The organism is Streptomyces sp. NPDC002306 (assembly GCF_053593435.1).
The window spans coordinates 57,510-112,363 of the sequence record NZ_JBSFCK010000006.1; the positions used below are offsets into that span (position 1 = coordinate 57,510).

Sequence of the window (54,854 nt, forward strand, 5' to 3'; positions counted from 1 at the left end):
TCTTGCTGAGCGAGTAGAGGAGGTGGGGCCGCTCGGGCGTGTACGGCGCCCACCAGCCGGAGGCGACCAGCCGGCCGTGCCGCATGATCATCAGGCTGTGCGGCTCGATGTCCGGGGCCGCCTCCAGGGCGTCGAGGAAGGCGTGCACACCCGAGGCGTCGACGCCCTGGTCGGCGGGGGTGCTCGTGGGCAGGGTACGAACGCTCATACGGGCATCCTGCCCTCGGCCGGACGTGACAGGAGGAACGAGCGCCGCAAAAGCGTCGCCAATGGGGCGATATAGGCTGCCGGACTGTACGCCGTGGAGGCGTACGGACCGACCGGCCACCCCCTCCAGCTGACAGGAGAGTCACCCGTGACCCTCGCGATCGTCCCGCCCGAGACCTCCCCCGCGCCGCCCTCCGGCCCCACGCCGCTGTCCGGCCCCGCGCCCTTGTCCGACCTCGTGGCGCGGGACGCGCGCGAGTTCGGCGTCTACGCGCGGACCGGCGGCTGGGCCTTCGGCCTGATGGTGGCGCGGAGCGTGCGGCCCGGCGGGCAGAGCGCGGACGAGACGCCCAAGGTGTCGGCGAAGGAGTTCGCCGAGCTGGCCGGGTGTTCCGCCGAACGGGTCATGCGCTACTACAAGGCCTGGGACCGGGCCGCCGACGACGGCATGGTCCCGCACTTCGAGGCCCTGGCACCGGGTCAGGAGGTGGAACTGCCCGACGCCGAGGTGTGGTTGAGCTACTACATCGCCCGCTCCAGCGCCACCTCCGAGCGCGGTACCGCCATCGCCGAGGCCGCGGAGGCCGAGGGCATCCGCCCGACGAAGGCGCTGGAGGTGGCCGAGAACCCGACCGCCCTGCGCGCCGCGATCCTCGCGGACCCCTCCACCGCGCGCGCCGCCCGGCAGGCGCTGCTCGACCGGGTCCGCGAGGACCCCGAGCTCCAGACCGAGTTGGCCCGTGACGTCGTACGCACCGACGATCTCAAGAAGGCGGTGGCGTCCGAGAGCCGGTCGGCCGACCGCATCGGGTACGTGCGTCAGATCGCCGAGTCCGGACAGATCAGGACGCCGGCCGGGCAGACCGTCGACGCGCCCGTCCCCCTGCGCCAGGAGGCCGAACGGCATCTGTCGCTCCTCGACGAGCTGGAGGACGACGAGGACACCGTCGAATGGGCGGCCGAGGCCTACGACACCATGAAGTCCCTCGTCGTCGAGGCGGTGGAGACGGACCCGGAACTGCGCGTGCGGGAGCGGCGCACGAAGTTCTACAGCAGCCTCCAGAAGGCGACGAGGGTCTTCGAGGAGCTGACCTTCGACGACGCCCAGGAGTTCTACGAGGACGACATGGTCCAGCAGCTCGAGGAGCTCCAGAGCGCGATCGGCACGTGCATCGCCGCGCTGCGCGAGTCCCGCGAGAATCACCCGGAAGGCTGAGCATTCCCCGCACAGCAGGGGTACTAGAGGGCTCTACGACCGTACTTTCCCGGAAGGCCCGCTGTGATCCCCTTCGTGCGCAAGACCCTGGTGATGCAGTTCCGGGCGAGTGCCGCGAACCGCTTCCCGGTACTCGCCCACCTCGGCTACGACGCCGAGGACCCGTTCGCCGTCACCGCGGTGTTCAGCCACGACGGCCGGGTCCTGGCACGGTGGCGGCTGGACCGGGAGATGCTCACCGCCGGACTGCACGGCCCGGTCGGGGTGGGCGACGTACGGTTTCGCCCGGTGGCGACGGGCCAGTGGGAGGAACTGCGCATGGAGTTCCTCGGCGACGCCCGGCCCGACGGCGGCCGGCACCGGGCCGTGGTGTTCGCCTGGGCTCCGGCGGTCGCCGCCTTCCTGCGCGAGACCCGCGAGGCGGTGGCCCCCGGACAGGAGCGGGTCCGCGTCGACGACTTCCTGACCGAGGTGCTGGCCGGTGGCTGAGCGGGCCATGAGCTGAGTAGCCGTACTCATGCCGGGCGGGCCCCGTGCCGCCACGATGGGGCCCTCACCGACAAGGAGCCCCTCATGCCCGCTGCGAGTGCCGTACCGCGCCGGATACCGCCCGCCGTGTTCGCCTGTGTGGCCGTGGCGGGTCTGGCCGTGTCCGGCTGGAATCCGCACGACCGCGCCACCTGGTTCCTGGAGACGGTCTGGGTGATCGTCGGGCTGCCGCTGATCCTGCTCACCTGGCGGCGGTTCCCGCTGACCGGCCTGCTGTGCGGCCTGCTGACGGCGCACGCCCTGGTACTCGCCCTCGGCGGCCACTACACGTACGCGCAGGTGCCGCTCGGGGACTGGGCGCGGGACACGTTCGCCCTGGACCGCAACCCCTACGACCGCTTCGGTCACCTGATGCAGGGCTTCGTCCCGGCCGTGCTGGTACGCGAACTGCTCAGCCGGACCTCACCGCTGCGCGGCAGCCGCTGGCTGGCCCCGCTGACCGTGTGCGCCTGCCTCGCCTTCAGCGCCCTGTTCGAGATGTTCGAGTGGGCGGCGGCCGTCATCGGGGGGCATGCGGCGGACGCGTTCCTGGCCACCCAGGGCGACGTGTGGGACACCCAGTGGGACATGTTCTGCGCGCTGATCGGCGCCACCGTCTCGGTGCTGCTGCTCGGGCGGGCGCACGACCGGCAGCTGACCGCCCTCGGCCGCGGCGTCAGCGCGAGGTGTACCGGTGCCGGGTCCACAGCGGCAGCGCGAACCAGCACAGCAGGTACCACATGACCACGCCGGAGACCAGGTAGGGCACGTAGCCGTCGTGGGTCGCCACCCGCAGGATCAGCAGCAGCGCGGCGGTCATGGTGGCGAGCAGCAGCACCAGACCGATGAGCGTCAGCCGGGCGGCCCACCGCACCGCCTCGGGCTTGACCCGGCGCCCGGACACCACGCGGTGCAGCGCCACCGGGCCGATCAGGGCGCCGGTCGCGGCGGCGCCCAGCACGACGGTCACGATGTAGATGACCTGGTCGGCGTGTTCCAGTTGGGCGTACTTCGGGGTGAACACGACGGTCAGCAGGAAGCCGAACAGGATCTGGACGCCCGTCTGGGCCACCCGGACCTCCTGGATCAGTTCCCCCCACATCCGGTCGGCCCGCTCCTCGGCGGTCTCGTCCCGTCCGCGGTCCGTCTCGCCCCGCCCCTGGTCCGTCGCGTCCCGTCCCCGGTCCGTCGCGTCCTGGCCCCTCGTCACGATGCCTCCCTGTCCCGGCCGCAGCCGTTCCCGTTCTCCTTCGAGTTCCCCGGGAACGGCCGTCGGTCACAGCCGGGACGGTCGGCGCCCTACCAGCGGGCTTCCACCTGGTCCTTGATCCGCCGGTCGTAGAGGTCCCGGATCGCGGCGAGCGTCTCCTCGGACAGCTCGGGGAGCTTGGCGGCCATCGCGTTGGCACGCGCCTGTTCGGGTGAGCGGGCGCCGGGGATCACGGTGGTCACACCGGGCTGCTGGACGACCCAGCGCAGCGCGAGCTGGGCCGGGGTGTAGCCCTCGGGGGCGAGGGCGGCGAACTCCGCGGCCGCCTCGACGCCGGTCACGAAGTCGACGCCCGAGAAGGTCTCGCCCTGGTCGAAGGACTCGCCGTGCCGGTTGTAGGTGCGGTGGTCGTTCGCGGGGAAGACCGTGTCCTTGGTGTACTTGCCGGACAGCAGGCCGGAGGCGAGCGGCACGCGGGCGATGATGCCGACGCCCGCAGCCCTGGCCGCCGGGAGCACCTCGCGCAGCGGCTTCATGCGGAACGGGTTGAGGATGATCTGCACGCTCGCCACGTTCGGCCGGGCGATCGCGGTCAGCGCCTCCGCACAGGTCTCCACGCTGACGCCGTAGGAGGCGACGCGCTCCTCCGCGACCAGGGTGTCGAGGGCGTCGAAGACCTCGTCGGAGGAGTAGACGGACGTCGGCGGGCAGTGCAGCTGCACCAGGTCGACGCGGTCGACGCCGAGGTTGCGGCGGGAACGGTCGTTCCAGGCCCGGAAGTTGTCCAGGACGTAGTTCTCGGGGATCTGGTCGACCCGGCGGCCCATCTTGGTGGCGACCTCCACGTGCAGGTCCGGCCGGCCGCTCATGAACGCGGCGATGGTCTGCTCGCTGCGCCCGTCGCCGTACACGTCGGCGGTGTCGAAGAAGGTCACCCCCGACTCCGCCGCCGCCTCCAGCACCGCCAGGGCTTCCTTGTCGTCCACGTCGCCCCAGTCGGCGCCCAGCTGCCAGGTGCCGAGGCCGACGACCGATGCGTGCTGGCCCGACCTACCGAATTCGCGCTCGTCCATGCGGCCAGTCTGTCATCCGTCACGCTCCGGCGCGGACCGGGCCTCCTCCTCCCCTCACCTGGGCGTATTTCACCCGCGCGAGTGAATCGCCGTGCGCTGTCGCCCTCCGCGCCGGGTCCCCGAGCGGCGGGCGCTACGGCGTGAGCTGGGCCTGCACCGTGGGGCCGTAGCGGTCGACGATCGCGTCGATCCCGGCCGCGCGCAGTTCCGCGCCCCGCGCGATGCCGAACATCACCCCCAGGCCGACCAGCGTGGCGAGGGCGAGTTCGGCGCGCAGGCCCGCGTCGGGGCCGTCGAGACGGCCGGCCAGGCGGGCGGTGACCTGGTCGCGGAAGTTGGCGCGCAGCACGTCCCCGTGCGCCCCGTGCAGGGGGGCGAAGGCGATCCGCAGGACGGGGTCGGCGCCTCGTTCGACCTGGCTCTCCAGGACGTGCCGGACCATGTGGCGGCCGAGTTCGCCGACCGGGGCGTCCAGCAGGGCGTCGGCGTCGGTGTCGAAGGACATCACGCGGGCGAACAGGGCGTCCTTGTTGCCGAAGTACTTCAGGATCAGCGGCGGACTCACCCCGGCGCGCTCGGCGACCGCCCGCAGGGTGATGTCGGCGTGCGCGTGCCGGGCCAGCAGATGGCGGGCCGCGCGCAGGATGGCCGCCTTGGTGGCCTCGGCGTCCCGGCGGCCGGGGGCGGACGCGCCGGTCGGAGTTGCGCTCACGGCACTCACGCCCCCTTCATCGCGCCGCCGCGCGCGGCGCGGCCGCGGGCGCGGGCGCGCCGGGTGCCGTCGGACGGGGTGTCTCCCGGGATGGTCAGCGCCACCGCGCTCGCGGCCAGGGCCACCACGCCGGCGATCGCGAAGGCCATCAGATAGCCGTGCAGCGTCGGCACCGGGACACCGCCGACCGGGCTGGTGTGGCGGACCAGGACCGCGGCGACGGCGGCGCTGGAGACGGCCTGCCCGATGGTGCGCATGAGCACGTTGACGCCGTTGGCGGAGGCGGTCTGCTCGGCCGGTACGGCGTGCAGGATCAGGGACGGCAGCGCGGAGTAGGCGAGGGTCGTGCCGGTGGCCACCACCGCGGCACCCACCATGATCATCCACAGTTGGCGGCTGTCCGCGATGCGCACGGCGTACCCGGCCGCGATGACGGCGGCCCCGACGGCCAGCGTGACGCGCGGGCCGCGGGCCGCGGAGATGCGCGCCGAGAGCGGCGAGAAGAGCAGCATGATGATCCCGCCCGGCAGCAGGCACAGTCCGGTCTGCACGATGGACAGCCCGAGCCCGTAGCCGGTGGCCTCGGGCGCCTGCACCAGCTGGGCCGTCACCAGCGTGTTGGCGTAGAAGGCGAACCCGGTCAGCAGGGCGGCCACATGGGACAGGCCGACCTTCGGGCGGGAGACCAGGCGCAGGTCGACCAAGGGCAGGCGGGCGCGCAGTTGCTGCCGGCACCACAGGCCGAGCGTCACGGCCGCGGCGAGGAACAGTCCGGTGATCCGCGCGCTGCCCCACCCCCACTGGCCGCCCTGGGACACGCCCAGCAGCAGACAGATCAGGCCGGCGGCCAGTCCCAGCGCCCCGGTGATGTCGAACCGCCCGGGCGAGCGGACGGGTGACTCCGGCACCGCCCACCGGATCAGCGCGACCCCGGACGCGCCCAGGGTGGCCGTCACCCAGAACATGACGTGCCAGTTGGCGTACTGCACGATCAGGGCCGCGGCCGGCAGGCCCAGGGCCGCGCCGATCCCGACGGTGGAGCTCATGAGCGCCACCGCGGAACCCCGGCGTTCCGGGGGCAGTTCGTCCCGCAGGATGCTGATCGACAGCGGTACGACGGCCGACGCGGCGCCCTGGAGGGCGCGGGCGGCGATGAGGACGCGGATGTCGGAGGTCAGGGCGCAGGTCACGGAGCCGGCGGTCATCAGAGCGAGGGCCGCGAGCAGCACCCGTCGTTTGCCGTACATGTCGCCGGCCCGGCCGAGCACCGGGGTGAGCACGGCGCCGGACAGGAGGGTCGCCGTGACCATCCAGGAGACCGTGCCCGGTGCGGCTCCCGTCAGCCGGGGCAGGTCCGGGAGCAGCGGTACGACGACGGTCTGCATGACGGCCATGAGGGTGCCGCCGAAGGCCAGCACGGGGACGGTGAGCCGGCCCCGCAGGGTCGCGGCCCCGCGGCTCCCGGCTCCGCCGGTCCTCGATCCGTGGGCCGGCGGACCGTCGGGTGTCGGTCCGTCAGTCGGTCCGTCAGTCAGACCGTCGGGCGTCGGTCCGCCGGTGGCGGACGGGTCGGGTATCGGGGCGGGCGACGCCATGGGCACTCCAGCGGCCGACGCGGAAAAGCAAGGGTGAATGACGATTCACCTTACCGGTGAATCGTCATTCACCCCACAGCGGTTCGGCGCGCGGGGGGTCAGGTGCGGTCGGACAGCGTCCGGGCGTGCACGCCGCGCGCGACCTTCGGCCCGAGCCAGCGCTTGAGCCGGCGCAGCGCCTCCAACTGCCCGGCCGCCCTGTCGATCCGGTAGTACAGCTGGGGCGGGACATGGGGCAGCAGGGGCGAGTGGCGCTGGCCGAGCAGGGCGAACATCCGCTCCGGGGGCAGGTGGATGTAGCGCGTGAGGTTCTCGTACCACTCGGCGCTGTAGCGGGCGGCGCTCTGGACGGAGAGCAGGGCCGCCCTGCGTTCCTGTTCGTAGCGGGCGAGGGCGCTCGGGAGGTCGGTGTGGTCGCGCAGCGCGGCGGCGAGCGCCATGGAGTCCTCCAGGGCGAGGGTGGTGCCGGCGCCGATGGAGTAGTGGGTGGTGTGGGCGGCGTCGCCGAGCAGGACCAGGTTGCCCCGGTGCCAGGTGCGGTTGGTGAGGGTGCGGAAGGTCAGCCACTGGGCGCTGCCGTCGCCGGAGGAGCGTCCGACCAGGGGGCTGCCGTCCAGCACATGGGCGAACAGCTTTTCCAGCAGGGCGAGTCCGTCGCCCTCGCTCGCCCGGTCGAGGCCTAGACCCGTCCAGGTCTCGGGGGCGCATTCGACGACGCAGGTGCTGTGCTCGGGGCCGAAGGGGTAGCCGTAGCACCAGATCCAGCCGTGGTCGGTCTCGACGAACGCGAAGGTGAAGGAGTCGAAGGCCTTGGGCGTGCCGAGCCAGATGTAGGAGTTGCGGCCCGGCTTGAGCTCCGCGCCGAAGTGCCCGGCGTGGTGGGTGCGCAGGGCGCTGCGCACCCCGTCCCCGGCCACGACGAGGTCCGCCGCGGGCAGGTTCTCGGGGGTGATCTCGTGGTCGTACTCCAGTCGTACCCCCAGGGAGCGGGCGCGGGCGGCGAGGATCTCCAGCAGCCGGTGGCGGCCGATGCCGTGGCCCTCGTCGCCGGGCTGCCGGGTCACCAAATCCCGTACGTGGGCGACGCCCTGGTTCCAGCGGACCGAACTCTCCTCGACGGCGCGTGCCGACTCGGGGTCGTGCGCGTGGAGTCTGTCGAGCAGTTCGCGCCAGTACGTGACGCCCCAGCCGTAGGTGGAACCCTCGGGGTCCCGCTCGTGGACGGTGATGTCGTGGGACGGGTCCTGCCTCTTCAGCAGGATCGAGAGATACAGGCCGGCGGGCCCGCCGCCGACACAGGCGACCTTCACACGCACCCCTGTTCATTACCCGGAGCGGTCAGTTGACGACGCAGAGTAGCAGGCCGCGACCGTCGGCCACCGCCTCCCGGATCACGCCAGTTTCACGAGGTGAGCCACGCCACCCACGCCCCCTCCTGCCGCGAAAGATCATCCGGAACCGGGCCACCAGGGGCAGGATTTCCCTCTTACGGGGCTCCCGGGCTTCCGCCACGGCAAGATCATCTTCGTTCAATCCTGCATGACATGTGGTTAATTGTCCGGATCGCAGCCAACCGCTGCGCAGCGATTTCTCCCGCTCTGAACCGGGCCGATAGGCATACGGGGTCGTCAACCCAACGCACCCCGGAGGTCCCGCATGCCCGAACTCAGCCGTCGTCGCGCCCTCGCCGCCGCGGCAGCCCTCACCGCCGCGGCCACCGCCGTGACCGTCGCCGCACCGGCCGAGGCCGACGAGCACGCCCACGACTCCCCCGCACCGTTCGACGAGACCTACCGCGGCCGCCGGATACAGGGCCGGGCGGCCGCCGGGGGCGGCCATCACGGAGACCACCACGGCGGCGGCTACGCGGTGTTCGTCGACGGCGTGGAACTGCATGTCATGCGCAACGCCGACGGGACCTGGATCAGCGTCGTCAGCCACTACGCCCCGGTGGCCACGCCACGGGCCGCCGCGCGCGCCGCGGTCGACGAACTCCAGGGCGCCCGGCTCGTCCCCTTCCCCGCCAACTGAACCGCCCGCACGCACCTTTGGAGCACCCGCACATGACCGTCCGCAAGAACCAGGCGAACCTGTCCGCCGACGAGAAGCGGCGCTTCGTCGCGGCCGTCCTCGAACTCAAGCGCAACGGCCGCTACGACGCCTTCGTCACCACCCACAACGCCTTCATCATCGGGGACACCGACAACGGCGAGCGCACCGGCCACCGTTCGCCGTCGTTCCTGCCCTGGCACCGCAGATTCCTGCTGGAGTTCGAGCGGGCGCTCCAGGCGGTGGACCCCTCGGTGGCGCTGCCGTACTGGAACTGGTCCACGGACCGCTCCCCGCGCGCCTCGCTGTGGGCGCCGGACTTCCTCGGCGGCACCGGGCGCAGCCTGGACGGCCGGGTGATGGACGGCCCGTTCGCGGCGGCCACCGGGAACTGGCCGGTCGACGTCCGGGTGGACGGCCGGACCTATCTCCGGCGCTCGCTCGGCACCGGCGTGCGCGAACTGCCGACCCGGGCCGAGGTCGACTCCGTACTGGCGATGGCGACGTACGACATGGCGCCCTGGAACAGCGGCTCGGACGGCTTCCGCAATCATCTGGAGGGCTGGCGCGGGGTCAACCTGCACAACCGGGTGCATGTCTGGGTCGGCGGCCAGATGGCGACCGGGGTGTCCCCCAACGACCCGGTGTTCTGGCTGCACCACGCGTACATCGACAAGCTGTGGGCCGAGTGGCGGCGCAGGCACCCCGCCTCCGGCTACGCGCCGACCGGCGGGACGCCGGACGTCGTCGACGTCGGCGAGCGGATGAAGCCCTGGAACGACACGTCCCCGGCGGACCTGCTCGACCACACCGCCCACTACGCCTTCGACACCGACTGAGCGGCGCGAGGCGGTGCCGGGCCGCCGCCGGTCAGCCGGTGGCGGCCGTACGGCACTCCGGGTGGCCCCAGCCCTGGTCGTTCTTGGCGATCGGTTCGCCCGCCGCGTAGGGGCGTCCGCAGACGCAGCGGCCGGGGAACTTCGCGTTGATCGTCCGGGCGGAGCCGCCGCCACGCGGCCGGGACGCGCCCTTGGCCGACGCCGGGGCGGACCGGCGGCGCTGCGCCCCGGCCGGCGGGGTGTCGGGCGAGGGCGGGGGTTCCGGCGAGCCGAGGTCACTGCCCGCGGCCTCCTGGACGATCGCCGCCTGGCTGGCGGCCCGGTCGGCGAAGTCGTTGAGGCGGTCGCCGTCGACCTGGTGGGCGGGCACGTAGCGGAACTCGACCGAGCGGCCGTCCAGGAGCTCGTCGATGCGTACGACGAGCTCCTGGTTGGCGACCGGCTTGCCGGCGGACGTCTTCCAGCCGTTGCGCTTCCAGCCGGGCAGCCAGGTGGTGACCGCCTTCATGGCGTACTGCGAGTCCATCCGGACCTCGAGCGGCAGGTCGGGGTCGGTCGCCGCCAGCAGCCGCTCCAGGGCGGTGAGTTCGGCGACGTTGTTGGTCGCCCTGCCGAGCGGTCCGGCCTCCCAGCGGGCGGGCGTCTCCGCCTCGTCGGCGACGACCCACGCCCAGGCCGCCGGTCCCGGGTTCCCCTTCGATGCCCCGTCGCACGCGGCCACCACACGTTCACGCATGCGCACGATCATGCCACGGCCGGCCGGGGCGCCCGGCCAGGGGTCAGGAGACGTCGGTGGCCTTCGGCATCTCCCCCGCCGTCGTGGTGACGTCGATCACCGAGAAGTTCGCGCCCTGCGGATCGCTGATCGCCGCGAACCGGCCGAACGGGCTGTCCATCGGTCCGAACCGCAGCACGCCGCCGAGCTTGGTCGCCTTCGCGACCGCCTCGTCGCAGTCGGCGACGGTGAAGTAGACGTTGATGTACGGCGGCACCTCGGGCGGGAAGTCGTCCGTCATCGTCATCCGGCCGAGGACCGTCTGGTCGCCGAGGTCGAACATGCGGAAGTCGATCGCCTCGTCCTCCAGCTGCTTCGCCGTGTACGAGAAGACCGCGGGGAGGAACGCGTCCGTCTTCTCGGGCTCACGGGTGAAGACCTCGGCCCAGCAGTAGGCGCCGGGCACGCCCGTCGCCTCGAACCCCTCGTGGACGCCGCCCTGCCACACGCCGAAGACGGCGCCGCTGGGCTCGCGGGCCAGGCACATGGTGCCGAACTCGCCGACCTGCATCGGCTCCATCAGCACCTCGCCGCCGTTCTCCCGGATCTTCGCCGCGGTGGCAGCGGCGTCCGGCGAGGAGAAGTAGAGGCACCACTGCGACTGGCCCTCCTGGCCGGGCATGGGCGGTACGACCGCGGCGACCGCCTTGCCGTCCGCGTAGGCCTGGGTGTAGTGGCCGAACTCCGACGACGACTCGCCGAAGGTCCAGCCGAGGACGTCGCCGTAGAAGCGTTTGGCTCCCTCGACGTCACTGAACATCGCGTCGGCCCAACAGGGGGTTCCCTCAGGTGGTACGGCCATGACTGCGGCCCTCTCGGATCGGTGGGGCGGATCGGTGGGTTGTCCGATTCCTCACGCTAGTCACGGGCAGGGCCCCGCGCGCGCCGAACGCGCCTCTCCGTTACAGACTGGAGAAGGGGCGACGACCGACGGCCCCGGTGAGCCCGGGCGGGCCCGGGTGGCTCTGTGGCGGACGGGGCACACGATGACGGACGGCACGATGCGGGCATGGGCGGTGGGCACGCCAGGACCGGTGACGCGAGGCTCCCTGCGGCTCGTGGAGAAGCCGGTGCCGGTCCCGGCGGACGACGAGTTGCTGGTGCGGGTGCGGGCCTGCGGGGTGTGCCGGACCGACCTGCATGTCACCGAGGGAGATCTGCCGGTGCACCGGGCCGGGGTGACGCCCGGGCACGAGGTGGTCGGCGAGGTGGCGGCCCTCGGCACGGCGGTGCGCGGCTTCGCGCCGGGCGAGCGGGTCGGGGTGGCCTGGCTGCGCCGCACCGACGGCACCTGCGCGTACTGCCTGCGCGGGGCCGAGAACCTCTGCCCCGCCTCGCGGTACACGGGCTGGGACGCCGACGGCGGTTACGCGCAGTACACGACCGTGCCGGCCGCGTTCGCCCACCGGCTGCCCGCGGGCGTCGCCGACGTCGCGCTCGCGCCCCTGCTGTGCGCGGGCATCATCGGCTACCGGGCGCTGCGCCGGGCCGCGCTGCCGCCTGGCGGACGGCTCGGGCTCTACGGCTTCGGCGGCAGCGCCCACCTGTGCGCGCAGGTCGCGCTGGCGGAGGGGGCCACCGTGCACGTGCTGACCCGGGGCGCGGCCGCGCGGCGGCTGGCGCTGGACCTGGGGGCCGCCTCCGCGCGCGACGTCCACGAGGCGCCGCCGGAGCCGCTGGACAGCGCGATCCTGTTCGCGCCGGCCGGTGACCTGGTACCGATCGCGCTGCGCGCCCTGGACCGGGGCGGAGTGCTGTCGATCGCCGGCATCCATCTCAGCGACATACCGCCGCTGTGCTACGAGAGCGAGCTGTTCTACGAGAAGGAGGTGCGCAGCGTCACCTCCAACACCCGCGCGGACGCCAGGGACTTCCTGGCGCTGGCCGTCCGCCACGGGGTGCGCGCGACCACGCACACCTATCCGCTGTCGCAAGCGGCGCAAGCGCTCCAGGATCTCGCGGCCGGCCGCTTCGACGGAGCCGCGGTACTGGTCGACGACCTCTCCTGACCTCCTTGTTCACACAGCTGTTCCAGCGCACGGCAGTACACGGAACACCCCTTCCGCATCATCCGACGGGTTTGCACTTCCGTAGTGCCAAGCCGCCCCCCTTCGCGCCGTATCCGGAACCCCACCGGGGCTGTTTGGCTTGGTGCAGCGCACGACCCACTCGCGCACCGACGACCACGACCGTTCCGCTCACCCTCGTTCACCTCCCAGGAGGGGATGTGTCCACACCGGACAGCGCCACCGGTCCCGCCCTCGCCGAAGCCGCACCCGTACCACCGGCCGAAGAACACCGCACCAGCCTCGGCACCCAGGCCGCGCGCCAACTCGCCACCACCACCAAGTCCGCACCGCAGATGCGGGGCATCAGCTCACGCTGGCTGCTGAGATCGCTGCCCTGGGTGGACGTCAGGGGCGGTACCTACCGGGTCAACCGGCGGCTGACGCTGCGCGTCGGCCGGGGCCGGGTGCAGTTCGAACACAACGGCGCCGACGACATCAAGGTCGTTCCCCGGACCTTGACCGAACTGCCGTCCCTGCGCGGATACTCCGACATCGAGGTCCTCACGGAGCTCGCCGCCCGGTTCCGTGTCCGGGAGGTGCGGGCCGGTCAGATCCTCTTCGAGGCCGGGCAGCCGGTGACGGAGGCGTACCTGATCGTCCACGGCCGCTTCACCCGCTTCACGGCCGGCAAGTACGGCGAGGAGGAGATCGTCGCAGTCGTCAGCGGCGGCGACCAGCTGGGGGACGAGGGCGTCGGCGAGCCCGACCCGCTGTGGCTGACCTCGCTGCGGGCGGAGACGGCCGGGGTGCTGATGGCGCTGCCCTGGGACGCCGTCACGGAGCTCACCGAGCGGGTGCCCTCCCTCGCCGCCCACCTCCAGGCGTTCGCCGAGCGGCAGCGACTGCCGATGAACCGCACGGGCGAGGCGGATATCCCCCTCCAGGCCGGTCATGTCGGCGAGCCGACGCTGAACGGCGGCTTCGTGGACTACGACCTCGCCCCACGCGAGTACGAACTGTCGCTCACCCAGACCGTGCTGAAGGTCCACACCCGGGTCGCCGACCTGTACAACGACCCGATGAACCAGACGGAGGAACAACTCCGGCTGACCGTCGAGGAGATCCGGGAACGCCAGGAGTGGGAGCTGGTCAACAACCGGGAGTTCGGACTGCTGCACAACGCCGACCACGAGCAGCGCATCAGCACCTTCACCGGCCCGCCGACCCCGGACGACCTGGACGAACTGCTGTCCATGCGCCGCAGGACCGATCTGTTCCTCGCCCATCCGAAGGCGATCGCGGCCTTCTTCCGGCAGTGCAACCGGCGTGGCCTGATGCCCGGTTCCGCGAACATCGACGGCCACCGGATCCCGGCCTGGCGGGGCGTACCGATCTACCCGTGCGGCAAGATCCCGGTCAGCCGGCAGCACACCAGCAGCATCGTGGCCCTGCGCACCGGGGAGTCCGACCAGGGGGTCGTCGGCCTCTACCAGACGGGCATCCCCGAGGAGTTCCAACCAGGGCTGAACGTGCGGTTCATGGGCATCGACACCGCCGCGATCACCCGCTACCTCGTCACCGCCTACTACTCGATGGCCATCCTCGTTCCCGACGCGGTGGGGGTCCTGGAGAACGTCCAGATCGGCCGGACGGCCGAGTGACCGCGTGGAGAACGACATGAGCACGCCCCCCGCCCCCGCCGCCCCGCTGTCCCTGCCCGGGCCGCCCAATCTCGCCCGCAGCCTCACGACCCGGCGCGGCGGGGCGATCCCGGGCCTGAGGTACCGGCCCGTCACCCCCGCCGACCCCGAGAAGGCCGCGGAGATCGACCGCAGACTGGAGGAGTGGGCCCGCGGCCTCGACCTGTTCCCCGAAGCCTGGAACGGGGACTTCGCCGGCTTCCAGTTCGGGCGCGCCGTGGTGCTCCAGCACCCGGAGGCGGCCGACCTGGAACACCTCACGGTCGCGGGCAAGTTGTTGCTGGCCGAGAACATCGTCGACGACTGCTACTGCGAGGAGGACGGGGACAAGGGCGGATCGCGGCGCGGTCTGGGCGCCCGGCTGATCCTGGCCCAGTCGGCGCTGGACCCGTACCACGGCACCCCCGAGATCCAGGAGCAGTGGCTGCACGGAATGCAGTCCGACGGCCCGCTGAGGTCGTACCACTGGGCCCTGAAGGACTACTCCGCCCTGGCCACGCCCAGCCAGACCGACCGCTTCGTGCACGACATCGCGCGGCTCCACCTCGGCTATCTCGCCGAGGCGGCCTGGGGCGAGACCGGGTACCGGCCGCGGGTGTGGGAGTACCTGGTGATGCGCCAGTTCAACAACTTCCGGCCCTGTCTGTCGATCGTCGACGCGGTGGACGGCTACGAACTGCCCGAGGCTCTCTACGCCCGCCCCGAGATCCAGCGCATCACCGTGCTCGCGAGCAACGCCACCACGATCGTCAACGACCTGTACTCCTTCACCAAGGAGCTCTCCGACCCGACCCACCTCAACCTGCCGCAGGTCATCGCCGCCAACGAGCGGTGCGGACTCAAGCCCGCCTATCTGCGGGCCGTCGAGATCCACAACGAGATCATGGACTCCTTCGACACGGAGTCCGCCCTGCTGGCCGCCACCTCACCGCTCGTCGAGCGGTACGCCCGGGGCCTGTCGGACTGGGTGGCCGGCAACCACGAGTGGCACGCCACCAACACCCACCGCTACCACCTGCCCAACTACTGGTAACGCGCACGCACGTCCCTGACATCACGTCAGACAGATCACGAGGAGCCATAGTTGACCACCGTTCCCGCCGCCGTCCGCACGACAGCACCGGTGCCGACCCAGTCCACGTACCAGAACCGCGTCGCGGACTACTGGAACGCCGAGGAAAATCCGGTCAACCTCGAACTCGGCAGGCTCGACGACCTCTACCACCATCACTACGGCGTCGGAGCCGTCGACTGGACCGTGGTCGACGAGCCGGATCCGCTCCGACGCCAGGAGCGGGTCACCGCCGAACTGCACCGCCTGGAGCACGCCCAGGCCGAGATCCTCGCCGGCCGCCTGGGCAACCTCACCCCCGACGACCGCGTCTTCGACGCCGGCTGCGGGCGCGGTGGCGGCAGCGTGGTGGCGCATCTGCGGCACGGCTGCCACACGGACGGCGTGACGATCTCCGCCAAGCAGGCCGCCTTCGCCAACGAGCAGGCCCGTAAGCGGGGCATCGACGGCAAGGTGCGCTACCACCACCGCAACATGCTCGACACCGGGCTGGAGACCGGCGCGTACGCGGCGTCGTGGAACAACGAGTCCACCATGTACGTCGAGCTGGACCTCCTCTTCGCCGAGCACGCGCGACTGCTGCGCCGCGGCGGACGGTACGTGGTGATCACCGGCTGCTACAACGACACCTACGGGCAGGCCTCCCGCGAGGTGTCCCTCATCAACGCCCACTACATCTGCGACATCCATCCGCGGTCGGCGTACTTCCGGGCCATGGCCCAGAACCGGCTCGTGCCCGTCCATGTCGAGGATCTCACCGAGGCGACGATCCCCTACTGGGAACTGCGCCAGCAGGCCGATCACCTGGTCACGGGCATCGAGGAAACGTTCCTGACCGCGTACCGCAACGGCAGCTTCCAGTATCTGATGATCGTGGCCGACCGGGTCTGAGCCGCGAGTCCGCACCGGTCCCGGGGGACGCCCCGGGGCCGGTGAAATCCGTTCGACCGCCGCCGTCCCCGTGAGCTGGAATGGGGTCCATGTGTGCTCTGAGGATGCGTCCCGACGAGGTGGACCTCGACGCCTCCCTCGTCGGCCGGCTGGTCGCCGAGCAGTTCCCGCGGTGGGCCGGTCAGCCGGTCGAGCGGCTGAAGTCGTCCGGCACCGAGAACGCCATGTTCCGGCTCGGCACCGGTCTGGTCGTACGCCTGCCCCGGTATCCGGGCGCGGTCGGGGACGTGGAGCACGAGCAGCGCTGGCTGCCCCGGCTGGCACCGCGACTGCCCGTCGCCGTGCCCGAGGCGCTGGGGCGGGGCGAGCCGAGCGCCGAGTACGCGTGGCCCTGGTCCGTCTTCCGCTGGCTGGACGGGCACAATCCCGTCGCGGGCGCCGTCGAGGAGCCCCGGTCGCTCGCCCGTGACTTGGCGGAGTTCGTCCGCGCCCTGCGCCGGATCGACCCGCGGGACGGGCCGCCGAACCACCGGGGTGTCCCCCTGGCGAACCGGGACGGGGCGACCCGCTCGGCCATCGCCCAGCTGGACGGCAGGATCGACACCGCTGCGGTGACGGCCCGGTGGGAGGAGGCGCTGCGCGCCCCCGCCCGGCAGGCACCGCCCGTCTGGGCCCATGGGGACCTGTCGCCCGGAAACGTGCTGGTGGCGGAGGGACGACTCCGTGCGGTGATCGACTTCGGCACCGTGGGCGTGGGTGACCCCGCCGTCGATCTCATCGTGGCCTGGAACCTGTTGCCCGCGTCCGCGCGCGGGACCTTCCGGGACGCCGTGGGCGCCGACGACGCCGAGTGGGCGCGCGGTCGCGGCTGGGCGCTGTCGATCTCGCTGATCCAGCTGCCGTACTACTGGCAGACCAACCCGGCTTTGGCGGAGAACTCCCGACACGTGATCCACGAAATCCTGACCGAGACCGGATGAGGCGGTGGGACCGAGCGGTGAGACCGAGCGGTCAGACCAGGGGGGCGGACCGGGAGGTGGGACCAGGGGGCGAACTGGGCGGTGGGACCGAACCGTTGGACCAGGAGGCGGACTGGGCGGTCGGCCCAGAGGGGGTGGACCGGGCGGTGGGACCGGACGTCGGGCCAGGAGGCGGACTGGGCGGTCCGACCAGGCGGTCCGACCAGGCGGTTGGATGACGCGGCCGGGGTGACGCAGCCCGGACGGCGAGGTCTTGGACGGGCTGTGGCCTCGGTCGGCACCCCCCGGGCCCGACAACTGACCGGACGGCAGCCATCGGACGGCGAGTGACTGCCGGATCGCAGCCGACCCGGAGGACGCCTCGCTCGGACCACGACCGGCTCGACCCGCGCCGGCCCGGAGCAGAGCCGACCGAACCGGCGCCTTACCGGAACAGAGCCGACTCGACCGGCGACTGCCCGGAGCAGAGCCGACCGGACCCGCGCCTACCCGTGGACCCGCGACTTCCCGGACCCCAGCCGACCCGACCGGCGACTTCCCGGACCGCAACCGACCCGACCCGACCGGCGACTTCCCGGACCGCAACCGACCCGACCCGACCGGCGACTTCCCGGACCGCAGCCGACCCGACCGGCGACGGCCAGAACATCGGCCGTCCCGGACGGCGATCTGCCGACCCGGAGCGCGGTCCGCAGGGCCGGAGCGCAGTCCGTCGGCCCGGACCGCAGTCCGGGCCGACCAGCACCGGCTGCCGGCCGCCCGGCGCCTCACTCGCCCGCGTAGGCCCGCTCCAGGGCGGCGATGTCGAACTTTTGCATGGCGAACATCGCCTTGGTCGTGCGGGTCGCCTTCCCCGGGTCGGCGTCGCCGATCATGTCGATCAGCGTCTCGGGGACGACCTGCCAGGACACGCCGTACCGGTCCTTGAGCCAGCCGCAGGGGCCGGGTTCGCCGCCGTTCTCGGTGAGCTTGGTCCAGTAGTAGTCGATCTCCTCCTGGTCCGCGCAGCGGATCTGGAACGACACCGCCTCGTTGAACGTGAACTGCGGTCCGCCGTTGATCCCGACGAACTTCTGGCCGTTGGCCGTGAACTCCACGGCCAGCACGGAGCCGGCCGGGCCGGGACCGGCCTCGGTGTAGCGGCCGACCCGGACGATGCTGGAGTTCTTGAAGATCGACACGTAGTAGTGGGCGGCCTCCTCCGCCTGGCCGTCGAACCAGAGACACGTGGTGAATCCGTCGGTGGTCATGAACACCTCCTGGAGCGTGGATCGCGGTCAACAGTGTCGACCCGTGCGGAGCGGAAAACTCATCGGCCCGGCGGCCGATCGATCCGAACGGCGCAGTCGCCGGGGCGAACCAGCGTCCCGGCCACGGCCGGCGGACCATCCGCGCGGCCTCGTCCGCCACTGGCGGCACATGTGTACGACGGCGGCCCGCCGGGGCACGGCTGAGCGAGTGGCCGCAGTGCGTCACGACCGCCGACGGGACGAACGTCCACGCCCCGCACATCCGCTCCGCCGAGCCGGACGCCACCTCGCCGATCCTCACGCGCGGGCCGGATCGCCGACGCGTGGGCGGAGCTGAGGAGCCGGACCTGCTGGTCGGTGGCGTGCGGGCGTTCTTCCGGCGGGTGCGCGAGCAGGGCTGGGAGCGGGCTCTGCCCTCGGCGAATCTGCCGCGGGCAGAGAAACCTCGGCGCCGCGCCGCCCCGGGCCGACAGTGGAGTCGACGGCATCACCGCTCGACGGGAGGACCCATGACTCCACTCACCGCACTCACGCCCCGGGCCGAGGAGGGCGACACGCTGCCCACCCGGTTCGACGACCAACTGGCCGCCCAACTGCTCGCGCAGCGGATCGTGCTGCTGGGCACCCAGGTCGACGAGGTCTCCGCGAACCGGGTCTGCGCCCAGTTGCTGATCCTGTCGGCCGAGGACCCGCGCACCGACATCGGTCTGTACATCAACAGCCCCGGCGGATCCGTGCACGCGGGTCTCGCCATCTACGACACGATGCGGCTGATCCCGAACGACGTCTCCACACTCGCGATGGGGTTCGCGGCCAGCATGGGCCAGTTCCTGCTGAGTGTCGGCACGCCCGGCAAGCGCTACGCGCTGCCCCACGCACGGATCATGATGCACCAGCCGTCGGCCGGGATCGGCGGCACCACCGCGGACATCGAGATCCAGGCGGAGAACCTGGAGTTCACCAAGCGGACCATCGAGCGGATCATCGCCGAGCACACCGGCCAGAGCCGGGAGACCGTCTCCCGGGACGGCGACCGCGACCGCTGGTTCACGGCCGAGCAGGCCAGGGAGTACGGCATGGTGGACACGGTCGTGGAGTCCCTCGCGGACGTACGCCCGGCCGCCTCCCGGCGACGGACGGGGCTCTGACATGGGGACCTACACGATTCCGAACGTCGTCGAGCGGACCCCGCAGGGCGAGCGGTCGTACGACGTGTTCAGCCGGCTGCTGGCGGAGCGGATCATCTTCCTCGGCACCGAGATCGACGACGGCGTCGCCAACGTCGTCATCGCCCAGCTTCTGCATCTGGAGTCGTCGGCACCGGAGAACGAGATCGCGATCTACCTCAACTCGCCCGGCGGCTCGTTCACCTCGCTGATGGCGATCTACGACACGATGACGTTCGTACGGGCGCCGATCTCGACGTTCTGCGTCGGGCAGGCGGCCTCCACGGCGGCCGTACTGCTGGCCGGCGGGGATCCGGGGCGGCGGTTCGTGCTGGAGCACGCGCGGGTGCTGCTCGGGCAGCCGGCCAGCGGCGGCCGGCAGGGCATGGTCTCCGACCTCGCCCTCCAGGCCAAGGAGATGGTCCGGATCCGCGCCCAGGTGGAGGAGGTGCTGTCCCGGCACACGCACCACGACATCGCGACGCTGCGCGCGGACATGGACAGGGACAAGGTGTTCACCGCGCGGGAGGCGGTGGCGTACGGGCTGGCCGACGAGGTGCTGAACCGACGTCTCATGCCCTGACGGCGGCCCGGCCCCCCGGGCGGTCAGGCGACCAGGCAGAGCCCGCCGTGCGGTGCGGTGTTCCTCGTAGCACGGCTCCGGTCGGGTCGCCGGGCGAGCTCCCGGTGCGCCAGCGACAGCAGGTCGCCGAGGCCGAGACCGAGGGCGTGGGCGGCGGCCGCGAGGACCTCCGAGGAGGCCTCCTTGCGGCCGCGTTCCACCTCGGACAGGTACGGCATGGAGATACGGGCCTCGTCGGCGACGTCCTTGAGCGTGCGTTCCTGCGCGAGGCGCTCACGGCGCAGCACCTCACCGACGAGGTCGCGCCAGAGGGGTTCCCGGGGAGCGGGCGGGCGGGCCGCCGGGCGTTCCGGCAGGGCGCGTGCTGTCCCCTGGCGCTCGGCCGCCGGGCGCAGGGGGATGACGCGGGCTTCGTTCGGCGCTTGGTTGCTCACCGTCCCAGCCTAGGAGCGCGGGGGGTGAGGGGAAGGGTCCGGCGTTTCGCCCTCGGTGGAATCGGCGCCGTCCGCCGGGGACACTGGCCAGGACCGCTAGGGCTGGGACGGAAGGGAAGGGCCATCGGTGCTGCGTGACACGTTCGACGAGGTGGCGGAGCTCTACGACCGGGTCCGGCCGCGCTATCCCCGGTCCCTGGTCGGGGAGTTGGCTCGGGCGGCCGGGCTGGGACCGGGCAGCCGGGTGCTGGAGATCGGTCCCGGCACCGGGCAGCTGACCGTTCCGCTGGCCGGGTTCGGCTGCCGGCTCACGGCGGTGGAGCTGGGCCCCGCCCTGGCCTCTGTGGCCCGGCGCCGGTTGCGGAAGTTCCCGTCGGCGGACGTGGTGGTGGCGGACTTCGAGCGGTGGGACGTGCCCCGGGAAGCCTTCGACCTGGTGGTGAGCGCGACCGCGTTCCACTGGCTCGACCCGGCGCGGCGGGTGTCCCGGGTCGCCGACGCCCTGCGGCCGGGCGGGCTGTTCGCGCTGGTCACCACGCACCACGCGGCGGGCGGCACGGTGGACTTCTTCGCCCGCGCCCAGCGCTGCTACGAACGCTGGGACCCGGACACCCCGCCGGACCTGCGCCTGCGGGACGCGCCCGACATCGCCACGGACACCGGTGAACTGGAGCGGGAGCCACGCCTCTCGGACCTCACGGTCCACCGTCACACCCAGGACCTCACCTACACCGCCGACGAGTACCTCGACGTCCTGCTGACCTACTCGAACCACCGGGCCCTCGACGCGACCGCCCGCCGGGGTCTGCTGACGTGCATCCGGCAGCTGATCGAGTCGCGCTACGACGGCCGCGTCACCAAGCGCTACCTCCATGAGCTGATCACGGCTACGCGCGGCTGAGCGCCCACTGGCCGACCCGTCCGGCGATCCGGCCCGGATTCCCATGACCGTCATCGAATTTCCACCTCCCTCGCACATCGTGCGCATGTGCCGCCGTCCCCCGGGTACGCGAAGTGCCGAGGGGGCCGCCGGTGTCTCGCTGTGCGGGCGGCCGAGGAGGCAGACGGGCGACCGTCACTTTCGTGGGAGGGGTCGGCCATGTCCACCGTCGTGATCCGCTCGGAGGCGGGACGCGCCGAGGAGAGCGCCGCGACCGGCACGGGTGAGGGACCGCTGCCGGGGGTCAGCGACCCGCGGAGCGTGGCTCCCCGCGACGCGCGGGAGCTGTCCCGCCCGTTCTTCCGGCGCCTGGCGGAGCTCGACGAGGGCACGCCCGAGTACCAGTACGCGCGCAACACCCTGATCGAGATGAACATGTCGTTGGTGCGGTTCGCGGCGGGCTGGTTCCGTGGGCGCGGGGACGACATGGAGGACGTCGTCCAGACCGGGATGATCGGTCTGATCAAGGCCATCGACCGGTTCGAGCTGGCGCGCGAGGTGGAGTTCACGTCGTTCGCGGTGCCGTACATCGTCGGCGAGATCAAGCGGTTCTTCCGGGACACCACCTGGGCGGTGCATGTGCCGCGGCGGCTCCAGGAGTTGCGCGTCGAACTGGCCAGGGCGCGCGACGAGCTCGCCGGACGGCTGGACCGGGAGCCGACGGTGGCGGAACTCGCCACCCTGATGAACCTCTCCCACGCCGAGGTGGTCGAGGCGCAGATAGCCTCCAACGGCTACCACTCCACGTCCCTCGACGCCGCGCTCACCGGCGAGGGGACCGAGCGCGGCGAGGCGGTCCTCGCCGACTTCATCGGCGTGGAGGAGGACGGTCTCCGGCTCGTCGAGGACTTCCAGTCGCTCGCCCCGCTCATGGCCGGGCTCGGCGAACGCGACCGCCGGATCCTGCACCTGCGGTTCGTGGAGGAGGCCACCCAGGCGGAGATCGGCGAACGGCTCGGCTGTACCCAGATGCATGTGTCCCGCCTGATCAAGCGGATCATCACACGACTGCGCGAGGGCATGCTGGGTGATGTGGACGACGCCTGATCCGGGGGACCGCGCCTGATCGGGGGGACCACGCCTGGTCCGGCGGACGGGGCGTGATCCGGGGGACGGACCGCGGCCCGTACGGGGTGCGGCCCGGTCGTTCCGCGGCGCGGCTCAAGTCGCGGTCAGCCGCAGTACGGCGCACACGCGTTTGCCGACCGGTACGCGCTCGGCGCTGACCTGTGCGGCCAGCGCGTGCACGATCTCCAGTCCGTGCCGGCCGACGCGCTCGGGGTCACGGGGAAAACGCAGGGGCAGGGCGGCGCTGCTGTCGTAGACGCTCACCGTCACCGCGGCGTCCGTGCCCTCCAGTTCCAGGATGTACGGCCCGTTGCTGTGCCGGTCCGCGTTGGTGACCAGCTCACTCACCACCAGGAGCAGCGCGCCGCTGGTGCGCTCGCCGATCGTGGCGCACCACTCGGTGCGCAGCTGCTCGAGGAAGAGGGCGGCGAAAGCCCGGGCCTCCGCTATGCATCCGGGCTCGCCGGTGAAGTGGGTCGCCCGTCGTAGAGGTTCCACGGGTACATCGAAACCAGTCGGTATCACTGCCCCGCCCAGGTGCTTGGTCATGCGTTTCTCTCTCGGAAGCCGGACTGGCCGGACGCTGCTGCACCTGTGCTCGTACCCCGAGCCGCGCATCGCACTCCCCGTAACCGCTGTCCCTCTTCGGACATACGCCGCGGACCGGGCTCCGGGCACCGCGGACGGTGCCTGGTCGAGGGCTCGTGGCGGCGGTGTGCGGGCCCGGCCGGACGTCAGCCGACCGGCATGACCAGCGCCGGGGCGGCCCGCTGCATCCGCAGCGCGTCGACGGACTCGGCGAGCAGCTCGTACTCGGTGGTGTCGTCGCTGGTGGCGATCCGCACCAGCCGGCCGCCGGCCAGCTCCTCGGCGACCGACTCCTGCCGGTCCACGTCGGCGCACCAGCTCCGCAGCAGCGCGGGCACGTCGGGCGCGCTCGCGGCGACCGGGACGAGCGCGCCCGACGGGAAGTGGGGGCTCTCCGGACTGGGGTCGAGCCGCTCGGCGATCCAGGAGGCCCGGTCGCGCAGCCACCACAGGGCCAGCGCGAGGGTGGGCGCCCGATAAGTACCGAGCGGTACGCCGATACGCCGTCCGTCGCACACGCCGTACGCGGTGACATGGCACAGGAATTCGTCGTGCACGGTTCACTCCCCCGTCGCGTCTGTCGCTTGCCGGTCGGGCCTCGCTTTCCGTGCGGCTCCTGTGCGATGAACTGCCCTTGACATTCGAGTATGTTGACTACTGAAACACTGTCACCATGACTTTCCGGCCACTCTCTTGGCATATTCGCGGTCGCTATTGGCCGAAACGTGACGGGTGGGTTGATCGCCGCTATTACGCGCGAGGTAATCGACCTTTCCGGGGGACCCGGGCATGGTCGATCGCACCGGATTGCAATCATCGAAATCCGGATCCTGACCAGCCCGTACGACCTCGATGGAGACGGATTTCCCCTGCCGCTGACATCGTCCGTCACGAGATCGCGGACGTCCGCGGGAGAAAAAAACAGGTGAACGGGTTTTCCGATGGCCGGCCGCCGGATGGAGCGGTCAGTCCCGGACCGCGCCGTTCCGCGACGCCTCCCGGTAGCGCCGCGGAGCGATACCGACCGTGCGCTTGAAGGCGTTGCTGAAGGCGCTCTCGGAGGTGTAGCCCACCGACCGGGCGAGTGCCGCCACCGGGGTCTCCTCCTCCCGCAGGGCCCGCGCCGCCAGGCTCATGCGCCAGTTGAGGAGGTACGTCAGCGGCGGCACCCCGGCCGCGTCCTTGAAGCGCAGCGCGAAGGTGGTGCGGGACATCGCCGCCGCCCGGGCCAGCTCCTCCAGCTGCCACGGCCGCTCCGGCTCCCCGTGCATAAGGCGCAGGGCCGGGGCGAGCCGCTCGTCGGCGAGGGCGCGCAGCCACCCCGCGGGCAGCCCGTCGGAGTCCGCGAGGCAGACCCGCAGCACCTGGACGAACAGCAGCTGGGCGAGCTGGTCCGAGGCGAACTCGCCGCCGGCCCGGCCCGCCGTCATCTCCGCCAGCAGGTGTCCGATCAGCCAGCTCAGCACCGGCGCCTCGGCCGCGCCGGCCCGGACGTGGATCAGCTGCGGCAGGGCCCGGCGCAGCAGGTCACCGCTGTCCCGGCTGACATCGATGTGGCCCGAGACGCAGACGACGGTCTCGCCGTCACCCAGGTGCGCCATGCGGTCGCGGGGATCCACGTGGACCTCGCCCGCGTCCACCGGCTCCAGGCCCGGGTCGCTGCACAGGACGTAGGAACGTCTGCCGTCGGAGACGACGACGTCGCCCTCCGTGAGCACGACGGACTCCCCGCCCTCCTCGGGGACGAGCAGGCAACTGCCCCGCACCACGGCGTTGACCTTGAGCCTGTCCCGCCCCCGGAGCCTGATGGCCCACGCGCCACCGGCCGTGAAGCCGCCGGAGAACACACAGCGGGCGTCGGCGACCGCGAGGGCGTCGGAGAGGGGATCCACGGACATGCCTGAACTATCACGCAAGTAGTGCGGACTCTCAAGCATTCATCGTCCGGACAGGCGGATCTACGGTGGTCCGGAGAGCTCGCCTCGGCCGTCGGCCGACCGGTGAGCGACCCCTCCCTCCGGATCACCGATCGAGCGCGTCCGCCCGACGCGTCGGTCCAGCTCACCAGCAAGGAGTCCCCGACCATGGCCACTGCCCAGCAGCCGCTTCTCTCCGGCTTCGGCCCCGCGTCCACCGCGGACGACGTCATCAAGGGCGTCGACCTCTCCGGCAAGGTCGCCGTCGTCACAGGAGGCTATTCCGGCATCGGGCTGGAGACGGCCCGCGTGCTGCGTTCCGCGGGCGCCGAGGTCGTCGTACCCGCGCGGGACGTCGACCGGGCCCGGACCGCCCTGAAGGCCGTCGAGGGGGCCGAGGTCGAGCCGCTGGACCTGATGGACCCCGCGTCGGTCGACGCCTTCGCCGAGAGGTTCCTGGCGTCCGGCCGCCCGCTGCACATCCTCGTCAACAGCGCCGGCATCATGGCGACCCCGCTGGCCCGGGACGCCCGCGGTTACGAGTCCCAGTTCGCCACGAACCACCTGGGGCACTTCCAACTGGTCTCCCGGCTGTGGCCCGCGCTGGTCGCGGCCGGCGGGGCACGCGTGGTGGCGCTGTCCTCGCGGGGCTTCCGCTTCTCCCCCGTCGTCCTCGACGACCTGCACTTCGAGCACCGCCCGTACGAGCCCTTCGCCGCGTACGGCCAGTCGAAGACCGCCAACTCCCTGTTCGCCGTCGAGCTGGACCGGCGCGGCCGCGCGGACGACGTGCGGGCCTTCGCCGTGCACCCCGGCACGATCATCGAGACGGGGCTCGCCAAGCACGTGCCCGACGAGACCGTCCGGGCGGCCGGCGCCGTCGACGAGGAGGGGCGTCCCGTGCGGGACCCCGCCCGGCAGCTCAAGACCGTCCCGCAGGGCGCGGCGACCAGCGTCTGGTGTGCCACGAGTCCCCTGCTGACCGGGCTCGGCGGGGTGTACTGCGAGAACAGCGACATCAGCCCGCTGGTCGCCGCGGCGGACGAAGCCGCCTGGCGGGCGGGAGCGGAGACCAGCGGCGTCCTCTGGTACGCCGTCGACCCGGAGGCCGCCACCCGCCTCTGGCACGAGAGCGAACGCCTCACGACAGCCTGAACATCACAGAGCTCGAACCACAGCGAGGACCACCGCGACTCGGGGCCACGACGGCCGACGGGGCTCCGGAGGCGACAATCGCCACCGCCGGACCGACCCCGAGCCCCCTGGCCGGCGGATCGGCCGGGATGCGGCCCACACGGACGGCTCCGGACGCCGTCGGCATCCGGACGGATCCGGATGCCGACGGCCGTCGTGCCGATCGGAGCGGACCGGCTATCGACGGCCGCCGTACCGGGACGGCTGTCGTGTCGGTCAGGTGGTGACCGGCGCGGAGTGGCTCAGCCCTTGATGGCCGCGTCGATGCGCGCCAGCTCCTCCGGGTCGAAGTCGAGGTTGCGGATCGCGCCGACGCTGTCCTCGACCTGCTGGGCGCTGCTCGCGCCGACGAGGGCGGAGGTCACCCGGCCGCCGCGCAGGACCCAGGCCAGGGCCAGCTGGGCCAGGGTCTGGCCGCGCGACTTGGCGATCTCGTCGAGGGCGCGCAGCCGGCCCACGAGGTCCTCGGTGACCGCGTCCGAGTTCAGGAAGGGGCTGCCGCCCGCGGCCCGCGAACCCTCGGGGATGCCGTCGAGGTAGCGGCCGGTCAGCAGGCCCTGCTCCAGCGGGGAGAAGACGATGGAGCCGACCTGGAGCTCGTCGAGCGCGTCCAGCAGACCCTCGTCCTCGGGTCGCCGGTCGAGCATCGAGTAGCGCGGCTGGTGGATGAGCAGCGGGGTGCCCAGCTCGCCGAGGATGCGCGCGGCCTCGCGGGTCTGCTCGGCGGAGTAGTTGGAGAGGCCGACGTAGAGCGCCTTGCCCTGCTGGACCGCCGTGTGCAGCGCGCCCATCGTCTCCTCCAGCGGAGTCTCCGGGTCGGGGCGGTGCGAGTAGAAGATGTCGACGTAGTCCAGGCCCATCCGGGACAGGCTCTGGTCGAGCGAGGACAGCAGGTACTTGCGGGAGCCCCACTCGCCGTAGGGGCCCGGCCACATCAGGTAGCCGGCCTTCGTGGAGATGACCAGTTCGTCGCGGTAGGGCGCGAGGTCCGCCCGGAGCGCCTCGCCGAACGCCGACTCGGCGGCACCGGGCGGCGGCCCGTAGTTGTTGGCCAGGTCGAAGTGCGTGACGCCGAGGTCGAAGGCGCGGCGCAGGATGGCCCGCTGGTTCTCGACCGGGCGGTCCGGGCCGAAGTTGTGCCACAGTCCGAGCGACAGCGCGGGGAGCTTGAGGCCGCTGCGTCCGGTGCGCCGGTAGGGCATGTCCGCGTAACGGTCGGGGTGTGCGGTGTACAACGCGACTCCATCAGGGTTGGCACAGGCGATCAGGTTCAGGGAACCCGTACCTACTCTCGCTCGCTCCGCGGGCAGTGGTCCAACAGAAGAATCCGATGGAATTCAGCGGATACGCTTCTCAATCATGGAACTGCGTCATCTCCAGCATTTCGTCGCCGTCGCCGAGGACCAGCACTTCACCCGGGCCGCCGAGCGGCTGCTGGTGTCCCAGTCCGGTCTGTCGGCCTCGATCCGGGCCCTGGAGCGGGAACTGCGGGCCCCGCTGTTCGTGCGCACCACCCGCCGGGTGACGCTGACCGAGGCGGGGCGGGCGCTCCTCGCCGAGGCGGAGCGGATCCTGGCCCAGGTCAGGTCCGCGCACGAGGCGGTGGCCGCGGTGCAGGGCGTGCTGCGCGGCACGCTGGCGCTCGGCACCGAGCAGTGCATCGCCGGGGTGAACGTGGCGTCGCTGCTCGCCACCTTCCGTCGGCGCCATCCCGACGTGGAGATCCAGCTGCGTCAGACCGGGTCGGGCGCGCTGGCCGAGGAGGTGGCGGCGGGGCGGCTGGACCTGGCGTTCGCCTACCGGACGGAGGCGGATGGCGACCAGTTGCGTTCCGTGTCGCTGGCCGGTGAGCCGATGACGCTGCTGTGCCACCCCGACCACCGGCTGGCCGCGGCCGGTGCCGCGGTGACGCCGCGTGAGGTCGGCGGCGAGGTCTTCGTGGACTTCCACCCGGACTGGGGCTCGCGCCGCGCCACGGACGCCGCGCTGGCCGCGGCCGGGGTGCGCCGGAGCGTCGCGCTGGAGGTGAACGACGTGCACAGTCTGCTCGACCTGGTCGACGAGAACCTCGGTGTCGCCGTCGTGCCCCGCCACTTCCGGCACAAGCGCGAGTCGCTCACCGCGCTGCCGCTGGAGGGCACCGGCGAGGCGGTGTACGAGACGGTCGCCCTGCTGCCGTCCCCGCAGGCCACCAGTCCCGCGGCACGGGCGCTGATGGCGCTGCTGGAGACAGGCGGCGAAACGGGGAGCGCGTGAGCGCGGGCTGCGCGATGGTGGACGTATGCAAGCAAGGGACGTCCTCATCGACGCGTACGACCGTATCCGGGAAGAGGTCCACGCCGTGGTCGACGGGCTGGGCCCCGACGACCTCAACGCGCGCCCCGGACCGGACGCCAACTCCATCGCGTGGCTGGTCTGGCACCTCGCCCGGGTCCAGGACGACCATGTGGCCGACGCCTTCGACCTGGACCAGGTGTGGGTGTCCAAGGAGTGGGAGAAACGCTTCGGCCTCGACCTGCCGCGCGGCGACATCGGCTACGGGCACTCCTCCGCGCAGGTCGCCGAGGTGCGCGTCGACTCCGGCGACCTGCTGACCGGCTATTACGACGCCGTGCACGAGCAGAGCCTCCGGGCCCTGCGCGCCCTGGCCGCCAAGGACCTGGAGCGCGTCGTCGACACCCGCTGGGATCCGCCGGTCACCCTGGGCGTGCGGCTGGTCAGCGTCCTGTCCGACGATCTCCAGCACGTCGGACAGGCCGCGTACGTCCGGGGGCTGATTCAGAGCGCGGCGGCGTAGCCCGGCAGGACGACGTCCTCGATGAGGGCCTTGCGCTCGTCGAACGGGAGGAACGCGCTCTTGGCGGCGTTCACCGTGACCGTGCGCAGGTCCTCGACGCTCCAGCCCGCCTCCGCGACGAGCAGCGACATCTCGCGGGTCATCGTCGTGCCGGACACCAGACGGTTGTCGGTGTTGAGGGTGACCCGGAAGCCCAGGTCCTTCAGCGCCGTGATCGGGTGTGCGGCGATCGAGGTGGCGGCGCCGGTCTGGAGGTTGGACGTCGGGCACATCTCCAGGGCGATACGGCGGTCGCGCACCCAGCCGGCCAGCCGGCCGAGCTTGCCGTCGACGATGTCCTCGGTGATGCGCACGCCGTGGCCTATGCGCTGGGCGCCGCACACCTGGAGGGCCTGGTGGATGCTGGGCAGCCCGTGGGCCTCGCCGGCGTGGATGGTGAACGGCACGCTCTCACGGCGCAGGTGCTCGAAGGCGGCCAGGTGGTCGGCGGGCGGGAAGCCGTCCTCGGCGCCGGCGATGTCGAAGCCGACGACGCCGGCGTCGCGGAACGCCACCACCAGGTCGGCGATCTCACGGGTGCGCTCGAACATCCGCATCCCGCACAGCAGCGTGCCGACCCGGACCGGGGTGCCCGCCGCCGCGGCCTTGGCCATGCCGGCCGCGAGGCCCTGCTGCACGGTCTCGACGACCTCGGGCAGGGTCAGTCCGCCGTTGAGCATGAGCTCGGGCGCGTAGCGCACCTCCGCGTAAGCGACGCCGTCCGCGGCCAGGTCGAGGACGTACTCCTCGGCGGTGCGCAGCAGGCCCTCGCGGTTCTGCATCACGGCGAGGGTGTGCTCGAACGTGGCGATGTAGCGGACCAGGTCGCCGGAGTTGGCGGCCTCGTAGTACCAGGCGGCGAGCGCGTCGGGGTCGGTGGTCGGCAGGGTGTGGCCGACCTCGGCCGCGAGCTCCACCACGGTGGCGGGGCGCAGACCGCCGTCGAGGTGGTCGTGCAGCACGACCTTGGGGAGGCGGCGGAGGGTGTCGACGTCAGGGCGGGCGGCGGTCATGGGCGGTCTTTCTGTGACGGGCGGAACGAGGTGGCGCGCGGCCGGGTGAAGCGACGGCGCGCGGCCGGGTGAAGCGAGGTGGCGCGGCGGCCGGGCGGAACGTGGGCGCGCGCGGGCGGGCGGAACTGCCGCTGCACGGCCGGGGCGGGCCGGACGGGCCGCTGGAGGGCGGGGACGGCCTACTGGACGGCGGGCTGGAGCAGGTCCCAGCGGTTGCCGTAGAGGTCCTGGAAGACGGCGACCGAGCCGTACGGCTCGTGGCGCGGCTCCTCCAGGAAGGTCACGCCGGCGGCGCTCATCCGGGCGTGGTCGCGGGCGAAGTCGTCGGTGTGCAGGAAGAAGCCCACACGCCCGCCCGTCTGGTCGCCGACCCGGCCGCGCTGTGCGTCGTCCTTGGCCCGGGCGAGCAGCAGCCCGGTGCCCGCTCCCCCGGTCCCGGGTTCGACGACGACCCAGCGGGATCCGTCCGGGCGCGGGGCGTCCTCGACGAGGCGGAATCCGAGCGCCTCGGTATAGAAGCGGATCGCCTCGTCGTAGTCGTCGACGACGAGGGTGACCAGGGCGATGCGAGTCATCGGGGCCTTCCGGTACGGGTGATTGACGGGTGAGGTTATACGTAAAACCCGGCGCATGCCAAACACCCGCGCAAGCGCCTCCGTCACGTCGGCCGGGACGCCTCTTCGAACGGGGCAGAGTCGCGCCGTCCCGGTCAGCCGGACGTCCGCCGCAGCGCGTCGAGCCGGCGCACCTCTTCGTCCGTCAGGTGCAGAGCGCCCGCCGCCACGTTCTCCACGAGGTGGTCGGGGTCGCCGGTGCCGGGGATGGCGAGGACGTGCGGACCCTGACGCAGGGTCCAGGCGAGGCGGACCTGGGCGGGGCTCGCGCCGTGCGCGCGGGCGACGGCGAGCACCTCCTCGTCGTGCGCGCCGGCCGCGCCCCGGGCGCCGCCGTCCCCGGCGATGGCGAAGAACGGCACGAAGGCGATGCCCTGTTCGCCGCAGAGCCGCAGGATCTCGTCGGTCGCGGGCTCGTGGAAGTCCAGGCCGTACCGGTTCTGCACGCTCACCACCGGGGCGATGGCCAGCGCTTCGGCCAGATGCCGGGGTGCGACGTCGGAGAGTCCGAGATGCCGCACCAGGCCCGCCGTGCGCAGCTCGGCGAGCGCGCCGAAGTGTTCGGCGACGGAGTCCTGGCGCATACGCCGCAGATAGACGAGGTCGAGGTGGTCGCGGCCCAGCTGGCGCAGGTTCTCCTCGACCTGGCCGCGCAGTTCCTCGGGCCGGGCCGCGGGGCCCCACGCGCCCGCGTGGTCACGGAACGGGCCGACCTTCGTGGCGATGACGAGGTCGTCGGCGTACGGGGATAGCGCGCTGTTGATCAGTTCGTTGGCCGAGCGCAGCGAGGAGAAGTAGAAGGCGGCCGTGTCGATGTGGTTCACGCCGAGTTCGACGGCCTTGCGCAGGACGGCCAGGGCGCGGCCGCGGTCGCTGGGGACGCCGTGGTGGAAGGCCGCGCTGCCCGTCAGCCGCATCGCGCCGAAGCCGATGCGACGGACGGACAGGTCGCCGAGTGGCCGGCTGCCCGCGGCATCTGCGGTGATCGTCCGTGAGGTCATCGGCGGAGTCTGGCACACACCGGCCGGCGGCAGGCCGGAAGCGGAGTGGAACGGAAGCGGTGGGACGGGCGGGCGGCGGCACCGGCGGCCATCACGTTCCGGGACTCTTGGTCACATCGCGCGTTCGAGTTCCGCGCGTCGGCGTTCGAGGTGCGCGCGTTCCGCCGGGCTCGCGGTGAACGCGATCGCCGCCTCGTACGCCCTGACGGCCTCGGCGGGCCGGTCCAGGCGGCGCAGCAGGTCGGCGCGGACCGCGTGGAAGACGTGGTAGTTGTCGAGGCCGAGGCCGTCCAGCAGGTCGAGCGCCGGACCGGGGCCCCGTACCTCGGCGACCGCGACGGCCCGGTTCAGGGCGACGACCGGGCTGGGGGCGAGGGCGGTCAGCTGGTCGTAGAGCCGCAGGATCTGTCCCCAGTCCGTGGCGGCGGCGGTCGGCGCGTCGCTGTGCACCGCGTTCACGGCGGCCTGGATCTGGTACGGGCCGGGGCGGCCACGGCGCAGGCAGCGGCGGACGAGATCCTGCCCCTCGGCGATCAGCTCGCGGTCCCACCGGGTGCGGTCCTGCTCGGGCAGCGGGACCAGCGCGCCCTCGGCGCCGATGCGGGCCGGCCGACGGGACTCGGTCAGCAGCATCAGCGCGAGCAGCCCGGTGACCTCGGGTTCGTCCGGCATCAGCGCCGCCAGGAGCCGGCCCAGGCGCACCGCCTCGGCGCACAGGGCGGGATCCCCGGTGTACCCCTCGTTGAAGATCAGGTAGACGACGGCCAGGACGCCCTTCAGCCGGTCGGGGAGGTCCGCGTCGCGCGGCACCCGGTACGGGATCCGGGCGTCGCGGATCTTGGCCTTGGCGCGGACCAGTCGCTGGGCCATCGTCGGCTCGGGGACCAGGAAGGCGCGCGCGATCTGCGCGGTGCCGAGGCCTCCGAGCAGGCGCAGGGTCAGCGCCACCTGGGCCCGCGGGGCGAGCGCGGGGTGGCAGCAGGTGAAGATCAGCCGGAGCCGGTCGTCGCGCACGGGCCCCTCCTCGGCGGGCGGATCGAGGGCGTGGAGCCGGGCCGCCTCGGCCTGGCGGGCGTCCCGGGTGGACTCGCGCCGCAGCCGGTCGACGGCCCGGTTGCGGGCCGTGGTGATGATCCAGCCCGCCGGGCTCGGTGGCGCGCCGGTCTCCGGCCAGCGTCGTACCGCCGTGGCGAAGGCGTCCTGGACGGCCTCCTCGGCGAGGTCGATGTCACCGAGGAAGCGGACCAGGACGGCCACTGCGCGCCCGTACTCCGCGCGGAAGACGGCTTCGACGTCCAGCGGCATCAGGCCTCGCCCAGGAACGGGCGCACCTCGATGGGGAGGGTGGTGGCCCAGGTCGCCCGGCGGCCCCAGTGCAGGGCCGCGTCCAGGTCGGGTGCCTTGATCAGACAGATGCCGCCCAGGTACTCCTTGCCCTCGGCGTACGGCCCGTCGGTGACCAGGACGTCGCCGTCCGCGGGCCGCAGCACGGTGGCCGTCTCCGTGCCGTGCAGTCCGCCCGCGAAGACCCAGGCGCCCGCCTCGCGCAGTTCCTGGTGGAAGACCTCCAGGTTGCGGCCGATCTCCGCCATCCCCTCGGGCGACGGGGGTTCTCCGTCGGTGGGTGTGATCACGCTGAGCAGGTAGTACTTCATGACGGCCTCCTGGACGTCGGGCGTTGTCCCACCTCCTACACGAACGGCGGCCGGGCGGAACGACATCCCGCGCCACGACACCGGAAGAATCTTCCGCATGACCGACGCACCGCACCCGCTCGTCAGCCGCGCCCGCCGTCTCGCGGACGACCTCCTCGCCCCGCACGCCGAGCGCGTCGACCAGGAGGGCGTGCCCGCGAGCCATGTCGAGGCCGTCAAACGCTCGGGGCTGCTCGGGGTGAACGCGCCGCGCGAGTACGGCGGCTCGGCGGCACCCGGCGCCGTGGTGCGGGAGACGGCGGAGATCCTCGCCGGGGCGTGCTGCTCGACCTGGTTCGTGCAGACGCAGCACCACACGCCGGTGCTGACCCTGGCCAAGTCGCAGCTTCCGGTGCGTGAGCGGCTGCTGGGACCGCTGGCGGCCGGGGAACTGCTGTCCGGGGTGGCGTACGCGCATCTGCGCGCCCATCCGCGGACGCCGGTGCGGGTCACCCGGGAGCGGGGCGGCCGGCGCTTCGACGGGAGCGTGCCCTGGTACACGGGGTGGGGCCTGAACGACGTGATGCTGCTGGCAGGGGTGACCGACGAGGACGAGGCGCTGTTCGCCTTCGTCGAGGCGCGGGAGCAGCCGGGCCTGCGGGCGTCGCCGCCGATGCGGCTGGCGGCGCTCACCGCCGCGCGCACGGTGTCCCTGGAGCTGGACGGCCTGTGGCTGCCGGAGGAGGCCGTGGTCCTGTGCGCGCCCTACGACCGGTGGGCCGCCACGGACCGGGCGAAGGCGGTGAACGCCTCACCCGCGGTGTTCGGGGTCGCGCGGGCGGCGCTCGACCTGCTGGACGAGGACACCGCGGGCCCGCTGCGCACCCGTCTCGAGGAGGTGCGGCGCCTCGCCTACGACCTCGCCGACCATCCCCTGGCGCACGAGCATCTGACGGACCGGCTCGCCCTCAGGACGCGGGCGTTCGAGGTGCTGCGGGCGGCCACCACGGCGGCGGTGGTGGCCGGCGGCGGGCGCGCGATGGCCCTGACCAGCAAGGCCCAACGCCTCGCCAGGGAGGGCCTGTTCCTGCTGGTCCAGGGCCAGACGGCACAGTCCCGGCGGGCGCATCTGGACGCGCTGGCCGGCCGGGCGGCCGACTGAAGGCCGCTCAGGAGGCGAAGGGCACCTGCACGGCCGGCTCGGCGGCCTGTGCGGCCGGATGACGCCACACACCGTCCGCGGCCAGCCTCGGCAGCACTCCCTCCCCGAACCAGTACGCCTCCTCCAGGTGCGGATAGCCGGACAGCACGAACTCCTCGATGCCGAGCGCCGCGTACTCCCGGATCCGCTCGGCGACCTCCGCGTGGCTGCCCACCAGCGCCGTGCCCGCGCCCCCGCGGACCAGTCCGATGCCCGCCCACAGGTTGGGGTGGATCTCCAGTCCGTCGCGGCCGCCGCCGTGCAGCGCCAGCATCCGCCGCTGCCCCTCGGACTCGCTGCGCGCCAGCCCGGCCTGTACGGACCTCACCGTCTCCGGGTCGAAGCCGTCGAGCAGCCGGTGCGCCTCCGCCCAGGCCTGTTCGGCGGTGTCCCGGGTGATGACGTGCAGCCGGATGCCGAAGCGCAGGGTGCGGCCCTCCCGCGCGGCCAGCGCCCTGATCCACGCGATCTTCTCGGCGACCTGCGCGGGCGGCTCGCCCCAGGTGAGATAGACGTCCGCGTACCGGGCGGCGACCTCACCGGCGACCGGCGAGGACCCGCCGAAGTACACCTCGGGTACTGGATCCGGCACCCGCGCCAGCCTCGCGTCCTCGACCCGGAGATGCTCGCCGACCAGATCGACGGTCCCGCCCTCCCACAACTCCCGTACGACGGAGAGGAACTCGCCGTTACGGCGGTAGCGCGCGTCCTTGTCGAGGAAGTCGCCGTAGGCGCGCTGCTCGTGGCTCTCGCCGCCCGTGACGACGTTCAGGAGCAGTCGTCCGCCGGTCTGCCGCTGGTAGGTGGAGGCCATCTGCGCGGCGAGGGTGGGCGAGACGAAGCCGGGACGGAATGCGACGAGGAACTTGAGGCGCTCCGTGTGCTGGCTGACCATCGCGGTGGTGAGCCAGGCGTCCTCGCACCAGGCGCCGGTGGGGGTCAGCGCGCCGACGAAGCCGAGGTCCTCGGCGGCACGGGCGATCTGGCTCAGATAGGCGACCGTCGGCGGCCGGTCCCGTCCGGAGGCGGTCGCCGGGGTGCCGTGGCCGCCGCCGACGATATGGCGGCTGTCACCGTTGGTGGGCAGGAACCAGTGGAAGGTGAGGGACACGTGGGGTCTCCGATCGGGACGGTCGGCCGCGGCGGCTCACGGCGGCCCGTGGCCGGTCCGCGTTCCGGCCGCGTTCGGCTAGAGCAGGCCGTGGCGGGGCGGTTTCGTTCCGTTGAGCACGTACCGGCCGATGTGCTGGATCTTCCAGCGGGTCGGGTCGTGCAGGGTGTGGGTGCGGGCGTCGCGCCAGTGCCGGTGCAGATTCAGGGAGTTGAGCGCGGAGCGGGTACCCGACAGCTCGAACAGCGCGTCGGCGACCTCGACCGCGGTGAGCGCGGCCTGGACCTTGGCGACGGCCACGGCGATCGACGCCTCGGCCGCCGTGTCGTCGGTGAGGTCGGCGTGCGCCGCGTCCACGGCACGGGCCGCCTCCCGCAGCAACGCCTCTGACGCCCTTACCCGCACGGCGAGTTCACCGAACCGCTGGATGAGCAGGGGGTCCTCGGCGGCGGTCTCGACACCGCTCTCGAACCACGGCCTGCTCTTCGTCCGTACGAACCGCGCGGCCTCGGTGAGCGCTCCCCCGGCGATCCCCGCGTCGATCGCCGCGTGCAGCAACTGGGCCACCGCGCCATGCAGTTGCGGCCCCTCGAAGGTGAGGTGATGGGGCAGGACGCGGTCGGCGGGGACCGGTACACCGTCGAGCCGGACGGTTCCGCTGGCGGTCGTGCGCTGGCCCATGCCGTCCCAGTCGTCGGCCACCGTGAGGCCGGGGGCGTCGCGCGGCACGTACGCCACGTGCAGCAGGTCGTCCTCGGTGCGGGCCAGTACGGGGATCCAGTCGGCGAACAGGGCACCGGTGCAGTAGTGCTTGACGCCGGTGAGGACGTACGAGCCGTCGGGCCGCGCGGCGAGGCGGGTGCGGATGTCCTGGACGTGCCGGGTACCCGCCTCCGACTGGGCGTTGCCGAAGCGGCGCCCGGCGAGCAGTTCGGCGAAGAAGAACTTCCGCTGCTCCGGGGTGCCTTGGCGACGGATCACGTTGACGTAGGCGAAGTGACTCTGCGGGATCTGGGCGAGGCTGCCGTCGGCGGAGCCCAGCAGCCGGAAGATCTCCGCGAGGGTCCGGGCGCGGACGTCGGCGCCGCCGTGCTCGGCGGGCACGGTGACGGCGAGCAGCCCGGAGGCGGACAACCGGTCCACCTCGGCGCGCGGGAGCCTGCGGGCGAGGTCGCGCTCCGAGGCGCCCGCGCGGAACTCGTCGGCCAGGGCCGTCGCGACCGCGACGGCCTCGGCGTCGTCGCTGATGACATGGGCGCTCATGGGCTCAGCTCGCCGCGGCCAGCAGCGGGGTGCGGCCCAGCGCGGCCGAGAACTGGTCGACGACCTGGGTGAGTGCCTCCGCCGCGCCGGGGGCGACGGTCAGCGAGCCGTTCTCGTGCACGGTGATGTCCGTGTCGAGGGTGAACCAGCCCGGCACGATGTGCGTCGCACCCATGGAACTGAGCACCGGCCGCAGCGCGTAGTCGATGGCCAGGACGTGCGCGACGGAACCGCCGGTGGCCAGCGGCAGCACGGTCTTGCCGGTGAGGGCGTACTGCGGGAGCAGGTCGAGGAGCGCCTTGAGGACACCGGAGTACGACGCCTTGTAGACGGGGGTGCCGACGACGACGCCGTCGGCGCGGGCAAACAGTTCGGTGGCCTCGACGATCGCCGGGTGCCGGAAGTCCGCGCCGAGCAGTGCCTCGGCGGGGACGGTGCGGATGTCGAGGGGGATCACCTCGTGACCCTGTGCGCTCAGCCGCTGGTCGAGGTGGCGCAGCAGGCGGTTGGTGCGGGAGGAGACGGACGGACTGCCGGAGACGGACAGGACGGTGGCCATGGTGCCTCTTTCGGGACGGCGGGACGCTGGACGCGGCGGGCGGTGCGGATCAGGCGGGCGCGGGGAGCGATGCGGGCTCGCTGTCCGGGAGTCGCGCCTCCAGTTCGCGGACCAGGGGCGGCACCCGCCGGCCGAAGTACTCGACCTCCTCGTGGTGGTGCGGGAAGCCCAGCGGGAGGAGGTCGACGCCCAGCCGCCCGAGTTTCACGGGCCCTACGGGCCTACGGAACTCCAGTGGCGAATTCTGGAACGCCGAATTCACCCGGGGCGGTGTCCGGCGTGGTGATCTCCGCGTTCGGGCAACGGCGGGCTACACGGGTCTGCCCGACGGCTCAGAGAGGGAAGGGAACGCGGCGGAAAAGCGGTGAAAGGCCGCGCGGCGAAGTGGTGTTCAGGCCGCGGTGCGACAGGAGGCGCTGGAGACGCGCGCGAGGTCGACATGGCGTCGCCGCGTGAGGTCCAGTCGCTTCATCATGCCGTCGATCGTGACAGCCAGCGTTCGAGACAGTCAAGGGGAACCTGACCGGTCTCGTATCGCGGACTATTTCGTTTCACGACGGGCGACGGGGAAACCCTTCGCCCCGGCGGGAATTCGCCCGCACGGTGTCGGCATGCGGCAGGAACAGCTGGAATCCGGAATACGACGGGCGAGGCGATGACGAGGACGGCGAGGACGGCGGTGCCCGACCGTGCGTCCCACGCGGTCGGGCACCGCCGTCCTCAGCCGCCGTCCTCAGCCGCCGTGTTCAGTTGCCGTCGTCGTCCTCGGTCGTCGTGCTCAGTCGTCGTCGTGTCGGGGGACCACCACGAGGTAGGCGTCCGACTTCAGATCCATCACCACGGTCGCGGGCTCGCCCTGCGCGCGGCGGGCCGCCGCGTACTCCTCCGCGGGCCAGGAGCCTCGCGGTGCTCCCGCGGGAAAGCGCTGCAACACCTTCGCGCCCATAGCGGCGGTCACCTCCGGATTCGCTCGTCCACCGACTTCTTGTGCGTGTCTGTCTCGTGAGAACCGCATGCCCCCGATCGACGCGACCATGTGCGGCGACCACGGACCGGGCCTCCGGACGGTCCCCGCTCAGCCCGGCGGGTGCTCGTGCGCCACGCGCCCCGGCCCGGCCGCGTCGACCGGACGGGCGTCCGCGGAGACCGCGGCGGGACGCCGGCTCAGCCGTCCCGGCCACCACGCCACGGCGCCGATGTCCCGGACCAGGGCGGGCACCAGCAGCGAGCGCACCACGAGGGTGTCGAGCAGGACTCCGAAGGCGACGATGAAGGCGATCTGCACCAGGAAGGCGAGTGGGATGACGCCCAGGGCCGCGAAGGTCGCGGCGAGCACCACGCCCGCCGAGGTGATCACCCCACCGGTGGTGACCAGTCCCCGCAGCACGCCCTGGCGCACCCCGTGCCGCAGGGACTCCTCCCGGACCCGGGACATGAGGAAGATGTTGTAGTCGACGCCGAGGGCGACCAGGAACACGAAGCCGTACAGCGGTACGGACGCGTCCGTTCCCGTGAAGCCGAACACGTGCGGGAAGACGAGTGCCGAGATGCCCAGCGTGGCGAGGAAGTTGAGCGCCACGGTGGCCACGAGCAGCACGGGCATCAGCAGCGAGCGCAGCAGTGCCGTGAGGATGACGAGGATGATGGCGAGGACCACGGGGACGATGAGGGTGCGGTCGCGTTCGGCGGTGCGCAGGGTGTCGTACTGCTGGGCCGTGTAGCCGCCGACGAGGGCGTTCGCGCCGGGCAGCGCGTGCAGCGCGGTCCGCAGCCGGGCCACCGTCCGCTTCGCCGCGTCGCTGTCCGCCGCGGCGGCGAGGGTGACGTCGACGCGCACCCGCCCGTCGACGACCAGGGCGCCGCCGCCGGGGCGGCCCGACTTCGCCACCCCGGCGGCGGAGGCGACGCCCTCGGTGTCCCGGGCCACCGCGACGACCCGGTTCAGGGCGTCGGCGTCGGCGACGACCACCGTGGGGTTGCCCGAACCGCCGGGGAAGTGCGCGCCCAGGGACTTCTGCGCGGCGACCGAGGGGGCGTCGGCGACGAAGATCTCGTCGAGGGGGACGCCCCGGGAGGTGAGGGCCGGTGCGAAGGCGGCACACGCCAGCAGCACGGCGAGGGTGGCCGCCCAGACCTTGCGCGGCGCCCGGTCGACCAGGTGCGCGACGCGGTGCCAGACCCCGATCCCGGCACGGTCGCCGTCCGTGTCCCGGGGCTTCGCGGGCCAGTACGCGGCCCGGCCCAGCAGGACCAGGACCGCGGGCAGGAACGTCAGGGCGCTCAGCGCGGCGCAGCCGATACCGATGGCGCCGACCGGTCCGAGCGCCCGGTTGTTGGTCAGGTCGCTCAGCAGCAGGGCGAGCAGCCCGAGGGCGACGGTCGCGGCGCTGGCCACCACGGCGCCCCAGGACTGCCGCAGCGCGGCCCGTACGGCCGTGAACCGGTCGTCGTGCCGGGCGAGTTCCTCCCGGAAGCGGGCGGTCAGGAGCAGGGCGTAGTCGGTGGCCGCGCCGATCACCAGGATGGAGAGGATGCCCTGGACCTGGCCGTCGACGCGGACCACGTCGTGGTCGGCGAGCACGTACACCAGCGCGCAGGCGAGCCCGAGCGCGAAGACCGCGCCGAGGATGACGACCAGCGGCAGCAGCAAGCTGCGGTAGACCAGCAGCAGGATCACCAGGACGGTGGCCAGCGCGACGGCGAGGAGCAGGCCGTCGATCCCGGCGAACGCGTCGGACAGGTCCGCCTGGCTCGCGGCCGGCCCGGCCAGCTGGACCGTGCTGCCGGGGACCCGCTCGGCGGCGGCGCGGATCCGGTCGAGGGTGCCGGGCAGTGCGTCGCCGAGATCGGGCCGCAGCTGGACCACGGCCTCCAGTGCGGCGCCGTCCTCGGCGACGAGTGCGGGCGACGCGGGGCCGACCACTCCGGGCACGCCGGACAGGGAGGCCAGTGCGCGGTCGGCGTCCGCGCGCCGGTCACCTACTCCGGTGCCGGTCCCGCCGCCGGTGTCGGCGGTCCACAGGACGATCGCCGGCAGCGTCTCGTCCTGGCGGAAGGCCCGCTGTGCGGCGACGACTTCGGTCGACTCGGCGCTGCGGGGCAGGAACGCGGCCTGGTCGTTCGTCGCGACCTCGCCCAGGCGTCCGGCGAAGGGGCCGAGGACGCCGCCGATGCCGAGCCACACGGCGACCAGGAGCAGCGGGACGAGCCGGACGAGCCGGCGGCCCCGTCGAGGGGTGGGGGTCATGGTTCTCCGAGTTCCGAGGGGGCGGCGGGTGCCTCTGGGGAGACAATCTCGACGGCAAGCAATCTCAATGATGAACAATCTCAATTATTGAGATATATGTGCCGCCGGTGATCGTAGACGACGCCTGCTCTTCCGTCACCGGCCGGGCCGCGGATGCACCGGGCCGAACCGCGGTCAGCCCCCGAGCGGCGTGGTCCCGGAGAGTTCCTCGTTCATCGCCGCGAGGAACCGCAGCACCAGGGCCAGTTCGTCCGGCGTGAAGTGGGCCCGTGCGGCCTCGGTGGCCTCCGCGAGGGGGCGGAAGTACGTACGGGCCGCGGGCCGGGCGTCGGCCGCGTAGTACAGGTGGACCACCCGGCGGTCGGCGCTCTCCCGGACCCGGCGGATGTGTCCCGCGCGTTCCAGCCGGTCCACGCACGCGGTCACGGCGCCCGAGGTGAGTCCGAGGTGCTCGCGCAGCCGCTTGGGGGTCATCGGCTCGTCGGCGTCCAGGATGGCCGCGAGCGCCTGGACGTCCGTGGGGTGCAGCCCGTGCGCACCCGCGAAGCCCTGCATCAGCCGGTTGATCTCGCCGTTCATCCGCCGCAACTGGACGGCGAAGGCGTGCAGGTCGGTCGGCACCGCGCCGGCGGGGGACCGCTCGTCCCGCGCGCGCTGCTCCCGGTCGTTCGCTGTGGCCACGTGGCCAGCGTATAGACACCCGTACGCCGCATCCGGGGCGGTCCCGGGCGGGGAAGTCAGTGAAGGAGGGAGTGATCACCGGGGGCCGCGACGGGAAAGGGCCGAGTGCACATGAACGCAGACGACCGCGAAGCCGGACTGCGCTGCCTGGTGACAGGCGCCACGGGGTACATCGGCGGGCGGCTCGTCCCGGAACTGCTCGACGCGGGACACCGGGTGCGCTGTCTGGCCCGCTCCCCCGACCGGCTGCGCGACCATCCCTGGGTGGGCGACACCGAGGTGGTGCGCGGTGATGTCACCGACGCCGTGTCGCTCGGCGCCGCCCTGCGGGACATCGACGTCGCGTACTACCTGGTCCACGCGCTCGCCGGCGGCGCGGACTTCGAACGGACCGACCGTGAGGCGGCCCGGACCTTCGGCGAGCAGGCCAGGGCCGCGGGCGTACGACGGATCGTCTACCTCGGCGGTCTGACGCCCGCCGACGTCCCCGAGCGGGAACTGTCGCCCCATCTGCGCTCCCGGGCGGAGGTCGGCCGCATCCTGCTGGACTCGGGGGTGCCGACCACCGTGCTGCGGGCGGCCGTCATCATCGGCTCGGGCTCGGTCTCCTTCGAGATGCTGCGCTACCTCACCGAACGGCTGCCCGTGATGGTCACCCCGAGCTGGGTGCACACCCGGATCCAGCCGGTGGCGGTGCGGGACGTGCTGCGTGTGCTCGTCGGCAGCGCCCGGATGCCCGCGGAGGTCAGCCGCGCCTTCGACATCGGCGGTCCGGACGTCCTGACGTACCGCGAGATGATGGTGCGCTACGCCACCATCGCGCAGCTCCCGCGCCGGCTCATCGTCTCCGTGCCGATGCTCTCCCCGGGCCTGTCCAGTCACTGGGTCGGCCTGGTCACGCCGGTGCCCGCGGCCATCGCCCGGCCGTTGACCGAGTCGCTGCGGCACGAGGTCGTCTGCCACGAGCACGACATCGTCCGTTACGTGCCCGACCCGCCGGGGCATCCGTTCGGCTTCGACAAGGCGGTCCGGCTGGCCCTGACGCGGGTGCGCGAGGCGAAGGTGACGACGCGGTGGTCGTCCGCCTCGGTGCCCGGCGCGCCGAGCGACCCGCTGCCCACCGACCCGGACTGGGCCGGGGGCAGCCTGTACACCGACGAGCGCGAACGCACGGTCGACGCCTCGCGGGAGGCGCTGTGGCGCGTGGTCGAGGGCATCGGGGGCGAGAACGGCTGGTACTCCTTCCCGCTGGCCTGGGCCGTGCGCGGCTGGCTGGACCGGCTGGCCGGCGGCGTCGGACTGCGCCGCGGGCGCCGGGACGCGGCGCGGCTGCGGGTCGGCGACTCGCTGGACTTCTGGCGGGTGGAGGAGATCGAACCCGGGCGGCTGCTGCGGCTGCGGGCCGAGATGCGGCTGCCGGGTCTGGCCTGGCTGGAGATGTACGCGGAGACGGACGACGACGGCCGTACCCGGTACCGCCAGCGGGCCCTGTTCCATCCGCACGGACTGGTCGGCGAGGCGTACTGGTGGAGCGTCTCCCCCTTCCACGCCGTGGTGTTCGGCGGCATGGCCCGCAACATCGCGCGGGCCGCCGCGGCGTCGGACCCGGCCTCCCGAGGGAGGCGGCGCGCACCGATCGGGTGACGCGCGCATCCGCCGGACCCCCGGGGCCGGAAGCACCTCGACGGCCCCCCACACCCACCCGGAGCCCTCCTCATGAACGTCTCGGTCGTCCTGTTCACCTCCGACCTCCGTCTGCACGACCATCCCGCGCTGCGGGCCGCCCTCGACGGCTCCCGTGAGGTCGTGCCGCTGTTCGTGCGCGACCGGGCCGTGGACGACGCGGGATTCGCCGCCCCCAACCGGCTGGCGTTCCTCGCGGACTGCCTGCGGGACCTGGACGCGGGACTGCGCGAGCGCGGCGGGCGGCTCGTGCTGCGCTCCGGCGACGTCGTCGAGCAGGTCTGCAAGGTGGCCGCCGAGACGGACGCCGACGAGGTGCACCTGGCGGCCGACGTCAGCGGCTACGCGCAACGGCGTGAGGAGCGGCTGCGGCACGCGCTGGAGGCGCAGGGCGTACGGCTGCACGTCCACGACACGGTGACCACGGCCGTCGCCCCGGGCGCGGTGACCCCGGCCTCCTCGGACCACTTCGCCGTCTTCACGCCCTACTTCCGGCACTGGTCGCAGCAGACGCTGCGGGACACCCTCGGCGCGCCGCGCGCCGTGCGGGTCCCGGACGGCGTCGGCTCCGAGGAGGTGCCCGAACGCGGCGGCCCCGCCGGGGTGTCGCCGGGCCTGCCGGACGGCGGCGAGACGGAGGGCAGGAAACGGCTGGCGTCCTGGCTCCGCTCCGGTGTCGCCGGCTACGAGGACGGCCGCGACGACCTCGGCGGCGACGCGACCTCCCGGCTCTCGCCGCACCTGCACTTCGGCACCCTCTCCCCCGTCGAGCTCGTCCATCGGGCGCGCCACGCGGGCGGTCCCGGCGCGGAGGCGTTCGTACGGCAGCTCGCCTGGCGCGACTTCCACCGCCAGGTGCTCGCGGCGCGCCCGGAGTCGGCCACCGACGACTACCGCACCAAGCGGGACCGCTGGCGGTCCGAGCGCACGGCGCGCGAGGAGGTGGCGGCCTGGCGGGAGGGCCGCACCGGCTACCCGGTGATCGACGCGGGGATGCGTCAGCTGCGGGACGAGGGCTGGATGCACAACCGCTGCCGCCTGCTGACCGCGAGCTTCCTCGTCAAGACGCTGTACGTCGACTGGCGGGTCGGCGCCCGGCACTTCCTGGACCTGCTGGTCGACGGCGACGTCGCCAACAACCAGCTCAACTGGCAGTGGATGGCGGGGACCGGCACTGACACCCGCCCGAACCGGGTGCTCAACCCCGTCACCCAGGGCAGGCGCCTCGATCCCGACGGAGCCTACGTCCGGCGGTGGGTACCGGAGCTGGCCGACGTGGCAAGGCAGTCGGTGCACGAGCCGTGGAAGCTCCAGGGCCTGGACCGGGCCGCGCTGGACTACCCCGAACCGATCGTCGACCTCGCGGACGGTCTGGCCCGCTTCCGGAAGGCCCGGGAACGCGACTGACGGCGCCAGGAGGCGCGGGGTCGGGGGCGCGGGGCCGCCGGTGCGGGGGCGCACAGAGGGACGGGCGGGCGCGCACCGGGTGGTGAGCGCGGGAGGGTGCCGGGCGGTGAGCGCGGGGGGTGCCAGCCGGTGAGCGCGGGGGGTGCCGGCCGGCTATCCGCCGTACGTCCCGTACAGACCCGCCAGCAGATCCACCGCGTCCTTGAGGGAGTTCGGCCGCACCATGCCGTGGGTGGTGCGCCGTCCGAGCCAGCCGGGACCGGCGAGCATCACCAGCGGCTGCCTGCGCGCGCCCTTCACGCCCCACTGGGCGGCGGCGACATGCTGGGCCAGCGGCAGGGTCGCCGAGGAACGTGCCTGCGCCCACAGCACGACGGCCGCGGGGCCCAGCCGGTCGACCGCGGCCATGAGCGCCTCGGCGGGCACGGCCGCCCCGAACATCCGGGTGGGGAGGCCGGCTTCGCTCAGTCCGGCGTTGAGCGCCTCCAGCGGCAGCGTGTGCTGTTCGCCGGGGACGCAGGCCAGGACGACCGGCCCGGGGGCGGCGGCGGCCTCGCCGCGCCGCGGCTGGGGCCGGGTGTGCCGGTGCAGCGTGCCGGACACCTGCCAGGACAGCAGGTGTTCGACCTCGACGTAACGGTCCCCGGACGAGGCCCACTTGCGTCCGACCGCGTGCAGTGTCGGCACCATCACCTCCTGCCAGGCGACCGTCAGCCCGTGCTCCTCGACGGCCGCGGACAGTTGCTCGCGCACGGCCGGGGCGTCGAGGCGGACGGCGGCGCGGGCGATGCCGCGGCACTCCTGGCGCACGTCGCCGAGCGGCAGCGGGCCGGCCGGCCGCGCACGGCCCGCCGGTCTCGGCGCGACGGGGGCGCCGACCGCGAGTGCGGTGTCGTCGGCATCGGGCGGGACGTCGTCCGACTGCGCCTTCGCGACCCGGGCCGCCTCGGCGGGCGGTACCCCGGCCGAGGTCAGCCGGCACATCGTCTCCAGCATCGCCACGTCCTGCCCGGTCCAGCGCCGGTGGCGGCCGTCGGAACGGACCGCGGGACCGATGCCGTACCTGCGGTCCCAGGAGCGCAGCGTGGTGGGTGACACCCCCAGCCGACGTGCCACCGCACCGGTGGTCAGGCCCGTGGCGGCGGCGAGCTCCTCCGGCGATTCACCCATGAGGCCGACTATACGATGCAGAACCGATGCACATTGAGCGTTTCGCCCTCCTGCTCGCACCATGACGGCACCGGGGCTCGCCGACGGTGGCGTGGACCGGTCCGTACGACGCGAGGAGTCTCCGTCATGAGTCCGCAGCCGAGCGCTTCACCCTCCGTCGTCGCGCTGTGGGCCCCGGCGCAGGAGTCGCTGTCTGACGAGGAGCTGGCACGGGGTCTGGTGGCGGGCGACGAGGACTGTCTGGCCGCCGCCTACCATCGCTGGTCGGCTCTGGTGCACACGCTCGCCCGGCGCTCCCTGGGGGACGCGCGGGAGGCGGAGGACGTCACCCAGCAGGTGTTCCTCGGGGTCTGGCACGGCCGCCTCGGCTACCGGCCGGAGCGCGGCACGATCGCGGGCTGGATCGTCGGCATCACCCGGCGCAAGATCGCCGACGCGCTGGCCGCGCGCACCCGTCGCGCCGACCTCCTCTCCTCGGCCGGGTACGCGCTCGCGCTCCGCGACCCGGCGACGCAGTGCCCCGAGGCCGTCCTCGACCGGGTGCGCGTCCACGAGGAGCTGGCCCAGCTCCCGGCACCCCAGCAGCGGGTGCTGCGCCTGACCTTCTACGAGGACCTGACCCAGACCCAGATCGCCGAGCGCACCGGGCTCCCCCTGGGCACGGTGAAGAGCCACGCGCGCCGTGGGCTGCACCGGTTGCACAGCTGCCTGCGGCAGGAGATGTGCGCCTGAGCGGAGAGCGAGGAAGAACGGACCATGCACTCGCACGAATTTTCGATGCACAAACAGTGCGCCTGATTCGCCCGATGTGTCCAGCCGGGTCGAGCCGCGGGTTCCGCCCGGAGCTCGCCCGGGACGCTCGCACCCCTCGCACCCCCGAAGGACTCCCCCGTGAAAGAAGCCGTGTACATCGGCAGGAATCCCTCGTCGCGGACCGACCTGGAGGAGCTGCTGAGCAAGGTGGCCGTGGGCGACGAGGACGCCTTCGCCACGCTCTACGACGCCGTGGTGAGTCCCGTGCTCGGCGTCGCGCGCGGCGTGCTGCGCGACCCGGCGCAGTCGGAGGAGGTCGCTCAGGAGGTGCTGGTCGAGGTCTGGCGCACCGCTCCCCGGTACCGGCCCGACCGCGGGACCGCCGTCAACTGGATCCTCACCCTCGCCCATCGCAGGGCGGTGGACCGGGTCCGGTCGGCCGAGGCAGCCTCCGCGCGGGAGCACCGGGCGGCTCTGCTCGACCGGATGCCCCCGTACGACGAGGTGACCGAGCAGGTGGAGGCGCGACTCGAACGGGAACAGGTACGGCGCTGCCTGGACGCGCTGACGGAGATCCAACGGCAGGCCGTCACACTGGCGTACTACCGCGGCCTGACGTGCCGCCAGGTCGCGGAAGACCTCGCGCTCCCGCTCGGCACGGTCAAAACGCGCCTGCGCGACGCACTCATCCGCATGCGCGACTGCCTGGGCGCGAGCGCCTGACCACCGCCGGGCCGCACACATCGCCGGGCGTCACCGCCCGGCGACGGGCGCATCAGGACGGTCGTGCGCGTGGCAGGGCCGGCGGCCACCCCGACACGGACACGGGCGTCAGCCGCGGGGTGGCCACGGGAAGAAGCCGCTGGTGCGGGCGATGTAGCGGGCGTAGCCGGGGCGTTTCTCCATGTGCCGTTCCAGCAGGGACTTTCCGCTCCCCTTCAGCAGCAGGAAGCTCATCACCACCGGCGACACGATCGACACCGCGGCCGCCGCGCCGGAGTCGCACACGATCAGGTACAGGCCCCACCAGACGCAGAAGTCGCCGAAGTAGTTGGGGTGCCGGGTGTAGCGCCACAGGCCCCGGTCCATGATCCTGCCCCGGTTGGCGGGATCGGCCTTGAACCGGGCCAGTTGGGCGTCCCCGACCGCTTCGAAGAACAGGCCCACCGCCCACAGCGCCGTGCCCGCCCAGGCGAGACCCGACATCTCGGCCCGCACGTACGGCGCGGCCTGGACCGGCAGCGAGACCAGCCACACCAGGGCGCCCTGGAGCAGGTACACCATGCGCAGGGCGTACAGGTCACGGTTGCCGGGGGCCTTCGCGAGCATCGCCTCGTAGCGCGGGTCCTCCCCGTGACCGCGCCCGCGCCGGGCGATGTGCACGGCGAGACGCAGCCCCCAGACGGACGTCAGGACGGTCACCAGGACCCGCCGACCGGTGTCGCCCTCGCCCGCCGAGGCCACGCAGCCGACGAGGGCGACCGCGGTGAAGCCGGCACCCCAGGCGATGTCCACGATCCGGTGCAGGCCCCGGCGTACGGCGACGGCGAAGGTGACCAGCATGACGGCGAGCGCGGCGAGGGCCGCCCACAGCAGGTTGAGAGCGAAGGCGCCCCACGCGAACCCGTTCACGGCCGGTCCAGTCCCGCGTACCACCCCGCCGGTGTCGCGGGCATGCCGCTCAGGCCGTCGGCGGTGGGCCGCACGCCGAGGATCTGGTCGACGCCCATCCGGCCCTGCTCGAAGGCGAGCGCGCCGCCGACCAGGTACAGCCGCCACACCCGCGCCGTCTCCTCGCCGACGAGCGCGACGACGTCGCCCCAGCGGTCCTCCAGCGTGCGGTGCCAGGCCGCCACGGTGCGGACGTAGTGCTCGCGCAACGACTCCACGGAACGCACCTCCAGCCCGGACCGCTCCAGCAGCGAGACGGTCTCGCCGAGCGGCCGCATGTGCATGTCGGGCGCGATGTACGCCTCGATGAACGCGCCGCCGCCGGGCGCGACGCCGCCCCGCGACATCTGCTGCACCAGCACCCGGCCACCCGGCCGTGCCAGCCGGTGCAGGGAAGCCGCGAACGCCGGGTACTCGGCGTCACCGACGTGCTCGCCCATCTCTACGGTGGCGACGGCGTCGTAGGCACCGCCGCTGATGTCCCGGTAGTCCTGGCAGACCACGTCCACCCGGTGCTCCAGGCCGCGTGCGCGCACCTGCTCGCGCACATGGGCGGCCTGCTCCCGGGCCAGGGTGACGGCGGTGACCTGCGCCTTGTGCTCCTCGGCCGCGTACAGGCTGAGGGAGCCCCAGCCGCAGCCGATGTCCAGCAGCCGTGCGCCGGGCACCAGGCCGAGCTTGCGGCAGATCAGCTCGAGTTTGGCGTGCTGCGACCGCTCGGCGGTGCCGCCGGGCTCCTCGCTCGGCCAGTAGCCGCACGAGTAGGCCATGGTGTCGTCGAGGAGCAGGCGGTAGAAGTCGTTGGACAGGTCGTAGTGGTGGCTGATGGCGGCCCGGTCGCGGGCCTTGCTGTGCAGGCCGCCGCGCAGCCGCGCCTGCGACGCCGGGTCCGCCGGGCGCGGGCCGACGGCGCCGAGCCGCAGCGCCGTGCCGAGCGCGCGGGCCCGGTCACCGAGCGTGGGCCGCGGCGCGTGCAGTCCCTGCTCCCGTACGGCGGCCCACAGGACGCGCAGGCCTTGGGCGAGATCGCCGTCCACGTCCAGTTCGCCGGTGACGTACGCCTGGGCGACGCCGAGTTCGCCGGGCTGCCACAGCAGTCGGCGCAGGGCGCGCCGGGAGCGTACGACGACGGTGGGGCCGTCGGCCGGTCCGGTCTCGCTGCCGTCCCAGGCGCGCAGCCGTACCGGCAGCGGGCCGCCGAGCGCGTCCTCGACGAGTGCGGCGAGCCGGTGCGCGGCACCGGTCCGGGTGGTGCGTGCGGCGCGCGCGGTGCGCGGGGTGTTCATCGGGCCGAGTCCTCCTTCGTGCACAGGTACTGCTGTACGTCGAGGTAGCCGGAGCGGAATCCGGCCTCGGAGTAGGCCAGGTAGAAGGTCCACATCCGGCGGAACGTCGCGTCGAAGCCGAGGGCGTCGATCTCGTCCGTGTGCGCGGCGAACCGCTGCCGCCACAGGCGCAGGGTCTCGGCGTAGTGGGCCCCGAAGGCGTCGCGCCGGGTGACGGTGAGCCGGGTGTGGTCGCGGACGGTCTGTTCGACGGCTTCGACGGAGGGCAGCAGGCCGCCGGGGAAGACGTACTTCTGGATCCAGGTGTAGGTGTTGCGGGAGGCCAGCATGCGGTCGTGCGGCATGGTGATGGCCTGGAGGACGGCGCGTCCGCCGGGGGCCAGCCGCTCGTCGAGGGTGCGGAAGTAGACCGGCCAGAACTCCTCGCCGACGGCTTCGATCATCTCGACGCTGACGATGGCGTCGTAAGTGCCGCGGGCCTCGCGGTAGTCGCACAGCTCGACCGCGACCCGGTCCGCGAGCCCGGCGTCGCGGACGCGGTCCAGCGCCAGGTCGCGCTGTTCGGCGGAGAGGGTCAGCGAGGTGACGTGCGCGCCGCGCGCGGCGGCCCGGATCGCGAGTTCGCCCCAGCCGGTGCCGATCTCCAACAGCCGTGTGCCCCGGCCCACTTCGGCGAGGTCAAGCAGTCGGTCGATCTTGCGGTGCTGGGCGGCGGCGAGGCCCTCCCAGCGGGCCGGGAACCCGCGGAAGACGGCCGAGGAATAGCTGAGGGTGTCGTCGAGGAAGAGGGCGAACAGGTCGTTGGACAGGTCGTAGTGGTGACTGATGTTGCCGCGGGCGCCGTCGGGCGTGTTGCGCCGGCTGCCCGGCTGCCGCAGCGCCCACAGTCCGCGCAGCCGCTGGAGCGGGGCGGGGACCAGGCCGGCCGCGTGGGCGGCGAGCACGGTGAGGGCGCCCACCAGGTCGGGGGCGTCCCACTCACCGGCCAGGTACGACTCCCCGAAGCCGATCAGGCCCCTGGCACCGATCCGGCCGTGGAACGCGCGGGGGTCGTGGATCTCGAGCAGCGGTCCGCCCCGGCCGGCCTCGGTCCCGTCGCCGTACCGCACCCGCAGCGGCAGCCGGTCCAGGGCCCGGCGCACGACCGCCGCGGCGACGGCCGTACGCGGCCACGAGGCGTCCGGCGGCGCCGCCACGTCGGGCCAGCGGGCCGGGTCGACGCCGGCGGGGCCCGAGCGTACGGCGCGCCGCGCGGCGGCGGGACGGGGCTCGACTGTCGTCATTTCACGCTCTCTTCGGTGGTGCGGGTCGGGGTGGACGGGTGCGCGGGACGGGGCTGGACGGGGAGTCCCCGCAGGAACAGGCGGATGCCGTGCAGCCGGATGGCGGCGGACACGACGGCGGTGGACCACGGGTGGCGCAGGGCCTGGCGCAGTACTTCCGTACGCGTGACCGCGCGCCGGGCGCCGCGCACGGTGGCCGTGAAGGGACGGCCGCCGTCCCGCTCCAGGTGCACGGTGAGGTCGAGCCGCCGGTCCGGCGCCGGCAGCCGCATGCGGTAACGGCCGTCGACGGGGAAGAACGGCGAGACGTAGAACTCCTTGTCGACGTGCGCGGTCCCCGACGGATCCGGGCGCAGCAGGTAGCAGTGCCGTTGGCCGTAGGTGTTGTGGACCTCGGCGACGACGTGGCGCGGGACGCCGTCGGGGTCGTGGCACCAGTAGAGGGTCAGCGGGTTGAAGACATGGCCGAGGACGCGGGCGTGCGTGAGCATCAGCACCGGGCCGCCCGGCGGTCGCACCCCGCGCGCGGCCAGGAACTCCTCGAGGCCCGCCCGGACGGAGCGCCCGTCGCCGGTGAAGTGGTCGCGCGGGTCGAATCGCGCCAACAGGCTGAGCGTACGCGGGAGTTCGGGCAGGTGGTCGATGTCGACGAGCCACATGTACGTGCGGTGCCGCAGCGCGTACCGGGTGGGTGCCGTGCGCACATGGGTGATGACGCACGGGTACAGGGCGGGTACGGGAGTCACCAGCGCACCCCGAGTGTCTCGGCGGCCCGCACGCCGGAGCGGCAGCCGTCCTCGTGGAACCCCCAGCCGTGGTAGGCGCCCGCGTACGCGGTGACGGCCGTGCCCAGCTCCGGGAGCCGTCGCTGGGCGGCGACCGACTCGGGTGTGTAGACGGGGTGTTCGTAGACCATGCGGGCCAGTACCCGGCCGGGATCGACCCGGTCCTCGCCGCCGAGGGTGACGACGAACGTCTCGGCCGCGTCGAGGCGTTGGAGCCGGTTCATGTCGTAACTGACCCGGACCCGGTCGGCGCCGGCGGTGCAGGAGGGGAGCAGGTGGTTCCAGGACGCGCGGGCGCCACGGGCCCGCGGCAGGAGCGTGGTGTCCGTGTGCAGGAGGGTGGTGTTGCGGCTGTAGCGGAACGCGCCGAGGATCTCCTTCTCCGGCGGGGTGGCGTCGGCCAGCAGTCGCAGCGCCTGGTCGGGGTGCACGGCGACGACGACGGCGTCGTACGACTCGGTGGTGCCGTCGTGGCCGGTGATCTCGGCCCCGTCGGCGTGCCGGCGCAGCGAGCGGACCGGCGCCGAGGTGCGCACCTCGTCGAGCCGTTCGGCGACGCGCTCGACATAGGTGCGGGAGCCTCCGGTGACCGTGCGCCACACCGGCGAGCCGCCGATCGAGAGCATGCCGTGGTGCGCGAGGAAACGGAACAGGTAGGCCGCCGGGTAGCGTTGGGCGGTGGCGGCGTCGCAGGACCACACGGCCGAGACCAGTGGCGCCATGAAGTGCGCGCGGAAGTACGGCGAGAAGCCCTCACGGTCCAGGAACTCGCCGAGCGTCAGCGTGTCGTCGGCGTCCCGGCGGAGCTGTCGGCGCGCCGCCCGGTGGAAGGCCGGGACCTCGGCGAGCATCCGCAGGTAGGCACCGCGCAGGGCGTTGCGGGGCTGCGCGAGCAGTCCGGCCGGCCCGCGGGCCCCGGCGTACTCGAGGCCGCAGCCCTCGCAGCGTACGGACAGGCTCATCTCCGACTCCTGGGTGGCGACGCCGAGTTCGCCGAAGAGGCGCAGGAGGTTCGGGTAGGTGCGGCGGTTGTGCACGATGAAGCCGGAGTCGACGTGGTGGACCCGGCCGTCGGCTGCGGTCAGCCGGTGGGTGTGGGCGTGTCCGCCGAGCCTGTCGTCGGCCTCGTACAGGGTGACGTGGTCGGTGCGGGCGAGCACATGGGCGGCGGTCAGGCCGGCCACCCCGCTGCCCACGACGGCGGTCCGCCGCCGTCCGTCTCGCGCCGCGCCCCCGGAACCCTCCGGCATGTCGTGCCACCGCCTTCTCTCCCGCCCCGTCTCACCAGGGGCTGTCCCTCGTAATCCGTGGCTGGGACGGGAGTGGATTGGTCGGTGTTCGCGCGGCGGGACAGGTGGGGAGCGGCGGTCGCACAGGGGCAGCGGCGGTCGCGTGACGCACGGCCACCCCATCGGTCTCGCCACCCCCCTACACATAAGGGAGAAATAAGGGCAGAATGGACAGACACGGCACTTACCGCAACCGCATCAGACGCGGCCGGGCCTGCTATCCGAAGGAGACGAGTCATGGCCAACGTCTCGCCCACCAGAGGTGACATATCCACTCACCCCGACGTATCCGAGATGCGGGAGCGTTACGCCCGCATGCTCGGCGGTCGTGATGTGGCGCTCGTGGACGGACCGGTGTTCCTGCTCGGTCTGTACTGCGCCGTATCCCCGTGGATACTCCACTACACGACGAGCCAGCCCGCACTCGTGGCCCACAACCTGATCATGGGCATCGCGATCGGCCTGCTGGCCCTCGGGTTCACCGCCGCTCCGGCACGGATGTACGGGCTCAGCTGGGCCATGTGCGCCCTGGGCGTGTGGATGATCATCTCGCCATGGATCGTCGGCAGGAACCCCGACGCCGGCGTCATAGCGAACAACATCGTCATCGGCGCCCTGGCGCTGATCCTCGGACTGGTGTGCGCGGTCACGGCGGCCAGGACGGCAAAGACGGCAAGGAACGCTCACAGGCCATAAAAGTCTCGCAACTATCGCAGGAGGCGAGTCGAGAGGCCGGCCGGTCCGCGCGCCGCGGGCCGGCCCGCCCGTGCCCGCTCAGTCGTGGGGCACCAGCCACGGTTCCTGCGGCAGCGGACCGCCCGTCTCCAGAAGTGACTTGAGGTTCGACAGCACCGCCGGCCAGCCCGTGGACACGTCGGCGAGTTCACCTTCGCCCGACAGGTCCTCGTGGGTGACGGTGAGCCGGACGATGTCCTCGTGCGGCTGGATGTCGAAGGTGACCCTGGAGCACTCGTCCTCACTCCCCTCGCCCTCCGGTGCCGCCCAGGTGGTCACCAGCCGGGTCGGGCGTTCGCTGCTCACCACGGTGCCGACCACGTCGGCGACGCCGGAGCCGTCGGTGCGGACGTGCTCCCAGCGGGAGCCGGGCCGCCAGTCCGAGACGTTGGCGTGCCCCCAGTAGGAGGCGGTCAGGTCGGCGTCGGTGAGCGCGTCCCAGACCTTCTCGGGCGTGCTCGCGATGTAGGTGACGTAGACGAATCGGGGCTTGTCGGTCATGGCTTCCTCGGCTTGTCGCTTCACGGCGCCGAGCACGCGCAGTCGCGGGCGCTCGAACTTGTCGATCCACCGCTCCTGGATCTCCTGGAGCGGGACCGGATTGAGGTAGTGCAGCTTCTCCCGCCCCCGCCGCACGGTGGCGACCAGGTTGGCGGCCTCCAGGACGGACAGATGCTGGGTCACGGACTGCCGGGCCATGGCGATGTGCGCGCACAGCTCACCCAGTGTCTGCCCGTTGTCCTCGTGCAGCCGGTCCAGCAGCCGTCGGCGCGTGCCGTCGGCCAGCGCTTTGAAGACCTTGTCCGTCGCGGAGTCGTCGTCTGATCGCACACTCGACGTTATGCAGGTACATGCCTGCATGTCAAGCGCAGGTGTTCACCTGCATGTCGATAGGCACCGCGACACGGCACCGCGCGCCCGGGTGCCGCGTGGGCGGCTCCGGGCGCGCGGTGTGCCGGAACGGTGAGCTGGGGGGCGCGGGGGCGGCGATCCACGCCGCGAGGAAGGCGCTCGCCACCCAGAGGGGCGCGTGAGCGGCGTGCCGAGGGGCCGTCCGCTCAGGTGCCGGCGGGCTCTCCCTCCGGCGCGGGCGTCGTGGCGTACTCCTCGACGATCTCCCTCTCACCGAACGGCCACACCTTCTCCAGCCGCGCCCAGAGCAGGAACGCCACGCAGCCGAGGCCGACCCAGGCCAGGGACCATTCGATGGGATGGCGGCCCGGGGAGTTCCTGTCGGCGTAGCCGTAGATCACGCACCAGCCGATGAAGGCCACGATGCTCGGCAGCGGGTAGAGCCACATGCGGTACGGGCGGCGCAGGGTCGGCCGGCGCCTGCGCAGGACCGTCAGCGCGACGATCTGGGCGAGCGCCTGGACGATCACCATCACCGTGGTCAGGAGCTGGATCAGGGTCGCCAGGTCGGTGTGGCGGCCGATCAGGAAGCCGATCGCGGTGATCACGCCCATCGTGGCCAGGCCCAGCATGGGGAACCGGTGCCGGGGGTGCAACGTCCCGTACGGCCGGAAGAACACCCGGTCGCGGGCGGCGTCGTAGGGCACCCGCGAGCCGCCGAGTAGGCCGGTGAACACCGAGGCGAAGGCCGTGATCAGGATCAGTACGGTCACCGTGTCCGCGGC

Annotated in this window: 57 protein-coding genes and 1 pseudogene (2 of these 58 cut by a window edge); 23 read left to right on the plus strand and 35 right to left on the minus strand. The window is 72.7% G+C overall.

Features of this window, described 5'->3' with window-relative positions:
- Positions 1-208, minus strand: the 5' portion of a protein-coding gene (locus ACWCQK_RS14255; RefSeq protein WP_451155403.1) for a serine hydrolase domain-containing protein. 1,238 nt of this gene lie to the left of the window's left edge; only the first 208 of its 1,446 coding nucleotides appear in the window; it begins with the start codon at positions 206-208; the stop codon falls past the left edge of the window.
- 147 nt (positions 209-355) lie between these two features.
- Here ACWCQK_RS14255 and ACWCQK_RS14260 point away from each other — a divergent pair, with 147 nt between their 5' ends.
- The 3 genes from ACWCQK_RS14260 to ACWCQK_RS14270 all read left to right on the plus strand — a co-directional run bounded on the left by ACWCQK_RS14260 (position 356) and on the right by ACWCQK_RS14270 (position 2,695).
- Positions 356-1,423, plus strand: a complete 1,068-nt coding sequence (locus ACWCQK_RS14260) for a hypothetical protein (protein ID WP_451155404.1) — start codon at positions 356-358, stop codon at positions 1,421-1,423.
- A 63-nt stretch (positions 1,424-1,486) separates the two neighbouring features.
- Positions 1,487-1,912, plus strand: coding sequence for an SsgA family sporulation/cell division regulator (locus ACWCQK_RS14265; protein ID WP_451155405.1), 426 nt, complete (start codon positions 1,487-1,489; stop codon positions 1,910-1,912).
- Between the two features lie 84 nt (positions 1,913-1,996).
- Complete coding sequence (locus ACWCQK_RS14270) at positions 1,997-2,695, plus strand: DUF2238 domain-containing protein (RefSeq protein ID WP_451155406.1); 699 nt, start codon at positions 1,997-1,999, stop codon at positions 2,693-2,695.
- On the opposite strand, the gene ACWCQK_RS14275 is transcribed toward ACWCQK_RS14270, so the two are convergent.
- The 5 genes from ACWCQK_RS14275 to ACWCQK_RS14295 all read right to left on the minus strand — a co-directional run bounded on the left by ACWCQK_RS14275 (position 2,628) and on the right by ACWCQK_RS14295 (position 7,857).
- The gene (locus ACWCQK_RS14275; RefSeq protein ID WP_451155698.1) at positions 2,628-3,053 is read right to left on the minus strand and encodes a DUF6328 family protein; all 426 of its coding nucleotides are present in this window, start codon (positions 3,051-3,053) and stop codon (positions 2,628-2,630) included. The two genes, ACWCQK_RS14270 and ACWCQK_RS14275, sit on opposite strands and share 68 nt — an antisense overlap.
- A gap of 197 nt (positions 3,054-3,250) precedes the next feature.
- Entirely contained in the window at positions 3,251-4,234 is a 984-nt protein-coding gene (locus tag ACWCQK_RS14280) for an aldo/keto reductase (protein ID WP_451155407.1), read from the minus strand.
- A gap of 133 nt (positions 4,235-4,367) precedes the next feature.
- Positions 4,368-4,955 carry a TetR/AcrR family transcriptional regulator gene (locus ACWCQK_RS14285; RefSeq protein ID WP_451155408.1) on the minus strand — a complete coding sequence of 196 codons (588 nt, stop codon included), beginning with the start codon at positions 4,953-4,955 and terminating at the stop codon, positions 4,368-4,370.
- A complete protein-coding gene (locus tag ACWCQK_RS14290) occupies positions 4,952-6,541 on the minus strand; it encodes an MFS transporter (RefSeq protein ID WP_451155409.1) in 1,590 nt (529 codons plus the stop codon). The genes ACWCQK_RS14285 and ACWCQK_RS14290 overlap by 4 nt, the downstream gene beginning before the upstream one ends.
- Before the next feature lie 98 nt (positions 6,542-6,639).
- Positions 6,640-7,857, minus strand: a complete 1,218-nt coding sequence (locus ACWCQK_RS14295; RefSeq protein ID WP_451155410.1) for an FAD-dependent monooxygenase — start codon at positions 7,855-7,857, stop codon at positions 6,640-6,642.
- A gap of 340 nt (positions 7,858-8,197) precedes the next feature.
- Here ACWCQK_RS14295 and melC1 point away from each other — a divergent pair, with 340 nt between their 5' ends.
- Complete coding sequence (gene melC1, locus ACWCQK_RS14300; RefSeq protein WP_451155411.1) at positions 8,198-8,572, plus strand: apotyrosinase chaperone MelC1; 375 nt, start codon at positions 8,198-8,200, stop codon at positions 8,570-8,572.
- A 32-nt stretch (positions 8,573-8,604) separates the two neighbouring features.
- A complete protein-coding gene (gene melC2, locus ACWCQK_RS14305) occupies positions 8,605-9,429 on the plus strand; it encodes a tyrosinase MelC2 (RefSeq protein ID WP_451155412.1) in 825 nt (274 codons plus the stop codon).
- Between the two features lie 31 nt (positions 9,430-9,460).
- Here melC2 and ACWCQK_RS14310 read toward each other — a convergent pair whose 3' ends face one another.
- Together ACWCQK_RS14310 and ACWCQK_RS14315 are read right to left on the minus strand one after the other, a co-directional pair.
- Positions 9,461-10,177 (minus strand): ribonuclease H family protein, encoded by a 717-nt coding sequence (locus ACWCQK_RS14310; RefSeq protein WP_451155413.1) that lies wholly within the window; start codon positions 10,175-10,177, stop codon positions 9,461-9,463.
- A gap of 31 nt (positions 10,178-10,208) precedes the next feature.
- A complete protein-coding gene (locus ACWCQK_RS14315; protein ID WP_451155414.1) occupies positions 10,209-11,006 on the minus strand; it encodes a VOC family protein in 798 nt (265 codons plus the stop codon).
- A gap of 199 nt (positions 11,007-11,205) precedes the next feature.
- On the opposite strand from ACWCQK_RS14315, the gene ACWCQK_RS14320 reads away from it, so the two are divergent.
- The 5 genes from ACWCQK_RS14320 to ACWCQK_RS14340 all read left to right on the plus strand — a co-directional run bounded on the left by ACWCQK_RS14320 (position 11,206) and on the right by ACWCQK_RS14340 (position 16,856).
- On the plus strand, positions 11,206-12,213 hold the full coding sequence (locus ACWCQK_RS14320; protein WP_451155699.1) for a zinc-binding alcohol dehydrogenase family protein: 1,008 nt from the start codon (positions 11,206-11,208) through the stop codon (positions 12,211-12,213).
- 218 nt (positions 12,214-12,431) lie between these two features.
- Positions 12,432-13,874 carry a family 2B encapsulin nanocompartment shell protein gene (locus tag ACWCQK_RS14325; protein WP_451155415.1) on the plus strand — a complete coding sequence of 481 codons (1,443 nt, stop codon included), beginning with the start codon at positions 12,432-12,434 and terminating at the stop codon, positions 13,872-13,874.
- Between the two features lie 16 nt (positions 13,875-13,890).
- On the plus strand, positions 13,891-14,946 hold the full coding sequence (locus tag ACWCQK_RS14330; protein ID WP_451155416.1) for a family 2 encapsulin nanocompartment cargo protein terpene cyclase: 1,056 nt from the start codon (positions 13,891-13,893) through the stop codon (positions 14,944-14,946).
- A 51-nt stretch (positions 14,947-14,997) separates the two neighbouring features.
- Positions 14,998-15,876, plus strand: coding sequence for a geranyl diphosphate 2-C-methyltransferase (locus ACWCQK_RS14335; protein ID WP_451155417.1), 879 nt, complete (start codon positions 14,998-15,000; stop codon positions 15,874-15,876).
- Positions 15,877-15,980: 104 nt separating this feature from the next.
- A complete protein-coding gene (locus ACWCQK_RS14340; protein WP_451155418.1) occupies positions 15,981-16,856 on the plus strand; it encodes an aminoglycoside phosphotransferase family protein in 876 nt (291 codons plus the stop codon).
- A 767-nt stretch (positions 16,857-17,623) separates the two neighbouring features.
- On the opposite strand, the gene ACWCQK_RS14345 is transcribed toward ACWCQK_RS14340, so the two are convergent.
- Complete coding sequence (locus ACWCQK_RS14345; RefSeq protein ID WP_451155419.1) at positions 17,624-18,106, minus strand: VOC family protein; 483 nt, start codon at positions 18,104-18,106, stop codon at positions 17,624-17,626.
- A 509-nt stretch (positions 18,107-18,615) separates the two neighbouring features.
- Here ACWCQK_RS14345 and ACWCQK_RS14350 point away from each other — a divergent pair.
- Both ACWCQK_RS14350 and ACWCQK_RS14355 read left to right on the plus strand, forming a co-directional pair.
- On the plus strand, positions 18,616-19,254 hold the full coding sequence (locus ACWCQK_RS14350; protein WP_451155420.1) for an ATP-dependent Clp protease proteolytic subunit: 639 nt from the start codon (positions 18,616-18,618) through the stop codon (positions 19,252-19,254).
- 1 nt (position 19,255) lies between these two features.
- Positions 19,256-19,855, plus strand: coding sequence for a ClpP family protease (locus ACWCQK_RS14355; protein ID WP_451155421.1), 600 nt, complete (start codon positions 19,256-19,258; stop codon positions 19,853-19,855).
- Between the two features lie 23 nt (positions 19,856-19,878).
- Here the strand turns inward: ACWCQK_RS14355 and ACWCQK_RS14360 are convergent, their stop codons facing one another.
- A complete protein-coding gene (locus ACWCQK_RS14360) occupies positions 19,879-20,289 on the minus strand; it encodes a helix-turn-helix domain-containing protein (protein ID WP_451155422.1) in 411 nt (136 codons plus the stop codon).
- A 127-nt stretch (positions 20,290-20,416) separates the two neighbouring features.
- Here ACWCQK_RS14360 and ACWCQK_RS14365 point away from each other — a divergent pair, with 127 nt between their 5' ends.
- On the plus strand, positions 20,417-21,190 hold the full coding sequence (locus tag ACWCQK_RS14365) for a class I SAM-dependent methyltransferase (protein ID WP_451155423.1): 774 nt from the start codon (positions 20,417-20,419) through the stop codon (positions 21,188-21,190).
- A gap of 198 nt (positions 21,191-21,388) precedes the next feature.
- Positions 21,389-22,276 (plus strand): RNA polymerase sigma factor SigF, encoded by an 888-nt coding sequence (locus tag ACWCQK_RS14370; protein WP_451155424.1) that lies wholly within the window; start codon positions 21,389-21,391, stop codon positions 22,274-22,276.
- 114 nt (positions 22,277-22,390) lie between these two features.
- Here ACWCQK_RS14370 and ACWCQK_RS14375 read toward each other — a convergent pair whose 3' ends face one another.
- The 3 genes from ACWCQK_RS14375 to ACWCQK_RS14385 all read right to left on the minus strand — a co-directional run bounded on the left by ACWCQK_RS14375 (position 22,391) and on the right by ACWCQK_RS14385 (position 24,783).
- Positions 22,391-22,846, minus strand: a complete 456-nt coding sequence (locus tag ACWCQK_RS14375; RefSeq protein WP_451155425.1) for an ATP-binding protein — start codon at positions 22,844-22,846, stop codon at positions 22,391-22,393.
- 185 nt (positions 22,847-23,031) lie between these two features.
- The gene (locus ACWCQK_RS14380; protein WP_451155426.1) at positions 23,032-23,442 is read right to left on the minus strand and encodes a hypothetical protein; all 411 of its coding nucleotides are present in this window, start codon (positions 23,440-23,442) and stop codon (positions 23,032-23,034) included.
- Positions 23,443-23,850: 408 nt separating this feature from the next.
- Positions 23,851-24,783 carry an AraC family transcriptional regulator gene (locus tag ACWCQK_RS14385; RefSeq protein WP_451155427.1) on the minus strand — a complete coding sequence of 311 codons (933 nt, stop codon included), beginning with the start codon at positions 24,781-24,783 and terminating at the stop codon, positions 23,851-23,853.
- Positions 24,784-24,969: 186 nt separating this feature from the next.
- Here ACWCQK_RS14385 and ACWCQK_RS14390 point away from each other — a divergent pair, with 186 nt between their 5' ends.
- Complete coding sequence (locus ACWCQK_RS14390; RefSeq protein WP_451155428.1) at positions 24,970-25,956, plus strand: oxidoreductase; 987 nt, start codon at positions 24,970-24,972, stop codon at positions 25,954-25,956.
- A gap of 281 nt (positions 25,957-26,237) precedes the next feature.
- On the opposite strand, the gene mgrA is transcribed toward ACWCQK_RS14390, so the two are convergent.
- The gene (mgrA, locus tag ACWCQK_RS14395; RefSeq protein WP_451155429.1) at positions 26,238-27,230 is read right to left on the minus strand and encodes an L-glyceraldehyde 3-phosphate reductase; all 993 of its coding nucleotides are present in this window, start codon (positions 27,228-27,230) and stop codon (positions 26,238-26,240) included.
- Positions 27,231-27,354: 124 nt separating this feature from the next.
- On the opposite strand from mgrA, the gene ACWCQK_RS14400 reads away from it, so the two are divergent.
- Together ACWCQK_RS14400 and ACWCQK_RS14405 are read left to right on the plus strand one after the other, a co-directional pair.
- On the plus strand, positions 27,355-28,251 hold the full coding sequence (locus tag ACWCQK_RS14400; RefSeq protein WP_451155430.1) for a LysR family transcriptional regulator: 897 nt from the start codon (positions 27,355-27,357) through the stop codon (positions 28,249-28,251).
- Between the two features lie 25 nt (positions 28,252-28,276).
- Positions 28,277-28,792, plus strand: a complete 516-nt coding sequence (locus tag ACWCQK_RS14405; RefSeq protein WP_451155431.1) for a mycothiol transferase — start codon at positions 28,277-28,279, stop codon at positions 28,790-28,792.
- Here ACWCQK_RS14405 and ACWCQK_RS14410 read toward each other — a convergent pair.
- The 5 genes from ACWCQK_RS14410 to ACWCQK_RS14430 all read right to left on the minus strand — a co-directional run bounded on the left by ACWCQK_RS14410 (position 28,774) and on the right by ACWCQK_RS14430 (position 33,114).
- A complete protein-coding gene (locus tag ACWCQK_RS14410) occupies positions 28,774-29,844 on the minus strand; it encodes an adenosine deaminase (protein WP_451155432.1) in 1,071 nt (356 codons plus the stop codon). The two genes, ACWCQK_RS14405 and ACWCQK_RS14410, sit on opposite strands and share 19 nt — an antisense overlap.
- Positions 29,845-30,023: 179 nt before the next feature.
- Complete coding sequence (locus ACWCQK_RS14415; RefSeq protein WP_451155433.1) at positions 30,024-30,419, minus strand: VOC family protein; 396 nt, start codon at positions 30,417-30,419, stop codon at positions 30,024-30,026.
- A gap of 134 nt (positions 30,420-30,553) precedes the next feature.
- The gene (locus ACWCQK_RS14420) at positions 30,554-31,459 is read right to left on the minus strand and encodes an aldo/keto reductase (RefSeq protein ID WP_451155434.1); all 906 of its coding nucleotides are present in this window, start codon (positions 31,457-31,459) and stop codon (positions 30,554-30,556) included.
- 111 nt (positions 31,460-31,570) lie between these two features.
- A complete protein-coding gene (locus ACWCQK_RS14425) occupies positions 31,571-32,764 on the minus strand; it encodes an RNA polymerase sigma factor (protein WP_451155435.1) in 1,194 nt (397 codons plus the stop codon).
- Entirely contained in the window at positions 32,764-33,114 is a 351-nt protein-coding gene (locus ACWCQK_RS14430) for a YciI family protein (protein WP_451155436.1), read from the minus strand. Before ACWCQK_RS14430 ends, ACWCQK_RS14425 begins: the two co-directional genes overlap by 1 nt.
- Before the next feature lie 97 nt (positions 33,115-33,211).
- Here ACWCQK_RS14430 and ACWCQK_RS14435 point away from each other — a divergent pair, with 97 nt between their 5' ends.
- Complete coding sequence (locus tag ACWCQK_RS14435) at positions 33,212-34,255, plus strand: acyl-CoA dehydrogenase family protein (RefSeq protein WP_451155437.1); 1,044 nt, start codon at positions 33,212-33,214, stop codon at positions 34,253-34,255.
- 7 nt (positions 34,256-34,262) lie between these two features.
- On the opposite strand, the gene ACWCQK_RS14440 is transcribed toward ACWCQK_RS14435, so the two are convergent.
- The 8 genes and pseudogenes from ACWCQK_RS14440 to ACWCQK_RS14475 form a co-directional block, all read right to left on the minus strand.
- Positions 34,263-35,405: an LLM class flavin-dependent oxidoreductase gene (locus tag ACWCQK_RS14440; protein WP_451155438.1), complete on the minus strand. Its 1,143-nt coding sequence runs from the start codon at positions 35,403-35,405 to the stop codon at positions 34,263-34,265.
- A gap of 78 nt (positions 35,406-35,483) precedes the next feature.
- On the minus strand, positions 35,484-36,668 hold the full coding sequence (locus ACWCQK_RS14445; protein ID WP_451155439.1) for an SfnB family sulfur acquisition oxidoreductase: 1,185 nt from the start codon (positions 36,666-36,668) through the stop codon (positions 35,484-35,486).
- A 4-nt stretch (positions 36,669-36,672) separates the two neighbouring features.
- On the minus strand, positions 36,673-37,227 hold the full coding sequence (gene ssuE, locus ACWCQK_RS14450; protein ID WP_451155440.1) for an NADPH-dependent FMN reductase: 555 nt from the start codon (positions 37,225-37,227) through the stop codon (positions 36,673-36,675).
- A 49-nt stretch (positions 37,228-37,276) separates the two neighbouring features.
- Positions 37,277-37,423: pseudogene (locus tag ACWCQK_RS14455) on the minus strand (dimethylsulfone monooxygenase SfnG); the annotation flags it as partial.
- A 195-nt stretch (positions 37,424-37,618) separates the two neighbouring features.
- Entirely contained in the window at positions 37,619-37,702 is an 84-nt protein-coding gene (locus tag ACWCQK_RS14460) for a putative leader peptide (RefSeq protein WP_451155700.1), read from the minus strand.
- 303 nt (positions 37,703-38,005) lie between these two features.
- Positions 38,006-38,173, minus strand: a complete 168-nt coding sequence (locus ACWCQK_RS14465; protein ID WP_451155441.1) for a hypothetical protein — start codon at positions 38,171-38,173, stop codon at positions 38,006-38,008.
- Positions 38,174-38,302: 129 nt separating this feature from the next.
- Positions 38,303-40,474 (minus strand): MMPL family transporter, encoded by a 2,172-nt coding sequence (locus tag ACWCQK_RS14470; protein ID WP_451155442.1) that lies wholly within the window; start codon positions 40,472-40,474, stop codon positions 38,303-38,305.
- A 174-nt stretch (positions 40,475-40,648) separates the two neighbouring features.
- Positions 40,649-41,155, minus strand: coding sequence for a MarR family winged helix-turn-helix transcriptional regulator (locus ACWCQK_RS14475; RefSeq protein ID WP_451155443.1), 507 nt, complete (start codon positions 41,153-41,155; stop codon positions 40,649-40,651).
- A gap of 111 nt (positions 41,156-41,266) precedes the next feature.
- Here ACWCQK_RS14475 and ACWCQK_RS14480 point away from each other — a divergent pair, with 111 nt between their 5' ends.
- Positions 41,267-42,799 (plus strand): SDR family oxidoreductase, encoded by a 1,533-nt coding sequence (locus ACWCQK_RS14480; RefSeq protein ID WP_451155444.1) that lies wholly within the window; start codon positions 41,267-41,269, stop codon positions 42,797-42,799.
- Between the two features lie 72 nt (positions 42,800-42,871).
- Positions 42,872-44,245: a cryptochrome/photolyase family protein gene (locus ACWCQK_RS14485; protein WP_451155445.1), complete on the plus strand. Its 1,374-nt coding sequence runs from the start codon at positions 42,872-42,874 to the stop codon at positions 44,243-44,245.
- A gap of 153 nt (positions 44,246-44,398) precedes the next feature.
- On the opposite strand, the gene ACWCQK_RS14490 is transcribed toward ACWCQK_RS14485, so the two are convergent.
- The gene (locus ACWCQK_RS14490; protein WP_451155446.1) at positions 44,399-45,415 is read right to left on the minus strand and encodes a MerR family transcriptional regulator; all 1,017 of its coding nucleotides are present in this window, start codon (positions 45,413-45,415) and stop codon (positions 44,399-44,401) included.
- A gap of 126 nt (positions 45,416-45,541) precedes the next feature.
- Here ACWCQK_RS14490 and ACWCQK_RS14495 point away from each other — a divergent pair, with 126 nt between their 5' ends.
- Both ACWCQK_RS14495 and ACWCQK_RS14500 read left to right on the plus strand, forming a co-directional pair.
- Positions 45,542-46,147 carry a sigma-70 family RNA polymerase sigma factor gene (locus ACWCQK_RS14495; RefSeq protein ID WP_451155447.1) on the plus strand — a complete coding sequence of 202 codons (606 nt, stop codon included), beginning with the start codon at positions 45,542-45,544 and terminating at the stop codon, positions 46,145-46,147.
- Between the two features lie 159 nt (positions 46,148-46,306).
- Complete coding sequence (locus tag ACWCQK_RS14500; protein WP_451155448.1) at positions 46,307-46,891, plus strand: sigma-70 family RNA polymerase sigma factor; 585 nt, start codon at positions 46,307-46,309, stop codon at positions 46,889-46,891.
- A 108-nt stretch (positions 46,892-46,999) separates the two neighbouring features.
- On the opposite strand, the gene ACWCQK_RS14505 is transcribed toward ACWCQK_RS14500, so the two are convergent.
- Genes ACWCQK_RS14505 through ACWCQK_RS14525 form a run of 5 tightly spaced genes read right to left on the minus strand, consistent with a single transcriptional unit; the run spans position 47,000 to position 52,443 of the window.
- Positions 47,000-47,800, minus strand: a complete 801-nt coding sequence (locus tag ACWCQK_RS14505) for a DUF1295 domain-containing protein (protein WP_451155449.1) — start codon at positions 47,798-47,800, stop codon at positions 47,000-47,002.
- Positions 47,797-49,125 carry a class I SAM-dependent methyltransferase gene (locus tag ACWCQK_RS14510; RefSeq protein WP_451155450.1) on the minus strand — a complete coding sequence of 443 codons (1,329 nt, stop codon included), beginning with the start codon at positions 49,123-49,125 and terminating at the stop codon, positions 47,797-47,799. Before ACWCQK_RS14510 ends, ACWCQK_RS14505 begins: the two co-directional genes overlap by 4 nt.
- The gene (locus ACWCQK_RS14515) at positions 49,122-50,408 is read right to left on the minus strand and encodes a class I SAM-dependent methyltransferase (RefSeq protein ID WP_451155451.1); all 1,287 of its coding nucleotides are present in this window, start codon (positions 50,406-50,408) and stop codon (positions 49,122-49,124) included. Before ACWCQK_RS14515 ends, ACWCQK_RS14510 begins: the two co-directional genes overlap by 4 nt.
- A complete protein-coding gene (locus tag ACWCQK_RS14520; RefSeq protein WP_451155452.1) occupies positions 50,405-51,154 on the minus strand; it encodes a DUF1365 domain-containing protein in 750 nt (249 codons plus the stop codon). The genes ACWCQK_RS14515 and ACWCQK_RS14520 overlap by 4 nt, the downstream gene beginning before the upstream one ends.
- The gene (locus ACWCQK_RS14525; protein ID WP_451155453.1) at positions 51,151-52,443 is read right to left on the minus strand and encodes an NAD(P)/FAD-dependent oxidoreductase; all 1,293 of its coding nucleotides are present in this window, start codon (positions 52,441-52,443) and stop codon (positions 51,151-51,153) included. Before ACWCQK_RS14525 ends, ACWCQK_RS14520 begins: the two co-directional genes overlap by 4 nt.
- A 276-nt stretch (positions 52,444-52,719) precedes the next feature.
- Here ACWCQK_RS14525 and ACWCQK_RS14530 point away from each other — a divergent pair, with 276 nt between their 5' ends.
- Positions 52,720-53,178, plus strand: a complete 459-nt coding sequence (locus ACWCQK_RS14530) for an SPW repeat protein (protein ID WP_451155454.1) — start codon at positions 52,720-52,722, stop codon at positions 53,176-53,178.
- A gap of 78 nt (positions 53,179-53,256) precedes the next feature.
- Here ACWCQK_RS14530 and ACWCQK_RS14535 read toward each other — a convergent pair whose 3' ends face one another.
- Complete coding sequence (locus tag ACWCQK_RS14535; protein WP_451155455.1) at positions 53,257-54,048, minus strand: ArsR/SmtB family transcription factor; 792 nt, start codon at positions 54,046-54,048, stop codon at positions 53,257-53,259.
- 227 nt (positions 54,049-54,275) lie between these two features.
- Positions 54,276-54,854, minus strand: partial view of an APC family permease gene (locus ACWCQK_RS14540; protein WP_451155456.1) — the end only. 876 nt of this gene lie beyond the right edge of the window; the window shows 579 of its 1,455 coding nt (coding positions 877-1,455); its start codon lies beyond the right edge, outside the window; its stop codon occupies positions 54,276-54,278.

Coding starts and splice junctions, on each gene's coding strand:
- ACWCQK_RS14495 (WP_451155447.1), top strand. CDS start 45,542: ATGAGTCCGCAGCCGAGCGCTTCACCCTCCGTCGTCGCGCTGTGGGCC.
- ACWCQK_RS14420 (WP_451155434.1), bottom strand. CDS start 31,459: ATGACCTCACGGACGATCACCGCAGATGCCGCGGGCAGCCGGCCACTC.
- ACWCQK_RS14405 (WP_451155431.1), top strand. CDS start 28,277: ATGCAAGCAAGGGACGTCCTCATCGACGCGTACGACCGTATCCGGGAA.
- ACWCQK_RS14270 (WP_451155406.1), top strand. CDS start 1,997: ATGCCCGCTGCGAGTGCCGTACCGCGCCGGATACCGCCCGCCGTGTTC.
- ACWCQK_RS14310 (WP_451155413.1), bottom strand. CDS start 10,177: ATGATCGTGCGCATGCGTGAACGTGTGGTGGCCGCGTGCGACGGGGCA.
- ACWCQK_RS14515 (WP_451155451.1), bottom strand. CDS start 50,408: ATGACGACAGTCGAGCCCCGTCCCGCCGCCGCGCGGCGCGCCGTACGC.
- ACWCQK_RS14280 (WP_451155407.1), bottom strand. CDS start 4,234: ATGGACGAGCGCGAATTCGGTAGGTCGGGCCAGCACGCATCGGTCGTC.
- ACWCQK_RS14415 (WP_451155433.1), bottom strand. CDS start 30,419: ATGACTCGCATCGCCCTGGTCACCCTCGTCGTCGACGACTACGACGAG.
- ACWCQK_RS14355 (WP_451155421.1), top strand. CDS start 19,256: ATGGGGACCTACACGATTCCGAACGTCGTCGAGCGGACCCCGCAGGGC.
- ACWCQK_RS14460 (WP_451155700.1), bottom strand. CDS start 37,702: ATGATGAAGCGACTGGACCTCACGCGGCGACGCCATGTCGACCTCGCG.
- ACWCQK_RS14370 (WP_451155424.1), top strand. CDS start 21,389: ATGTCCACCGTCGTGATCCGCTCGGAGGCGGGACGCGCCGAGGAGAGC.
- ACWCQK_RS14315 (WP_451155414.1), bottom strand. CDS start 11,006: ATGGCCGTACCACCTGAGGGAACCCCCTGTTGGGCCGACGCGATGTTC.
- ACWCQK_RS14350 (WP_451155420.1), top strand. CDS start 18,616: ATGACTCCACTCACCGCACTCACGCCCCGGGCCGAGGAGGGCGACACG.
- ACWCQK_RS14465 (WP_451155441.1), bottom strand. CDS start 38,173: ATGGGCGCGAAGGTGTTGCAGCGCTTTCCCGCGGGAGCACCGCGAGGC.
- ACWCQK_RS14485 (WP_451155445.1), top strand. CDS start 42,872: ATGAACGTCTCGGTCGTCCTGTTCACCTCCGACCTCCGTCTGCACGAC.
- ssuE (WP_451155440.1), bottom strand. CDS start 37,227: ATGGCCACCGTCCTGTCCGTCTCCGGCAGTCCGTCCGTCTCCTCCCGC.
- ACWCQK_RS14275 (WP_451155698.1), bottom strand. CDS start 3,053: ATGTGGGGGGAACTGATCCAGGAGGTCCGGGTGGCCCAGACGGGCGTC.
- ACWCQK_RS14390 (WP_451155428.1), top strand. CDS start 24,970: ATGGCCACTGCCCAGCAGCCGCTTCTCTCCGGCTTCGGCCCCGCGTCC.
- ACWCQK_RS14330 (WP_451155416.1), top strand. CDS start 13,891: ATGAGCACGCCCCCCGCCCCCGCCGCCCCGCTGTCCCTGCCCGGGCCG.
- ACWCQK_RS14530 (WP_451155454.1), top strand. CDS start 52,720: ATGGCCAACGTCTCGCCCACCAGAGGTGACATATCCACTCACCCCGAC.
- melC2 (WP_451155412.1), top strand. CDS start 8,605: ATGACCGTCCGCAAGAACCAGGCGAACCTGTCCGCCGACGAGAAGCGG.
- ACWCQK_RS14290 (WP_451155409.1), bottom strand. CDS start 6,541: ATGGCGTCGCCCGCCCCGATACCCGACCCGTCCGCCACCGGCGGACCG.
- ACWCQK_RS14430 (WP_451155436.1), bottom strand. CDS start 33,114: ATGAAGTACTACCTGCTCAGCGTGATCACACCCACCGACGGAGAACCC.
- ACWCQK_RS14400 (WP_451155430.1), top strand. CDS start 27,355: ATGGAACTGCGTCATCTCCAGCATTTCGTCGCCGTCGCCGAGGACCAG.
- ACWCQK_RS14510 (WP_451155450.1), bottom strand. CDS start 49,125: ATGAACACCCCGCGCACCGCGCGCGCCGCACGCACCACCCGGACCGGT.
- ACWCQK_RS14425 (WP_451155435.1), bottom strand. CDS start 32,764: ATGCCGCTGGACGTCGAAGCCGTCTTCCGCGCGGAGTACGGGCGCGCA.
- ACWCQK_RS14320 (WP_451155699.1), top strand. CDS start 11,206: ATGCGGGCATGGGCGGTGGGCACGCCAGGACCGGTGACGCGAGGCTCC.
- ACWCQK_RS14385 (WP_451155427.1), bottom strand. CDS start 24,783: ATGTCCGTGGATCCCCTCTCCGACGCCCTCGCGGTCGCCGACGCCCGC.
- ACWCQK_RS14410 (WP_451155432.1), bottom strand. CDS start 29,844: ATGACCGCCGCCCGCCCTGACGTCGACACCCTCCGCCGCCTCCCCAAG.
- ACWCQK_RS14525 (WP_451155453.1), bottom strand. CDS start 52,443: ATGCCGGAGGGTTCCGGGGGCGCGGCGCGAGACGGACGGCGGCGGACC.
- ACWCQK_RS14480 (WP_451155444.1), top strand. CDS start 41,267: ATGAACGCAGACGACCGCGAAGCCGGACTGCGCTGCCTGGTGACAGGC.
- ACWCQK_RS14435 (WP_451155437.1), top strand. CDS start 33,212: ATGACCGACGCACCGCACCCGCTCGTCAGCCGCGCCCGCCGTCTCGCG.
- ACWCQK_RS14470 (WP_451155442.1), bottom strand. CDS start 40,474: ATGACCCCCACCCCTCGACGGGGCCGCCGGCTCGTCCGGCTCGTCCCG.
- ACWCQK_RS14340 (WP_451155418.1), top strand. CDS start 15,981: ATGCGTCCCGACGAGGTGGACCTCGACGCCTCCCTCGTCGGCCGGCTG.
- ACWCQK_RS14345 (WP_451155419.1), bottom strand. CDS start 18,106: ATGACCACCGACGGATTCACCACGTGTCTCTGGTTCGACGGCCAGGCG.
- melC1 (WP_451155411.1), top strand. CDS start 8,198: ATGCCCGAACTCAGCCGTCGTCGCGCCCTCGCCGCCGCGGCAGCCCTC.
- ACWCQK_RS14375 (WP_451155425.1), bottom strand. CDS start 22,846: ATGACCAAGCACCTGGGCGGGGCAGTGATACCGACTGGTTTCGATGTA.
- ACWCQK_RS14445 (WP_451155439.1), bottom strand. CDS start 36,668: ATGAGCGCCCATGTCATCAGCGACGACGCCGAGGCCGTCGCGGTCGCG.
- ACWCQK_RS14490 (WP_451155446.1), bottom strand. CDS start 45,415: ATGGGTGAATCGCCGGAGGAGCTCGCCGCCGCCACGGGCCTGACCACC.